Origin of the sequence: Paenibacillus sp. UNC499MF (assembly GCF_900107975.1) — a bacterium.
In the GTDB taxonomy this organism is placed as follows: Bacteria; Bacillota; Bacilli; order Paenibacillales; family NBRC-103111; genus Paenibacillus_F.
Window position 1 is genome coordinate 1 of sequence record NZ_FNVF01000002.1, and the last position, 57,671, is coordinate 57,671.

A 57,671-nucleotide genomic window follows, 5' to 3' on the forward strand; every position below is an offset into this window, starting at 1 on the left:
CCGCATCACGCATCAACAACGAAAGAAGCCTTGAGCAATCAAGGCTTTTTTTGTTTTTTTCTGTAAACGGCAGGAATGGAATAAAGGGGTTTGTTTTGTTTGTTTAGGTTCGAATGAACATTTTCATACCTAAAGGGAAGTGCTTTCTGCTATAATGTAAAGAGAAAGAAGATTTCTATTAAAAAAGTCCGTAACCGGGTTATTCTCCGGTAAGGACTCAAAGAAGAGATACAAACCTTTTGCATTCCTCCCATAAAGATTCTGCGGCGCATCCGTGTGCGAACGAGGTCTTTTTCGGGAAGCAAATAAGAAAGCATGGCCGGGTGCCGCCTGTGGATAATGCCTGAGCCTGCGAGAATCTAACGGCGAGGTGGATAAACGATGGAGCAAGGCAAGGAGCAATCCCCTATTTATCCGGATGTGGTGACTTTCGGGGAGTCGATGGCTCTACTGATGCCCGATTCGGGAAAAGGAATTGAATATTCACCGCAGCTCACCGCTTCGTTCGGCGGGGCCGAAAGCAACGTGGCGATCGGTCTTGCACGGCTCGGGCATCGTGTCGGATGGTTCGGACGCTTGGGGAAAGATCCCTTCGGCCGGATGGTGCTCAAAAAAATACGCGGCGAAGGCGTGGACGTCTCGAGGGCCGTACTTTCGTCCGAGGCGCCGACGGGGCTGATGCTGCGTGAAGCGGTATCGGGTAAAGCCTCCGTCTACTATTATCGTAAAAATTCGGCCATGAGCCTGATGAAGGCGGACGACCTCGATGAGGATTATATAGCCGGAGCCAAAATTTTGCATATAACCGGCATCACGCCCGCGTTAAGCGAAAGCTGCAAAGAATCGGTCATCGCCGCTGTCCGCACGGCCAAACGTCACGGAGTGAAAGTCTGTTTCGATCCAAACCTGCGGCTTAAGCTGTGGGGAATCGGAGAAGCCAGAGAGACTTTGCTTGCCCTCGCGGAGGAGGCCGATTATTTTCTCCCCGGTCTGGATGAGCTTCAGCTTCTTTACGAGACGGAAGATTTCGACGGGATTGTCGGAAGGCTGAGCAAGCTTCGTGCCGTGACGGTGCTTAAGGGCGGCGACAACGAAACGTTCCTGATCGAGGGCGGCCAGTTGGCCTCCGTTCCTTTTGTCAAAGCGGAGCGGGTCGTTGACACGATCGGAGCCGGAGACGGCTTCTGTGCCGGCTTCCTGTCCGGCATTCTGCAGGGCAGAAGCCACCTGGAGGCGGTGGAGCTGGGCAGCCTGCTCGGCTCGCTGGTCGTTCAGGCACCCGGAGACTGGGAAGGCCTTCCGACGCGCGAGGAAGTCGATGCCGTGCTTCAGGGAAGCCGTCATATCGAACGCTGAAGACGCCGCGGGAATGCCGCCGCCGAGTATAGGGACGGACGGCCTGCCAAGATATTGGCGAATTCGCTGTGACTGAATTGCGGAAACTGATTTTACCGATAGAGAGAGGATGAACTGACCCCATGAAAAAAATACAGCTGATTCAAAAAATTACGGAACAAGGCGTAGTCGCCGTTCTGAGAGGCAAGACGCCGGATGAAGTCGTCGAAGCCGCCGAGCAGGCCATCGAAGGCGGCATTAAAGTCATCGAAGTGACGATGACGGTGCCGTTCGCGCTCCAGGCCATTGAAAAGCTGGCCAAAACCTACAGCAGTACAACGCAGGACGCGTCCAAATTCGCGATTATCGGCGTAGGTACCGTTCTGGACCCGGAAACGGCGAGAGCGGCCATTCTAAGCGGCTCGGAGTTCGTGGTAGGGCCTTCCCTGAATCCGGCGACCGTGGCGCTCTGCAACCGGTACCGCGTGCCTGTAATGCCGGGCACGATGACCGTCAAGGAGATCCAGGAAGCGCTGGAGCTGGGCGTAGACATCGTGAAGCTGTTCCCGGGCAACTTGTACGAGCCGTCCGTGATCAAGGCGATCAAAGGGCCTCTGCCGCAGGCAAACATCATGCCGACCGGCGGCGTGTCCCTAGACAACCTGGGCGATTGGATCAAAGCGGGGGCGGTCGCTGTCGGGATCGGTTCGGATCTGACGACGGAAGCGTCCAAAACCGGCGATTTCAGCCTGATCGCGAAGAAAGCGGCCCAGTACACGCAGGCTTTCAAAGAAGCGAAAGCGGCTCTTTCTTAAGGCAGCGGGCCGGCGGACGTTCGGTGTGGTTGACCGGCACGTTTCATGCGCCTCCACATAGCGTGCCTGGAGCTTCGCAGGGTGTGGAGAGAGAAGGTTGGAAACTTTGCGCGATACGTTAACCGCCGTGATGTGACGTGAACGCCCGATAGAGTCGGCTTAGTCGAACCATTCAGGCAAAGAAGTAGGATCGGAGAAGCCTCCGGTCCTTCTTTTATGTGCGAAAATCAAGGCCTTTTCCTTGTTCATTAAGGGTGTAAAAAAATGGATTGAAATTCGGGCGGAAAAAGGATTGAGTTTTCATGAATTATTTGTTATGATATCTCTTGTCGATTCGGAAATGATTCGGACGAAAGTTTTGCGGAAGTGGCTCAGCGGTAGAGCATCGCCTTGCCAAGGCGAGGGTCGCGGGTTCGATTCCCGTCTTCCGCTCCAACCACCTTTGCGGGTGTAGTTCAATGGTAGAACTCCAGCCTTCCAAGCTGGTAGCGTGGGTTCGATTCCCATCACCCGCTTACAGGATTCACAACAAAAAGCAGTCTCCTTTACGGAGGCTGCTTTTTTGTATTGGCCATGATCGAAAATCCGCCCAGCTACGCCTTGAAATGGCTATCGGAACGCCGGTTTTCCGTACCGCGAGAAGCTTCCTTTGCCGTGCGCAGCGTCAGATGACAGTGGTCAACCGCATGTGTTCTATTAGTTTTTTTAGGCTTGTGCCGATTACGCAACATTTAACGCACTGGACCGTTTAACTGGGTAAGAACGTTACAGGAGGTGTCTTATGCGGCGGAACAAATGGATAGGGCTGTCCGGCGGCTTCGTTATCTTAGCCATGGCAGCGGCCGGAGCGGCTTCGCTATGGCTGCCATCGGCCGAACTTACCCCGGAGAAAGTGATTCTCAGCTGGAATGGCCGCATCATCGAGGTGCCGCAAACGGATTCCCGGTATCAACGTCTGGTGGACGAGGCCGAGGAAGTGATAGAATCTACCGCGAAGGGGCCCTGCAAGTGCACGGCCGAGCTGACCGGGAATGTGCCGGACAAGCCGGGGCTGCTTCTAATGCTGCCGCCCGGACAGTCGGTCCGCATCCGGAAGGAGCTTCCGGTCGCCACGGCGATCGATGACGTCCACAGGCTCTACGTGCCGTTTCAGGGCGAAGGAGATTCACCCCGGATGGAAGTGGACGGAGCGGTGTACGAAGTAAGCGGAGAGAGTCTGGACGCCCTCAAAAAGACCGCTGTCGAGACAGTCGGAAACTTCCCCGGAGGATAAGGTGGGCCGGAAAGCGGAGCTGTGATACGATAGGCGTTGAAGACATCAATGACAGGAGAAGGACAGGTGTTTCCTTTGGTTCCGGCAGGCAGAGAAGGTATGCCCATGGCAGAGGTGAAACGGAATTCCTGAAGAGATCCGAGGAGGCGTAGGAGAGAGAATGGCTGAAGGGGCAAAAAGACGATCACGCGGCAGGAAATGGCTTCTGGTGCTGGTGATCTTTATACTTGCCGCGGGAGTAGCGGCGGCGATATATTTGCGACCGTACGGGCCGGACAGCGTGGCGGTCGAGGCTATGCGAAGCGGCGATGGTATAACCGTTACGGACAGCAAGGATGTAACGGTCTACGAAGGCGCGGAGCCGAAGGAGCCCGGCGTGATCTTCTACCCGGGCGGCCTGGTGAAGCCGGAGAGCTACGCGCCTCTGGCAAGGGAGTTGGCTCGGCGCGGGCACCGCACGGTCGTCGTCAAAATGCCGCTCAATTTGGCGGTATTGGGAGGCGGCCGCGCCTCGGAGGTGCTGGCGGCCCGTCCCGGTGGGACCTTCGTCATCGGAGGGCACTCGCTCGGGGGCGTGATGGCGGCCCGCTATGCGGCGGAGCATCCGGAAAGGCTGCGGGGCGTGTTTTTCCTGGCGTCGTACGCCGATGACAAAGGAAGCCTCCGGGACAAAGGGCTTCCGGTTCTCTCCGTGACCGGATCGGAGGACGGTGTGCTGAACCGTGACAGCTTCGAGAAGAGCAAGAAGAACCTGCCGGAGGACGCCAAGCTTTTGACCCTGCCGGGAGGCAATCACGGTCAATTCGGCAGCTACGGTCCCCAGAAGGGCGATCATGCGGCCGCGATTTCTCCGGAGGAGCAGACGCGGCGGACGGCCGAAGCGATTACAGACTGGATGGCCGGAATCGGGGAGAAGGAGAAGAACTGACACGTGAACAAGGACAACAACGTCAACAACGGGCAAAAAAAGCGGCTTAACCCGGAAATGCTCCGTCTGCTCCGCTTCGGGGCGGTGGGGGTCGGCAATACGGCGGTGGACTGGGCCGTGTTCTGGCTGCTGTTCTCGGGTCTGCAGCTTCACTACGGTGCGGCTCAGACGGTTTCGTACTTGTGCGGAACCTTGAACAGCTATCTCTGGAACCGGAAATGGACGTTTGCCAGCAAAGAGCCGGTGCGGGTATCGGAGGCATTGAAGTTCCTGCTGGTCAACGGGTTATGTCTGGGGCTGTCCTATGTGCTGCTCTATGTATGCAGCGATGTACTGGGCTGGAACATGCTGCTAAGCAAGCTGACGGTAACGGTACTGCTGCTTCTGGTCAATTACGCGGCCAGCAAATGGTGGGTTTTCGCCCCGGGTGAAAAGCGCAAGGAAGGCGAATCAATGAAGCCTTAATAAGGACAGAAAATTCGCCGGATTTCAGACAGACGGCGGAGGATTTTTGCAGTATAATGTACCTGAACTTCTGTAACGGATAAAAGATGTCTTCTTTTGTCCGTCTTCTTTTATCTATCGCGTAAGCGCAAACATTTTGCTGACGAAGCCGGAAAACAGCACCGGCTCAAAGGAGAGCTACCGACGTGCAGGCCAAGACCCGCTCCTGGAACCGTTTCACCCCGACCCGTAAACATCTTTGGATCGCGACTCTCGAAGGGGCTCCGGCCACGGTGGTTCAGACCCTTCTCAACGGTCCGTTCCTGACGGGTTATTTGCTTTATCTCGGCGCAACGTCCGCACAGATCGGACTTGTGCTTGCCATGACGACAATCGTGAACGCCGGGCAGATTCTGATGGCTTTTTTTATGCAGAGATGGAAAAACCGGAAGCTGCAGATTCTCGTTTTCGGAGGGCTTCACCGTATTTTATGGGCGTCTACGGGATTAATCCCCCTTGTGCTGGATCGCGAGTTCTGGATTCCCGCTTATATCGCCTTGTATACGTCGGCGTTTCTCTCGAACGCCTTCGGAGGTGTGGTCTGGTCGACGCTCATGGCCGATATGGTGCCGCCTTCGGTGAGAGCCCGTTATTTCGGCATCCGGAACATGATTCTGAACGCTCTGGGGGCGTTGTGCCTGTTTGCGGGCGGACAAATACTGGACAAGCTCGGTAATGAGGCGGGGTTTGAAGTTCTTTACCTGGTGATCGGGACGGCTGCCGTGCTCAATGTAATCGCTTACCTGTTTTATCCGAATCCGCCCTTCGAGCCTTCCGCGGAAAGCGGACTTCTGTCCATGCTTACACGTCCCCTGAAAGATAGTTCGTATATCAGGGCGACGGCTTTCCTGTCGTTCTGGCTTTTTTTGCAGGGGATTGCGGTGCCGCTCTTCTCGTATGTCATGCTGAAGCTGCTGCAGGTGAGTTACGAAACGATATCCGTTCTGACGGTGCTGCAGACGGCCGTGATGATGATTTCTTTCTACGTTTGGGGAAACCTTAACGCACGGTGGAGCAACCGGCGGCTGCTGTTCTGGACGCTCCCGCTTCTGTCGATGTCGTGTCTGCTGTGGGGGATGCTCGCCTGGCTTCCGGCTCTTCCGGTGCTGATTGCGGTTCACATTCTGCTTGGAGCGGGAACCGGGGGGTTCAACCAGTTGGCTTTCAATTTCATTATCGGGGATACGCCGAGGGGCGAGAGGCCGATGTTTATCGCCATGTACAACACTTTGACGGGACTGGCGGCTTTTCTGGGCCCTCTGCTCGGGGGCGTTCTCTACGAAAAGGCGGAGGAGCTGCCGCTGTGGGTTCAGCAGTACGGGATTGCCGCGGGAACAGGAACGGTTATGCTTCTCCTGGCACTGACGCTGGGGCGTAAAGTGCTGCTGGAGCGGCAGAGCGACAGAACAAAGACGGGGACGCCGGATCAAAGCAGGCCGGTTTAGCTCGGGAATACAGCCTCCAAAAGGGAAAGAGTGCGGTGCGCCGTGCTCTTTTTTTGTTCAGGAAAGAGAAGGTCCATTGTGCCGGCACCCCGAACCCTCTACAATAAGAGCATAAGAACTCGTTGGGAGACTAAAATGGAAGCATGGATACAAAAGATCGAACGGGAGCTTCTGCCCGGCCTCGACTTTGAAAGCGAAAAGCCCCATGACCCCGTCGTGGTACATAAACTTCCCGCTCCCTGGCAGTTAGTCGGTGCGGGCAATTACGCGGCCGTCGTCTCGCATCCGGACATGCCCGGGCTTGTCGTTAAAGTATACGCCCCCGGCAGGGACGGCTGGGAAGACGAGGTCGAAGTGTACCGCAAGCTGGGCGAGCACCCCGCGTACTCCCGCTGTCACTATGCCAAAAAGCCCTATCTCATCCTGAAACGGATGAACGGGAAGACGCTGTACGACTGCATCCGTTCGGGAATACGGATTCCCGAGCGTGTCATTCTCGATATCGAAGAAGCGTGTGAATATGCGCGCAGGCTGGGTCTGGTACCGCAGGATCTGCATGCCAAAAATGTCATGATGGAAGACGGCCGGGGAAAAGTGCTGGATGTTTCCGATTTTCTGGACGACACGCCGGATACAATGTGGGAGGATATGAAAAAGGCCTACTACCGTCTGTATCTGCCGCTGTTGTCCAAGCACCCCATTCCGATGCCGGACACGCTGCTGAACGGCGTACGCAAAAGCTACCGCTGGCTCCGCCGCAACTCCTCTTAGGGGAAAGCGGATACGCGCCTGCGCCTGGCTCCGTCCGGGAGAAAAATCCTGCCGGAGCCAGGCGGTGGCGGCGCTCGGTATTACGCGCACAACGTTCCGCGCACGTCGTCCCGGAGAAATGCTCCGGCATTGCGGCTTACTGCCCTCTGGCGCTACCGTTTTTGCGGTCGCCTGCTCAGCCCGCCGCAGCCGGCCGGTAACAATTCCGGGCACTAAGCGCTCCCTGTGCCGCGCGGCAGACCGCCGGACGCTAGGCGCCATAAAAAGCCGCACCCTCTGCAATGAAGTGCTCCCTAGAAACTCATCGGATAACCCAAGGGTTTTCCAATGTCCATTCTAAGGGGTGCACTTCAGCAAACGGGTGCGGCTTTTTGGCTCCGTGGCGGAGGACCGGTTCCGCGCCTGCGGCCGGCAGCGAAGGCTGCTTAAGGTTGCTTAAGGCTGCGAGCGGGCTTTTTTTCTATGGAAGAATAACATCCTACATAACGTCCCTGCGGCGGAACACCGTCCAGGTCAGTACGTTAAAGACGATGAAGTAAGCGGCGAGCACAAGAATCGAGAAAGTCATCGTCATGCCCGGGACCAGAGGCTGGCCGTGCAGGTAGCGGGTCAAATCCATGTTGGAGAACAACAGGTATTTGCTCCAGTCGTACCGGCTCAGAATCATGCTGACCGTGTTGCCCAGGAACATGATGCAGAGCGAGATTCCGATCGCCAGCGAGTTGCTGCGGAACAGGGTGGAGATCATGAAGGCGAGAGTGACGATCATGATCAGCTCCACGCATTTGAAGCCGTATGTGCTGAGCATGTCGGTGATGACGTTCTTCTCGACGATGGCTCCCGCGTTGTTCAGCTCCAGAACGGTCGAGCTTGTTCCCGCACCGCCGTACAGGACCAGGTTAATGACCAGGGCCGAGGTGAACAGCAGGAGGAGCATAAAGATCGAGAACTGGAAGCCCGCCGCATATTTGGCGAACACGATTTTCGATCTGGAAACGGGGCGGATCAGCAGCAGCTTGATCGTCCCGCTTGAGAACTCGCCGGACATGGCGTCGGCGGCAACGACCACGGTGAAGACGGTAATGACCGCAATAAGGCTGGACATGGAGCCGACGGCTTCCCATACGGCAGCCTGGTTCGGAGACATATCCCGGTTCAGATATTCCTGGGCCAGCTTGATCTGCTGATCCAGGTCGGCCGCGTTGTCCGGGAACTCCGATTTGGTCTTCTCCAATTGCTCGATCCGCTGAGTCTGCGCCTGGCGCCAGTCCGCGCTGTTCATGCCTCTGGAGTCGTAGTGGATCAGGAACGAAATCAGCCCCACCAGCCCGACAAGCAGGATAACCATAATCCAGGTCGTCAGCCGGCGGTAAATTTTCATGTTTTCATTACGAATGAGATTAAGCAATTTGATCACTTCCCGTTATCTGCAAGAATTTGTCTTCGAGCGATTGCGTGAGCGGCTTCATCGCGTACAGGCGAAGACCCGCCTGAATGAGCAGAGCGCCGATATCGGCGGCTCTTTCGCGTCCGATCGTGAGCTCGATGCCGTTCGGATGCGGAGTCACGTGCAGGTGAGGATCGACTTCCTGCACCACAGCCTGCGCCGTCGCCGGATCGTTGACTTCGAAGAAGTAAGACGTCTCCTTCGGTGCGGCACCTTCCCCGCGCAGATCCTGCACGTCGACGAGCTTGCCCTGCTGGATGATGGCGACGCGGTCACACATCAGCTCCATCTCCGACAGCAGGTGACTGGAGACGACGATGGCGATGCCTTCTTCGCGGGCCAGCCGGCGAAGGTAGTCGCGCAGCTCCCGGATGCCTGCCGGGTCGAGGCCGTTGGTCGGCTCATCGAGAATGAGCAGGGACGGCCGGTGCAGCAGGGCCTGAGCGACGCCCAGCCGCTGGCGCATGCCGAGCGAGTAGGTTTTGACCTTCTCTTTGATCCGGTTTTTCAGCCCGACCAGTTCCACGACTTCGTCCATTCTGGACTGCGGGATGCCGCCCGGAAACATGCGGGCGTAATGTACGAGATTGTTCTGCCCCGAGAGGAATTTGTACATCTCAGGGTTTTCCACGATGGCGCCCACATGCTTGATGGCGTCCTCGAAGCGGTTCTGGATCGACTGTCCGTGGATCACGATGTCGCCTTTGTTCATCTTCATCAGGCCGACGATCATCCGGATCAAGGTTGTTTTGCCGGCCCCGTTCGGTCCCAGGAAGCCGAAAACTTCTCCGGGATACACTTCGAAAGACAGGTCCTGGATAATTTTTTTGCCGCGTATCGTCTTGCTGACGCCGCGTATTTCCAATACGGGTTGATTGTTCATTTTTTTCTTTACCTCCAAAAATCCGTAATCCGTTATCGCTTGTGCAGGGCTCTCGGCTTCTCATTATATAGATTGTTCATGTCCGGTCACACCGACTCAGGTCTAGGTTTGCTGCCCGACCTTGGTAGAAAGGCCTCGGGCCCCGAACACCCGAATGGAGAATTTTTTTGTTATAATAGCCATACCCATCCAACTGTAACCGCATACAAAACGAAGGAGAAGGGGCGAGGGCATCGCTAAAACCGGATATTTCAGAGGAGGAGCAATGTGAAGAAATGGGCCCCGTCCAAATGGACCGTCGGCCTCGCCGTGCTGTTTGCGCTGTTCGTGCTGCTGCTCGGCAGGTTTGCGTATACAAACGCACAGATCAACGAGATTGTCCGGGACATACAAGACCGCAGCCGTGCGCCGGTTCCAAGCGGGAATCTGAAGCATGTGGTCATGATCTCCCAGGAGCTGGACAACCCTTTCTGGCGGACGATTGAAAAAGGCGCAAGGGACGCCGCGGAGCATTACAACATCAAGCTGGAGTACAGCGGTCCTTACCGCAACGATATTGAAGAGCAGACGGAGCTTTTCGCCAAGGCGATCGCCGGTAAGCCGGACGGAATTCTCATTCAGGGCATCCGCAGCGAGACCTACAACAAGCTGATCGACAAAGCCGTCGAACAAGGAATCGCCGTTCTGACCGTCGATACGGACAGCCCGGACAGCCGGAGGCTGAGCTATGTCGGCACCGATAATGTGGAATCCGGACGGCAGTTGGGCGAGCTTGTGGCAAAAGCTTACGAAGGCCGCCGCGCGTTCATCGGCATGGTGATCGGCAGCTACGAGGCCGGGAACCAGCAGCAGCGGCTGGAAGGCTTCCGTTCCGTCGTGGACGCGAAGCCGAATCTTATAATCGTGGAGGTCGGCGTCTCCAACATCTCCCGCATCCAGGCGACCCAGACCGCCGAGCACATGCTGCGCAGCAGGGAAGGCATCAATGTGATGGTCGGCATGAGTGCGCTGGATGCGCTCGGTATTTTGCAGGCGTCCAAAAGCTTGAATAAACAGGAGCAGGTGCGCATTTTCGGATTCGATGATCTGACGGAGACCCGCGAGGCGCTGGTCCGCAAGGAAATTGAAGCGTCGGTGATCCAGAAGCCGTATACGATGGGCTTCCAGTCGGTCGAAATGCTGCACCGCTATTTTCAGGGGGAGACGCTGCCCGATGCTTCTTTTACCCGAATAGATATCTTGAATCCGCAAAACGCGGGAACGGCGGTGGCGCCGTGAGTATCCGCATGAAGCTGTTCCTGTTTATTCCGGCTCTCGTTATTTTGATGAACTCGGTTACGTTCTTTATTTATCAGAGCGGACGGACCGTCCAGGAGAGCTATCATCTGACGATGGACCGTATTTTGCTGTACAAGGAAATCGCCCATAAAACGGAAGAAAGTCTGAGATCGCTCAGCAGCTACCTGATCGACCTTAACGGAGAAGGCCGCGGAGCCTTCGTCGCGCTCCAGGACGAGCTGCGCGGCCTGCGGAGCAAGCTGGAGGCGGACGCCAGAAGCGAGGAGGACAGCTTCGCGCGGAGAAATTACGCCAATATGCTCGGCACCTATCTGGGGGCGGCGGATTCCGTTCTTACGGCGGTCGAGAGCAAAGACATGCAGCGGTATCTCCAGCGGTACGAGGAGGCGGATAAAACCGCGGGCTATATCAAGGCGGAGCACCAGAATCTGGTGGATCTGGAGCTGAGCTTCTACCAGCCGCTTTACAAGCAGATGCTGCTTAAAACCGGTGAAATGAACATGCTCGGCCAGACGCTTGTCGCGGTGAATATGCTGCTCAGTCTGGTTTTCGCCATCTGGCTGTCCCAGAGCATTACAAAGCCGATCGGGCGTCTGGTGCACGCCGCCAGGCAGATGTCCAAAGGTCATCTGGACGCGGCCCCGCCGCCCGTGCAGAATGAAGACGAGATCGGCATACTGACGCTCGCTTTCGGGCACATGCAGGTCAATTTGAAAGAACTCATCGCGAAGAACCAGACCAATATGGAGAAGGACAGACTTGTAAAAGAACTGGAGATAAAAGCGCTGCAAAGCCAGATCAATCCCCACTTCCTGTTCAATACGCTGAACGTGTTATCCAAGCTTGCCCTCCTGGAAGGAGCCGAGAAAACAAGCGACCTGACGGTGTCGGTGTCCAATCTGCTCCGCTATAATCTCCGCAAGCTGGATCAGCCGGTCAGCCTTCGCGAGGAAGTCGACCACGCGAGGGAATATTTCGCGATCCAGCAGTCCCGCTTCCGGGACAGGATCTCTTTCGAGACGGACATCGACGAGCGGGCTCTGGAGCAGCAGATCCCTTGCCTGACGCTTCAGCCGCTGCTGGAAAACGCTTTCATGCACGGGATCGAAAGCATGGAGGAGGGGGCCTTTATCCGGCTCGGCATCAAGAAAGCCGGGGAGAACGTCCGCGTCACCGTGGCGGACAACGGAGCGGGGATGGACGAAAGCACCCGGCTTCACCTGCTCCGTTACGGATCGGCGTCCGGTGACAATGCGGGGCTCGCCGGGCGTGAAGGGAACTCAGCCGGAGAAGAGGAAGGTGTGCGGCGGCCCGAGGCGCCCGCCGGGTTCGAGCCCGGCCGCACGGGCAGAAAACCGTCCACGGGCCTCGGGACGCGAAACGTATTCCGGCGCTTGCAGCTTTTTTACGGAACAGACGGGTTAATTGAAATCGAGAGTGCTCCCGGAGCAGGCACCACCGTGGTGCTTACACTTCCGGAAACGACCGGAAAGTCTGCCGGGACTAGGGGGGAATGCATATGTACCGCTTGCTGATCGCGGATGACGAAGCGCTCGAAAGAGAAGGGCTGGAATGGATGATTTCGTGTTCCATGCCGGGCGCATTCGAGGTGATACATGCCGATAACGGGCGGACGGCCATTCAGCGCGCCGAGCAGTACCGGCCGGATATCGTACTGATGGATATTAAAATGCCGGGAATCGAAGGGCTGGAAGCGCTGCGCCGCATCAAAGAGATACACCCGCGGATGAAGCTTGTGCTCGTTACGGCCTATGATTATTTCTCGTATGCGAAGCAGGCCCTGGAGATCGGAGTCCGGGATTATGTGTTGAAACCCGCTAAGCGGGAGCAGATGATTGGACTCCTGACCTCCCTTGTGCAAGAATTGAATGAAGAGCACGCCCGCCGGGAAGAAGAACTGAAGACTACGGAAAAACTCGCCCGTCTGGAACCTTTGGCGGAGAGCGAGCTGGCTATGCATCTGATGCGGGAGCGGACTGCGGAAACCGGCGAAGGAGATTTGCTGGAGCTGCTGGCTCTGCCCTCCGATCCTTCCGGTTACGCCCTGGTGCTGGCTTTGGAAGAAGCGCAGCCGCACCGTTCCGGCGGGAGTCCGGGGCTTTGGGGAAGCCTTCCAGAGAACGGGCACACGGCTTCCCGGAAGGATATGTACGACGCGGTCAAAAGCTGGTGCCGCTCGCGCTACACTTGCGTCGTCAGTCCGCTCGTGGGCCGTCACCTGGCCGTTTTTGTGATCCGGTCCGGCGGTGAGACGGAAGAGAGCGACGGGCCTGCCGGGGCCGCGGGCAAGCTGTACGGCTACGTGAATGGCCAGTTTGGCCGGCAAGCGACCGTCGGCGCAGGCAGAGTGCATCACGGCCTGGCCGGGCTGCGCCGGTCCTACGCGGAAGCCTGCACCGCCGCCGTAAACGCGGACGGGTTCCCGTTAGTCCGCGTTTACGACGGCGAGTCCGCGGGGGGCGGCCCGCCTGTCACGGCCGGGAACCCCGCATCAGGTCACGGCTTTCCCGGCGAGCTGGAGCTTGCGGCGCAGAGGCTGCTGAGCGAGCGCGAGGAGCGCACGACCTCCGTGCTGAAGGAGGCCGAGGATTGGATCGGCGCACACTTCGTCGAGGAGATTACGCTGGAGCAGGCGGCGGAGCGCGTGCATCTGAGCCCCCATTATTTCAGCAAAATGTTCAAGCAGCATAGGGGGGAAACGTTCATCGATTACGTTACCCGCCTGCGCATCGAGAGAGCCAAAGAGCTCATGAAGAACGACGAGCTGAGCCTGAAAGAAGTCTGCTTCGAGGTCGGCTATAAGGACCCCAACTACTTCAGCCGGGTATTCCGCAAAGTAACCGGGGTTTCGCCGACCGGATACCGGGGGCGTTAATCCCCCGGCGTTTCTGCGGCCGAAACCCGTGACGCGAAGCGGCGCCGCACGCCGGCAGCCCGGGCGGAGCCAATCGGTGCGGCCCGACGGGCAGTAATCCGTGCAAGCCGTGAAGCTGCGCGGCGGCCGGGCATTTTGGAACCTATACCACTTAAAGAATGGAAGAGAACTTATGTATTCTTATATAGAAGAAACTTACACCGGGACGGATTTCAGCGGACGCGATCTGGGGGACGGTGAACTGCGGAACTGCACGTTCGAACGATGCCGCTTTATCGGAACACGTCTGGAAGAAGCCTGGACCGAGAGCTGTCAATTTATCGACTGCGATTTTTCGGGAGCGCAGTTTAACGCCTCTTCGCACAAGCGGAGCGCCTTTACCAACTGCAAATTCCGAGGAGCCAATTTTTTTGTGGCCAAATTTGAGGAGTGCAAGATGATCGGCTCGGATTTTAACGAGGCTTCTCTGGACGGAATTACGATTACCGGGGGAGACTGGTCTTACACGAATCTGCGGTTTGCGAACTTGTCGAAGCAGTCCATGAGGGGAATCCGGCTGGTCGAAGCCGATTTATATTCGTGCAACCTGGAGAAAGCCGATCTGAGGGATGCCGATCTGACCCGGGCAAGAATGGGTAAATCCCGGATGCAGGGGACAGACCTGCGCGGAGCTGCCATGGACGGGGTCGATTTTATGTCGCTCGATATAAAAGGGGCCCGCATGGACGCGGGGCAGGGAGCCGCATTCCTCCGCGCTTACGGAGCGAAGGTGGATGATTAGACCGGGAAAAATGAAAAAAGCGGGCCGATTCGCTCCCTTCGATTCCTTTTCTCGATACCCGGTTGAAAATCAGGCTGTGAAGGACGGACGCTGCGGCGCGTGCCACTTGGAACGCATGCTTCGTTGAGAGAGAGTGTCATTCGCCGCCGCGTCACGCATTGCAACTATAGAGCCAGACGCTTGTTCACAGACCGGGAAGGCGGAAACCGCTCGGCTAAATCCATTCCGTTTTTAAACGGGATGGATTTTTTTGCGGCAATGAAGACCCGGCAGCGTAAAATAATGCTGGTTTTTGAAAATAGACAGAGGGCGCTTTCACAAACCGCAAATCATTCCAGAACCCGCACAAACTTGTGCAGATGATTCCGCATCCGGTGGCCGTCAGCCTGTGCTACGATATTCATGTAAGCGGATACATCGACGATACAGCCCATAAATAACGAAAAAAGGGGATCGATCACATGAAACGTAAGATGGTCACGGTACTCTCCGTCATGACGATAGGTACGACACTGCTTGCAGGCTGCGGGTCCGGAGAAAGCGGCGGAAACGGAGCGCAGACAACGCCCGGAGCGTCTACGCCGGTACCTTCGGCAGCGGCAGCCGGTGCCAAAAAGGTGGAAATTTTCAGCTGGTGGACAGGTGCGGGTGAAGAAGCGGGCCTTAAAGGGCTCATTGATCTTTTTAAAACGAAAAATAAAGACATTGAGCTGGTCAACGCGGCCGTGGCAGGCGGAGCGGGCACGAATGCCAAAGCGGTGCTTGCCAGCCGGATGCAGGGCGGCGATCCTCCCGGTACGTTCCAGGTTCACGGAGGCGCCGAGCTGAATACGGGCTGGGTGGCGGCCGGCAAGATGGAAGCGCTGAACGATCTGTACGACAAGGAAGGCTGGAAGGATAAGTTCCCCAAAGATCTCATCGACCTTGTAAGTAAGGACGGCAGCATCTATTCGGTTCCGGTGAATATTCACCGCGGCAACGTCCTCTTTTACAATAAAAAAGTATTCGACGCGAACGGTCTGAAGGCGCCGAAGACATTCGACGAGTTTATCCAGGCGGCCGACGCGCTGAAAGCGAAAGGCATCACCCCGCTGGCGCTTGGCGATAAAGAGCCTTGGACAGCAACGATGATTTTCGAAAACGTGCTGCTTGGCACGCTCGGACCGGACGACTACAGGAAGCTGTGGACGGGCGAGATTTCTTTCGAGGACGCCAAAGTAAAGCAGTCGCTGGAAACGTTCAAGAAGATGCTTACTTACACGAACAAAGACCACGCCGCCCGCAACTGGCAGGATGCGGCCCAGCTCGTGGCGAAAGGCGAAGCCGCCATGAATATCATGGGCGACTGGGCGAAGGGCTACTTCACCACCGATCTGAAGCTGAAGGCCAATGAAGATTTCGGCTGGGCGGCGACGCCCAACACCGAGAACAGCTTCATGGTCATCACGGACACCTTCGGTCTGCCCAAAGGCGTGAAAGATCCGGAAGCGGTGAAGGAATTCCTGAAAGTGCTGGGCTCCGTCGAAGGACAGGATGTCTTCAATCCGCTGAAAGGCTCGATCCCGGCACGCACCGATGCCGATAGCGGCAAATATGACGCCTACGGCAAGCAGACGATCGAAGAGTTCAAGAAAAGCAAGCTCACGCCGAGCATGGCGCACGGCTCAGCGGCTCCGGAAGGCTTCGTGACTCAAGCCAACCAGGCGATGACGATCTTTGTGACGAAAGGCGATGTGGAGCAGACCGCCAAGATGCTTCAGCAGGCGGCAGCCGCAAGCGGCATGAAAAAATAAGGAGAGCGGTCAGGTGGGCGACCATCTGACCTTCTTTTACCGGAAGGAGGCTGGAGGCTGTGCAAACGGAATCAGCGGTGCATTTCCCCGCAGAGACAGAGGGGGGCGTGAAGCCCCGGCGCAAACGGAAAGGCGGCAGGTGGGTGCCGTTTCTTATGGTGCTGCCGTCTTTCGCCGCTATCCTGGTGTTCGTATACGGCTTTATCGCCTGGACAGGATACGTATCGTTATCCAATTGGAATACGCTGGTGAAGGATTTATCCTTCGCGGGTTTGAACAACTTCAAATTTCTGTTCGGCGATTTCCGCTTTCAGTCGGATCTCCGCAACACGCTGATGTTTACCGTCCTGTTTATCGCGGCTACGATGGTGATCGGAATTTTCCTGGCGATGATGGTGGACGCGAAAATTAAAGCGGAGGCGCTGTTCCGCAACATTTTTATTTTTCCGATGGCGCTCTCTTTCGTCGTAACCGGGGTCGTCTGGCAGTGGATTCTGAATCCGTCGACGGGGGTGAATCTTATCCTGAAGTCTTTCGGGGTAGAAGACCCGCCGAAGTGGTATACGAGCACGGAAATTGTCCCGAGCTTCGCCTGGGGACTAATCGATTTCGGGCTCCCGCTGGCTCTCATTGCCGTTGTTATCGCCACGGTGTGGCAGATGTCCGGCTTCACGATGGCGATGTATCTCGCCGGGCTGCGTGCGATTCCGGACGAGCTGAGGGAAGCGGCGCGCATGGACGGAGCAACGGAGCGGCAGGTGTTCGCCAAAATTATTTTGCCGCAGCTCCGGCCCGTTACGGTAAGCGTCGTCATTATTCTCGGGCACATTTCGCTCAAAATCTTCGATCTCATCTTCGCGATGACCGGACCGGGAGCGATGTTCCTGACCGACGTGCCGGGTGTCTACATGTTTGAGACGACCTTCCGCGGCAATCATTACGCTCAGGGGGCGGCCATCGCCATTATCATGCTCCTGTTCGTATCGCTGTTGATCGTTCCGTATCTTTTATCAAGTCTCAAAAAGGAGGAAGGCTGATGCGTCTCGTGCAGATCAACCGTTCGCTGCTCTATGTGCTGCTCGCCGTCATGGCCTGCCTTTACCTAGTGCCGATCTATGTGCTCGGGGTGACCAGCTTCAAAGGCTTGAACGAGATAACACTCGATCAGATGTGGAAGCTGCCGTCTCAACTGGACTTCTCGGGCTACAAGACCGCCTTCGATAAGCTTGCGCCGAATTTCTTGAACAGCCTGTATCTCGCCGTTCCGGCGACCCTGCTGTCCGCATTGTTCGGTTCGCTTAACGGTTACGTGCTGTCCAAATGGCAGTTCCGCGGATCGAACACGCTGTTTGCTCTGATGCTGTTCGGCATGTTTATCCCGTACCAGAGCATTCTCATTCCGCTCATCCAGTTTTTACAGGCGATAAACCTGTATAATTCGATCCCCGGCCTTATCCTTGTCCATGTCGTGTACGGTCTGCCGATCTGCACCCTGATCTTCCGCAATTTCTACGCGGGCGTGCCCGATGAAATCATGGAAGCGGCGAAGATCGACGGCACCGGCTTCTTCGGGGTATACCGCCATATCATTATGCCGCTGTCCGTCACCGGCTTCGTAGTCGTCGGCATCTGGCAGTTCACGAACATCTGGAACGAGTTCCTGTTCGCGGTGACCTTGACCTCCCAGAAGCAGCAGCCCGTTATGGTCGCTTTGCAAAATTTGTCGGGAAGCCAGATCGTGCAGTGGAACGTGCAGATGGCCGGAGCCATCCTGGCGGCCCTTCCGACTTTGCTCGTCTATATTTTCCTCGGCAAATATTTTGTACGGGGTTTGCTAGCCGGCTCCATTAAAGGCTGAGCGCGAAATCGCTTGGCGGTACCAGTAGTCTGAATCCTTCCGAGTAAGGATTCGGACTTTTTTTGTATGCGCAGGAAGGGGGAAATCCCGGGAGCAGGCAGGGCGAGAGACGAAAGGGGACGACAGAGGAGACGAAGGAGGAGAAGAGGCCGAAGAGGACGGTGAATCCCAAGTCCCATATTTTAGCAAATAACGACCCCTTAGGCAGTTGTTTTCCAAATGGTTTGATGATACAATTTGTATCGTATGACGAGAGTGAGGGAGGACCTTTCTTGAAGAAAAAAACCAAATGGAAAATCGCTGCGCTCAGTGTACTCGTAATCGGGGTTTCGGCCGGCGGCTGGGCTTACTGGAGCCTTGACCCGTCCAGGCATTTCGAGAATCAGGATATCCCCGTACTGGCGCAGCCGCAAACTGCCGAAGCGGCAACACCCGAACCGGTTCAGGAACCGCCTAAGCCGGACATGAAGTCGTTTAACATCCTGATTCTCGGTGTCGATTCACGCAGCGGGGAGCCTTCCCGCAGCGATGTTATGATGGCGGTTCACGTCGTACCGTCCGAGCGCAAAGTCAATATCCTGTCTCTGCCCCGGGATACGCGCGTACCCGTTAAGGGAGTAGGCATGACGAAGCTGAATCACGCGCATATCGTAGGGGAGTCGAAGGGAGGCAACCAGCAGGGAACGCTTACGGCCACGCAGACGGTCAGCGATTTTCTCGGTGTGCCGATCAACTATTATGCGAAAACGAATTTCGAAGGATTCAAGCGGATTGTCGACAAAGTCGGGGGCGTGGACCTCACGCTGGAGAAGGATCTGCATCTGAAATGGCAGAATACGACGATTCCTAAAGGTCAGCAGCATTTTGACGGGGACATGGCCCTGAAAGTCGTACGGGAACGGTACGGGGCGGAAGGGGGAGAATTCGGCCGGCAGGAAGAGCAGTCCAAGGTTCTTCGTTCCATAGCCATCGAGCTGTTAAAACCGGATAAAATTCCGCAGCTGGCGACGCTTCTGCCCTCCCTGCGCAAAGACATTCTCGATACGAATTTCTCGGATTCCGATCTGATCAGCATGGCCTGGCTTTTCAAGGGAGTCGGTCATGACAACTTCCGTTACACCCAGCTTCCGGGGCATAGCGGACGTGAAGAAGACCCGCTTGTCGGCTCCAATTTATACTACTGGATTCCCGATTCCGAGGCCGTGAAAAAAATAAAAGAAGATTTATTTTAGATATTATGATACAATTCGTACCAAAAGAAAGTCTTTAGACCTAGATACAAAGATTCATTCCCGCTGGCGGACATGAGGATTAAGTAATGATAAAGATCGCCAAAAGGACTAGGCATACGAAATGTGGTGTGCTATAATGCCCTTGATACAAAATGTATCATACCATGGGTTAACTAATTTAATGGAGGGATTTCTTACATGCAAGTGGCCCAACCTATTCGTGACCCCGAAAAGATTACAGAACTTCAGGACGTCCTGAAGAATCATTCGATGCGGGACTGGCTTCTTTTTACAATCGGCATTAATTCGGGGCTGCATCTTAACGACATCTTAAAGCTCCGCGTAAAAGACGTGAAAGACCGCTATGAAATCATCATCACGGAAGAGAAGACCGGCAAGAGCAAATCATTCCGGATCGACGATGCCCTGAAGGCTTATATCGGCGAATATGTTCAATATATGGACGATGAGGATTATATGTTTCCTTCGCAAAAAACGGGCAAGCCGATCAAACGCATCCGCGTATACCGGATATTAAACGAGGCCGCCAAACGGGTGGGGCTGCAGGACATCGGCACTCACACGCTGCGGAAGACATTCGGGTACCATTACTATCAACGTACGAAAAATATTTCCGTCCTTCGTGACTTGTTTAACCATTCCGCTCCTTCCGTAACGTTTAAATATATCGGCATCGAAAAAAGAAACAGCGGCTGAGCGTTTACTTTTAATTACCCGAAGAACTCCGAAAAGAGTCCGAATAGCATGCAACGACTGTCAAGCTCATAATGTATGCGTTTTCAAGAAAGATCCCGGATAAACAAAGAATCGACACCCGGGATGGAGGAGTCGAAAGGTTTGAAAAGGATACAAAATGTGCTTGACACAGATACAAGATGTATCATAAATTAAGTTCATGAGCAAAACGCTTGGGTAAGATTACCATCTCAAACCGGTGAGGGTGCCATAAAAATGACGGATGAAACTGTTATCGATCTGTATAAACTAGTGGACCAGCTAAACTTGAACCCGGCTATTCTAAGCTCCTTTCAGACGAAAGGTCCGGGAGACGGAACCGTTCCGCCTACTCCGACATCGAACGTTCCGCCCTCACGAAAGCGATAAAACGCTTGGCTTCTTCGGCAGTCAGCTTGCGGCCGTCAATGGACAGCGCGAATTTCTCAAGAATCTTATCGTCGGAAAGCTCCAGGCTGTTCACGAAATCTCTTACATCCTCGTCAAGCACCGTATGCGGATTGGTCGTTCTTCCGAGCAGATAGTCGGCGGACACCTTGAAGAAGGTCGCGATTTTGTTCATCGTTTCGAAATCCGGCTCGCGCCGGCTCGTCTCGTAATGCGATAATGCTGCGCGTGATATGCCGAGTTTGTTGGCCAGCTCTTCCTGAGTCAAAGCATGCTTTTCTCGCAGTTGAGCAATGCGATCCCCATGTTTATTCATCTTAGAATTCCTCTCATTCCACTAGAAAGTAATAACCAGTATAACCACGTCGGCCAATCGTTTAAACCGGTATCACCTAACAACCGCTCGCTTGAATAGGGCTCAATCGGTTACCCGTCAGAGATTACATTGAAAGGTCGATATACTGAAATTATAAATTTTTTGATACAAAATGCAACTATTTGTCGATAAAATGTTTCTCCGCAGGCCTTAATAAATCCTTTTTTTATCCCGTTTTTACCTTAATTTAAAGAACTTTATACATTATATTCGGTGTTTAACCGGTTATGTAATGTTTGGGATTGTATCATAATTTGAGATGGAAAGCATACGCTAACTATCATCCGATCGTCCCAAGCCCGGGTTTTTTCTGCCCACTCATGAAAAAATGAAGGGCGGCTTTCATGAAAATTTCATGAAAAGCATGCAAACTTCTCCCGGGCCTGAGCCTGACCTGACCTGACCTGAACGAAACCCATTGAAGGAGGCGCCCCCATGTATACGGATCTGCACTGCCACATTCTGCCCGGGCTGGACGACGGCGCCCCGGATCTGGAGGCCGCGCTGACGATGGCGGAGCACGCCGCCGCATCGGGCATAGGCACCGTCGTAGCGACGCCTCATCACGGCGGCGCCTACGACAACGAGGCTCCGGCCGTGCGGGAGGCGGCGGAGCTCCTGCAGCAGGCGCTGGACCGCCGGGGCATCGCCCTGACCGTCCTGCCCGGTCACGAGATCCGCGTCTACGACCGGCTTCTCGATGACCTGCTGGACGGCAGGCTCTGCACCCTCGGCGGCTCCCGCTATCTGCTGCTGGAGCTTCCGGGCGGCCGCGTGCCGGGCGGCTTCGCCGAGCTGCTCCACGAGCTCGGGGTGCGCGGGTTCGTCCCGATCCTCGCGCACCCCGAGCGGAGCAGCGAGATCCAGCGCAGCCCGGAGCTGCTGCGCGAGTGGCTGGACGGCGGCCTGCTGCTCCAGGTGACGGCGGGAGCCCTCACCGGGGAGTACGGCCGCCGGATGCAGACCTTCGCGCTGAGCCTCTGCCGCGCGGATGCGGTCCATTTCCTGGCCTCCGACGCGCATGACGTCGTCGTCAGGAAATGGCACCTCGCGGACGCGTACGCGCTCGCAGCCCGGAAGGTGGGGCCGGAGCAGGTCGCGGCCTACCGGGCTAACGCGGAGTATGTCGCGCGCGACGAGGTCATAGTGCCGGCTGCTCCGGCTCGTAACCTGTCGCTATCGCGGGCCTTGTGGCCCTGGCCTTTCAATATTCGAGTTAAAGGGTAGGAATTGGTCAATTTTCGCTTGACAAGATACATATCGTATCATAAAGTTAGAGTTGTAGATACGAATTGTATCGGTTTGGTGTGAAACGGATACTCGCTGTAGCAGAGTCCCCTTTCATAAATAATTATCCGCAAGGAGTGAAGCTAGTGAAGAAGACGTATATCGCACCGACTGTTTTAAAACACCAGCAGATCGTTTTCGAGACCAAGCCGTCCAAGCCGCATCCGTGCGATAACGGCGGTCACACAGGCAGTCCGACATGTAGATGACCCAGCCCCTCGTCCGATTTTTGAACGACCTGTATGTGGATCACGGTGCATTCTCCTTCACTGAGGAAGAATACGGGCAGATCGCGGAAGACTTGGACTTATTCTCCATCACGGCTCAGGTGTACCACATGCTGAAAGAGAAAGGGAGACTCGGTGAGCTCCCCCTCTTTCTTCAGGAACATCTGAAGCGCAAGGCGGAAGCGACCTTGTTCCAGAACCTGCTTCTCAAGACCGAAACCGACCGGCTGCTCCGGCTGTTTGAGGAAGCGGAGCTTTCTGTGATGCTCTTGAAAGGAGTTCATTTTGCAGAAACCTATTTCGGGCATACAGGTGCCCGGGGAACTACCGACATTGATCTTTTGGTAGAACCGCAGTATTTAAAGAACGCGCTTGAAATTGTAGAAAGTGCAGGGTATCACATCCAGGAAACATATGGATCGGATCATCATGTCGTTTTACAAAAAAACAATGCCCAGCGTATCCAAATAGACGTGGAAATTCATTGGGCTTTGGCAAGAAATGAATTCTATAAAATAGATCATAAATCATTTTGGCTGAGGAGCTCACCAATATCTGATTTTTCATATGTGAGACAGCTGTCGCCGGAAGACGTCTTTTACATGATTTGCTTGCATGGAGCCCAGCATTACATGATTTCTCCCAGATATTCACTTGATATTCTTCAATTAATACAGATACAACCGCAAATTTTCGATTGGGATGATATTTACCGGCGTACGAAAGCGGAACATACCCGGCATAGAATGAGCTTGGCTTGTACGGAAACCAAATTTTTTTTTAAGAATTGCCGTATGGATGAGAGATTTATAAAGAAAGGTTCGGCAGGCTGGGAATACGGAGAGATGAAAGCGGCGGCGGCTGAGAATAAAAAAGTTCGTTATTATATCCAAACTTTTTTTTTCAGACTGAAATCTATTGATCGCTTGGGCTACATAGGGCTGCTTTTTAAAAAAATGATTATTCCAAGTGTTTCGGAACAAGTTCATAGAGAGGTATCAAGCAAGACGGCCGGTGTTTATCAAATTTACCGATACCGCTGGCGTATATTGAGAAACACGATTAAGAAAATATTTCTCACATCAAAATAAGCGGGAGAACTTCTAATGGAAAAAAGGTATCATCGGCATGCAGACACAGAGATTTGGGAAACGGAAGGCGACTTCTTGATTGTTCACACCCTTCATCAAAGCATAACCAAACTAAATGAAGTCGGCGGGTATATTTGGTCCCTGCTTGATGCTCCTAAGACCTTGGAAGAACTAGTCATGGAGTTGACTAAAGAGTATGAAATTACAATGGATCAAGGACTTAACGATGTGAACGTATTTTTGCATGATTTGTCCCAATATGGATTGATAACGACATGTACGGAAAGTCTTGAGGTTGCTAATAACTAAAAAATTTAGGCATTGTGATACGAAATGTAACATTTTGAATATGGAGGCAAGAAGATGGAATCGGGCTTAAACCAATATATCCAAGTTCTCCGCAAGCGCATTTGGCTGATCCTTATTACCGTGTTCGTTGTAACCTTAATGTCCGGAATCATCAGCTATTTTTTTATCGATAAGCAGTACGCGGCAAGTACGAAGCTTGTGGTAAACAAATCCAGCAGTTACCAAGGGTATGACATTCTTGATTACAACGCGGTTAACACGAACATCATGCTTGTAAATACTTATAAGGAAATTATTAAGACACCGGCAATTATGGAGAAGGTGGCATCCCGTTTTACAGGCGAAGGTCTAAACGCGGATATGCTGGCCGGTATGACAAAAGTTACCTCCATAGCGGATACGCAGGTCATGACCATAACGGCGACCGCCGCCGATTATGCAACAGCGGCTAAGCTGGCGAATGCCGTATCGGACGTATTTAAAGCGGAAATTTCCGGAATTATGAAAGTGGATAACGTCACGATACTGAACGAAGCCAAAGCCACAGATAACGTCGGCCCCGTCACTCCGAATGTCAAGTTGAACGTGGCTGCAGCTTTCATTGTCGCTTTACTGCTCGCCGTAGGTCTGGTCTTCCTAATCGAGCATCTGGACGACACGATTAAAACGGAAAAAGATGTCGAAAAATTCTTGGGAGCTCCCACTCTTGCAGTGATCTCCAAAATTAAAACAGCGGATCTCAAAAATAATGCTCCTTCGGAACCCCATAAAAAAATGGCAGGTGAAACGGCTTATGCTGGCGTCAACCAATAATAGCAAGGTATTAATTGCGGATATCAATCCCAAATCTCAAATCTCCGAAGCTTATCGCGTATTACGGACGAATATTCAATATTCTTCCATTGATAGAAAGATCACAACTCTTCTGGTGACTTCAGCCCAGCCGGCGGAAGGTAAATCCACCACGGTTTCCAATTTGGCCATAACTTACGCGCAGGAAGAGAAAAAAGTGCTGTTGATTGATGCCGATTTACGGAAACCCACGATGCATAAGTTATTCGGGATTTCGAACCGCAGCGGTCTCACCAATTTACTCTTAGGTGATGCCCCTATTCATGAAGTCGCAATTCCATCTCATTTGCCCAATCTGCATTTGATTCCTTCAGGGCCGGCCACCCCTAATCCGGCTGAAATGTTAGCTTCCAAACGCATGACGCAGTTTATAGAACAGGCAAAAACGGAGTACGACATCGTATTGATTGATTCCCCTCCTATCCTGGCTGTAACCGACGCTCAAATATTGGCAACCAAATGCGAGGGCGTCATCCTGGTCCTGAATTATGGAAAGGTAAAAAGAGAAGTAGCCAGGAGGGCGGTTGATAGTTTGGAACATGTAGGAGTCAAACCGCTCGGCGTAGTTATCAATAATAAAACGAATACGAAAAATAGTTCTTCTTACTATTCTTATTACGGCGAAGTAAGTCAGTAAGCAAGACACTTTCCGAAACAAGGTCATGCCTACCGCACCTTTATCACCGTAGGCACTCGGTCATGCCGTGGGCGCTAGTCGCCTTAGACATTCATTGTCAAAGGTGTGATGTGAGGGGGGGTTAAATGCCCTGCTTTCTTACTTATTTTGCATAAAAATACGAGCTATGTTGTTTCGAAATAGACAATAGACCTCGTGTTTTTATGTCTAAAGAAAAAGAGATTAGAACTGGGAGTTCGAGGAGGAACCGTCATGCATAAAGTAAGAAAAGCCATCATTCCGGCAGCCGGGTTAGGGACCCGCTTTTTACCGGCTACGAAAGCCATGCCCAAAGAAATGCTTCCTATAGTCGATAAGCCTACCATTCAATACATCGTGGAAGAGGCCATTAAATCAGGTATTGAGGATATTCTAATCGTCACGGGAAAAAATAAACGTTCCATCGAAGACCACTTCGATAATGCTTTTGATTTGGAGCAAAATTTAATGGAAAAGGGCAAACTTGAACTTCTAAAAGAAGTTCAGTTGTCCGCTAAAGTGGAAATTCATTATATTCGCCAAAAGTTCCCGAAAGGACTTGGCCATGCCGTATGGTGTGCAAGAAAATTTATCGGGAATGAACCTTTTGCCGTGCTGCTGGGCGACGACATCGTAGAAGGGGAAGTTCCTTGCCTTAAACAATTGATCGGTCAGTTCGAACGGACGGGACGCTCTATAATCGGAGTGCAGCCTGTACCGTCTGAAGATATCCACCGGTATGGCGTCATAGGATCCAAGGAAACCGAGGGACGCTTGTTAGAGGTGAATCAGCTTATAGAAAAGCCGTCCAAAGAACAGGCCCCTTCCAATTACGCCATTATGGGGCGTTATATCCTAACCCCGGAAATTTTTGATTTGCTGGAGAATCAGGAACAGGGGGCAAACGGGGAAGTTCAATTAACGGATGCCATTCAAGCATTGAATAAATTTCAGCAGGTATATGCCTACCATTTTGAAGGAATTCGATATGATGTGGGCGAGAAACTGGGATACATTTTAACAACCTTGGATTTTGCTTTGCGCAACAATGAGTTGCGAACTCCGCTTCTAAACGCTTTGGAAGAAATTCTGCAAAGAGAGGCCAAACCGCAAAATGTGTAGCCTCATAGGTAAAAACAGTTGCAGGGGAGTGGGAAATTTTGAGCTATCGTAAAAGATTAATCTCTTTGCTTAGTATGGACCTTCTGATAGCGCTCGGTAGTGTATACGTGGCGTATATGCTTCGGTTTGATGGCAACTTGCCGATTATTTACATAAACCAAATGCTCATTTATATGACCGTGACGGTCTTTTTTAGTGTAATCAGTATGTCCTTCTTCAAGCTGTATAACCGGATTTGGCAGTATGCAAGCGTGGGCGAAATGTTATCCATCTTCAGAGCGGTGGTTGTCAGCAGTTCTTTGTCTTATATCGTTTCTTATTATATTTCCGGTATAGGCGTCCCCATTTCTATTTTTCTCGGTACTTTCCAATCCATGCTTTTCTTGATGGGAGGATCGCGTTTCGCGTGGCGCCTGTTCAGAGATAACTACTACAAACAGAAGCAGGGACAGCACAAAGCGTTAATTATCGGGGCGGGAGACTGCGGGACGATTATCGCCAGAGAGCTTAAACACAATCCCGCTTCTCAGATGTATCCGATTGCTTTTATCGACGATGATTTATTAAAGCATAAACACCAAATATACGGGCTGCCTGTGTTAGGAAACAGGGAAGCTATTATTGATGTAACGGAAGCCCATGATATCAGTGATATTGTTATTGCGATTCCATCTGCGACCAAAAAACAAATTACGGAAATTATTGAGATTTGTAAAAAAACCAAAGCCAAATTAAAAATTATCCCCAAGCTGAGTGACTTAATTCACGGGAAAGTCAGTATTCAAGAGATTAGGGACGTGGATGTGGAGGATTTGCTCGGAAGAGACCCGGTTAAGGTTGATTTGCATGGGATTGCGGATTATTTATCCGATAAGAATGTATTGGTAACCGGTGCGGGCGGTTCAATAGGTTCGGAGCTGTGCAGACAAATCGCCAGCTTCAATCCGGCCAAACTTTTATTGCTCGGACATGGAGAAAACAGTATTTACGCGATCGAAATGGAACTGAACCGGCTGTTTCCGAAAATAAAGCTGGAAACGATTATAGCGGATATTCAGGACCAAAAAAGACTGGAAAGCATATTTAAAAAGTTTTCGCCTCAAGTCGTTTTTCATGCGGCCGCTCACAAACACGTACCTCTTATGGAAAAGAACCCGACGGAAGCTATCAAGAATAACGTGTTGGGAACCCGGAACGTTGCTGATTGTGCGGATAAATTCGGAGCCGAGCGGTTTGTCTTAATTTCAACAGACAAGGCTGTAAATCCGACCAGTGTTATGGGGACGACAAAACGGATTGCGGAAATGTATATTCAGAGCCTGAACACGACGAGCCAAACGATATTTGCCGCCGTGCGTTTCGGGAATGTTCTGGGAAGCAGGGGGAGTGTTATTCCCCAGTTTAAACGGCAGATTGCTCATGGGGGGCCGGTAACGGTTACTCATCCCGATATGATTCGTTACTTTATGACCATCCCCGAAGCGGTTCAGCTTGTCATTCAAGCGGGGGCGATCGCCCAAGGTGGAGAGGTTTTTATTCTCGATATGGGAGAGCCCGTAAAAATTTTGAATTTGGCCAAAGATTTAATCCGATTATCCGGGTTCGTTCCTAACGAGGATATTGCGATTCAATATACGGGCATGCGTCCGGGGGAAAAATTGTACGAAGAACTCTTAACTAGTGAAGAAGGACTTACCTCGACGCTGCATAATCGGATATTTATCGGACGTCCGGCTAATTTAAACCGGGAGCATATTCAATTCGAAGTGAAGAAACTGGAAAAGCTGCTAGGAGACTCCGTGGACGATATCCGTTCTGTTCTTCAGCACATTGTGCCTACCTATAACCGTCCGCCAAATCAGGAAGCAAAAGAGCTGACCCTGGTTTAAATTTGTTTAGAAATCAGGTGCAAACGATGTCTTTAAGACAACAAGCTTTAAACGGAGGGAAATGGACAGCTATATCGACTCTAACCATCGTCCTGCTCCAAATGGCTCAAATCGCGGTGATATCCAGATTTCTGGACGCAAAAGCATTTGGCTTGATGGGAATGATCCTGGTCATTGTCGGGTTTGCTCAATCCTTTACGGATATGGGCATTTCAAGTGCCATCATTCAGAGAAAAGAAACAAAACGGGATGAACTGTCCAGTCTATATTGGTTGAACATAGCAACCGGATTTACGGCTGGATTTGTTGTCTGGCTTACTAAAGAACCTATCGCATCTTTTTATAAGAGTCCCGAGCTGGCGGATTTGCTGGTTTGGTCCTCTTTTTTATTTCCCATTATCGCGTCCGGCCAGCAGTTTCAGGTGTTGCTGCAAAAGGAACTCCGGTTTAAAGTGATTTCACAAATATCGATCATATCCATGCTTGCAGGAACTATAATCAGCATCGGTGCGGCTTACTCCGGTATGGGTGTTTATGCTTTGGTTTTAGGTCAATTAAGTACGTCAGCTGTAAATTCGCTTCTTCTGATCATGCTGGGCTGGAGAAAGTGGAAGCCTCAATTGCATTTTCACAAAAACGATTTAAAAGGGTACCTGTCCTTTGGAATGTTTCAAATGGGTGATCGTACCGTAACTTATTTCAATAACAACCTGGACAAAATTATTATCGGCCGGTTTCTGGGAGCAGAAGCCTTAGGCTATTATTCGATCGCGTTTAACTTAATTATTATTCCGTTAATCCGGATAAATCCGATCGTAAACAGGGTTGCCTTTCCCGTATTTTCTAAGATTCAAGATAACCGGGAACAGATGAAGAAGGGATATATGAAAGTCATAAGAGCGTTGAGTCTTGTCAATCTGCCTTTATATTTCGGGCTGATCGTAACCGCACCTTTGTTCATTCCCATCATGTTCGGGGCGCAATGGGGGCCAAGCATCCTGATCACGCAAATTTTGTGCGGCGTAGGGATACTGAGGTCTATCGCTAACCCGGTAGGCTCCTTGGTTATGGCAACGGGAAAGGTGAGGCGCGGGTTTCTATACAATTCTTTCAAAACGATTTTGCAGATTCCGGTGATCATAATCGGCGCGTACGCAGGAGGCATTATTGGAGTCGCCGTCGCTTTCCTGAGCTTGAAATTGTTCTATTTTATAACCAATTATCTCGTCATGCTCAAGACCTTGCTAGGACCTTGCTTCCTGGAGCTGCTGCGCAGTTTAAAAGATCCTTTTTATGCAAGTATCATTATGGGAATAGGCGTGTATGTCTCCAGCTTGGTCACGACAAATTATTTGTCCGCCGGAATTGCGCTGGTCCTACAAATAGTAACGGGAATAATCGTCTATGCATCGGCGATCCTTGCTTACAATCCTGGTCTGCTGCATCAGCTCAAGGGGAAATTAGGAAATTCAAGAATTAAAGAAGGAGCCTGACTTGTGAAAATTTTCGTCTTATCTGACTATCCTTCTCAAGAAAAGCCGACGTATTTTTCATTTATTAAAAGCAGAGTGGAAGCAATTAAAGGGATTTGTGAGCTGTCGGTTATCAAGGTTGATATTAATGAAAAAAATCGAAACGTTCATGAGATCATCCAGGAAGACGGATACAGAATAATTCTTCTGAAGATCAAAAAATCCAATCTGCCAAGAGTGCGTCTATTCCTCTATAACATGCTCGTTAAGAAAGTATTTCAGCAGCTGATACACGAGGAAAAGCCGGATTTAATTCATGTTCATTTTTCAAGTTATTACAGCTGGATCGTCGCCGATACCGTCCGTAAACTTACTATTCCTTTCTGCATTACAGAGCACGCCACTTTTTTTGAGCATCGTGTGAAGACGTTCTATTTCGGCAAAAAAATCAGAATGGCTTTGCAAGAAGCGGATAGGGTATTTGCCGTAAGCCGTTCATTGCGGGACACGATGCTGAAGTATGTATCTCGGCCTATAGATATTAAGCACAATATAGTTAACACCGCGAAGTTCGGTTTACGGGATAGCAATCACCACGCAGCGAAACGGCCGAAGCAAGCTCTGAATATACTGACGATCGGCAGTTTTGAACTAAACGATAAAAAAGGATATGAGATCCTGATAAAAGCTCTCGCTCGGCTTAAAGAGAAGGGAGTATCTTTTCATTGTAAAATTATCGGGGAAGGTCCCAACAAGGACAACCTTCTGACGATGAGGGATGCGCACGGAATAACGCGGGAAGTTGATTTTCCGGGCAGTGTAGCCAACGACAAACTTCAGGAATTTTACTGGGAAGCGGATTTCTTTGTTTCCAGCAGCCGAGTCGAAACGTTTGGTGTAGTTCTGATCGAAGCAATGAGCTGCGGATTGCCTGTCGTCGCCACGCGATCGGGCGGGCCGGAAGATTTTGTGGACGAGAGCGTGGGGTTGCTGGTAGAGAACGAATCTGTGGAAGCTCTTTGCGAAGGAATGCTGTTAATGTCCGAAAGCTATCAACATTACGATTCCGGCATAATCAGACAGACGATAGAGAAGCGCTTTTCGGCAGACCGATATAAGGAACAAATGCAGGGAATTTACGCAAGCTTAATCGATGCGAATAAGAAACACCGGGATTATTCTTTAAGCCTGAAACATACCTATGAAAACAGGTGAGGATATGAGTATAAACGGATGGCCCAGGGCTGTATATTGGATCCTGCTTGCAGTGGCGTTTACGTTCACATCCTTAGCGGCAAGTTATTTTCCTTTACAGACGACGCTAGCAGCCCTCGGTTTTATCGGCGGGGTGTTTTTGCTAAAGATTAACAAGATCGATACGGCTATGATTTATGCGATAGTCTGTTTAGCTTTATTTTCGCTTTACGGGACCTGGCTGATCACTCTCCTAATTTACGGTTATTACATCGCTTTGCGCCTGGTAACTTCAAAAAACCAGCCCCGGATTCATACAGCGGCAAAAATATGTCTGATTTTTTTCATCGGTTGGCTGCTTTATGCGGTTATTCAGATGGAGTGGATCGTTAAGACAGAAAATACGATGAAATATGTAAAGAACCTAGTTTACGGTGTCGGGCTTGTCATTCTTTTCAGTTTACATGTTCAAACGTTCAAGAAACTGATTACGGTTTATAACGCCTGGCTATTCAGCCTGGTTCTGATGATTGGTATCGGCTGGTGGGAGGTTCTTACCGGTAACCATCTTCCCAAATCGGGGGCGCTTCAATATCAAATGGACGAAGTCGCTACGGCGGCTTTTTATAATCCGAATGATTTCGCGTTTTTCCTGATCGTCAGCTTGCCTGTTTTATTTTTTAGCATCAGTGACAAAAACATAGGGATGAAAGCTTTTAGCTGGCTGATTATGCTAAGCTCGGTTTATTTCATCTACTTGGCTCAAGCCAGAATGATCTATATCCTGCTGATCGGCATGATTTTTCTTTATATGGGCTATCTCGTTTTCTACCGCAAAATAAAAATAGTGTTGTCCATAATAGCCGGCGTCTTTTTATTCTGTTTAGCTTTTCTAAAGCAGTTAACGGACTTTTGGCAGCAAATCATTTCTTTAAAAGGTGACGACGGCTCGGTAGAAGTAAGAAGAGTATTGACTGCCGACGCATGGAATATAGCCAAAAATAATATTTTTGGTGTCGGAGCCGGTAATATCGAGTATTATCTGGACCAGTTCGGAACGAACGTGGGAAGGATTGTTAATGTACATAATTGGTGGATAGAAATATTGGCTAACTACGGAATATTTGTTTTCAGCGGTTATGTTTTATTTATGGTCTTTTCTTTATTCTGGATCGGAAAAAGTCTGCTGCATAAGGCTCCTAATGCTCATTATATGTATCCGTTATTCTTCTCTCTTCTGGTATTTACGGTTTCATGTATTGAATCCAGCTCAGTGGCGGGAATGGGAATTACATGGCTTTTGCCGGCTGTGACGATCTGCATTTTAAATATAAAGAAAGCGGATGAGGATAACTTCGAACCATCCGTCAGAGGAGGGCATTATGTCGGCTAAAGTGCTAATGCCTGTATTTAATGAAATCGATTATGACGGAAGAGTCCAGAGAGCGGCCGAAGCCCTAGGACAAAGTTTCGATGTCACGGTCTGCTCCATCCAATCGAGTCATCCTTACCAGAATTCTTTGTTTAGAACAAAATTATGGAATCGTCCGTCCGGTTTAAGAAAATTACATGTTGTTCTATTCAGTCTCTGGTTCATTCTTACTTCTATAAGAAGTAGACCCGGGGTGATTTATGCACATGACTATTTCATGGCATTTCCAGGCTGGATTGCCGCAAGACTGACTGGGAGTTTATACGTGTATGACGCACATGAGCTTATCATACCGGACCAAGGAGAAGAGCTGGGGAAGCGGCAGCGCTTCTTTTTTTATTTGGAAAAATGGGTCGTACATAGAGCGGATAAGGTCATTGCGGCTAACGAAGAAAGGGCCCGTATTATGAAAGAGTTTTACAAATTAACGACTTCACCGCTTGTTGTGCGAAATATTCCCCCTGCCGCAAAACAGATTATTAAGCAAACGGCAGTGGAGGAAGATTTTGCTTTCAAGGAACGTGAACCGGATCATAACGAACCCGATTTTAAACTGGTCTATCAGGGGGATATGAGTCTGGAAAGAGGGTTGTTAAAGTTTTTGCTTGCTTTTAAGCATCTGCCGTCCCGCTACAAACTGTTTCTTATTGGGGGAGGTACGGATTTGCCCCGGATAAAGGAATTGGTATTGGCAGAAGGCTTGCAGGAATCCGTTCATATCTTAGGTAAAGTAACCAGAGATAAATTGCAGTCCATGCTCCCCTCCTTTGATTTAGGGATAATCAGTTACCCCTATAAAGGACTGAACAATATTTACTGTGCGCCGAACAAGCTATATGAATACACTCAAGCGGGGCTCGCCGTTATTGCGACCGATCAGCCCCCGCTCAAACATTATATTGAATATTATAACCTCGGTGCGGTAGTTGCCGTAGATGCTGACCAGCCGGCTGCGGTATCCGTAAAAATCGCTAGAGCCATCGAACAAATAGCAGAAAATCTTTCCGTCTACCAGAGTAATTTAGGAAGATTTGTCGAGGAACATAACTGGGAGAACGAGAGGGAAAAATTGATCGGCGAGTTCAACAAATTCAATCTTGGCCGCACAAACTTAGAAAAAAAACAACGCACCGGATAACTTGCAAAAAAGGATGGTAGGGATGAGAATCGCAATCAACACGCTTTCCGTGCTTCCTAATCGAAACGGCGGCGGAGAAGTGTTTATCAAAAACCTGGTCCGGCATTTGATTGCAAACGACAAGACGAATACGTACGTGCTTCTCGTCAACAAGCGGAACCGCTCCATTTTCGAGGAAATAGAGGAACACGTCCTGTTTGCGGAAGCTCATGAGATTACGAGCAAACCCCACTTCCGCATTTTGTACGAGAGTGTCTATCTCCCGTTCAGGCTGAAGGCGCTGGATATCGATGTGCTGATGGGGCCTGCGGACACGCTGCCGCTGGTCAATTTCACTAAAACGGTGCTCGTTATCCAGAACATTAAATATTTTCAAAAAGAACAGGTACAGCGTCCGGCGAATGTGCTGGGCCGCATCAAGCAAATTTATTTCGGAAATCTTACCCCGCGTTCCATTATCGCAGCCGACCGGGTTATAGCGGTCTCCGAGGAAACGTCACGGAATATCGTTTCGTTCTCGGATAAGCTGGCGGCATGCGAGTCCAAAATCAGCATTATTTATGAAGGTGTCCACCATTCTTTCGGAACCGGAGGCTCTCCGGCAGCGGATGGCGATATCCTCTGTGTATCGAGCTTTGCCAAGCACAAGAACATCGATAAACTGGTTCATCTCTACATGCATCTGAAAGAAACCCGCCACATACGGAACAAGTTGAGAATCGTCGGCAACAAGGATCATGAAGAAGCGAGAAGGCTGGAAAAAATAATCCGGGAACGAAACATGGAGGACCACATTATTTTCGAAGGATTTGTCCCGAATGAAGAACTGCCGCGTTATTACCACCAGGCCGGCATTTTTATCACGCTCTCCTCTCTGGAATCGTTCGGACTGCCCATCGTGGAAGCCATGACGTGCGGTGTGCCCGTACTAGTTAACGACGCGAGCGTTATGCCCGAGATTATAAACGGGCACGGTGTTCTGCTGACCGATATCGAGGATATCGAGAAGACGGCTCTTCAGGTGTATGAACTGCTCTCGAATAAAGACAAATTGGCGCATTACTCCAAATTGTCGTTGGAACGGGCCCGGGATTTCTCCTGGGATACCGCGGCAAGGCAGTATATAAAGGTGTTCGAATCGCTAAAACCCTCCCGGATTCAAGTTCAGGCCCAATAAAAAAAGACGAGGTGAATGCAGCCGTTTGTGTGGAGACAAACGGCTCTACCATTATGAATCAGATCCTGCAAAATTTAAAAACCGGGGCGACGGAGATCGCCGATATTCCTTGTCCTCAAGTCCGGTCGGGGCATTTGTTGATTCAAACGAGAATGAGCGTCGTTTCGGCAGGTACGGAAAGAATGCTTGTCGAGTTCGGCAAGGCGAACCTGCTTGAGAAGGCGAAACAGCAGCCGGATAAGGTCAAGCAAGTGATAGATAAGATCAAGACCGACGGTCTTGCCCCTACACTTGAGGCCGTGAGAACGAAGCTGGACCAGCCGCTGGCCCTCGGATACAGCAACGTGGGAACCGTGCTGGAGGTAGGGCGGGGAGTCGAAGGCTTCGCCGTCGGTGACCGTGTAATCTCCAACGGTCCTCATGCGGAAATCGTCCATGTCCCCAAGCATTTATGCGCGAAGATTCCCGACGGGGTGGACGATGAAGAAGCCGCTTTTACCGTTATCGCTTCGATCGGATTGCAGGGAATCCGGCTGGCCAATCCGACTCTCGGCGAAACGTTCGTCGTAACCGGACTCGGGTTGATCGGTCTGATCACCGTTCAACTGCTCCGGGCACACGGGTGCCGGGTGCTGGGCGCCGATTTCGACCCCGGAAAGCTGCAGATTGCGAAGTCGCTGGGAGCGGAAATCGTGGATCTGTCCAAAGGGGAGGACCCGCTTGCGGCGGCGAGAACGTTCTCCAAAGGCCGCGGAGTCGACGGCGTTCTTATAACCGCCTCCACCAAAAGCAGCGAGCCTGTGCATCAAGCCGCACATATGTGCCGTAAACGCGGCCGTATCGTACTTGTCGGCGTAACGGGACTTGAGCTTTCACGGGCGGATTTTTACGAGAAAGAGTTAAGCTTCCAAGTATCTTGCTCTTACGGACCCGGGCGTTACGATGCGGAATACGAAGAGAAGGGGCAGGATTACCCGGTCGGTTTCGTCCGCTGGACCGAACAGCGGAACTTCGAAGCTATTCTGGATATGCTGGCCGACGGCAAACTTCATTTGAAATCGCTCATTACTCACCGTTTTCCTATCGGGCAGGCGGTCGAAGCTTATGAGGTTCTGGGACAGGGGAAATCCTCCCTCGGCATCATTCTGCACTATGATCAGAAGCAGAACGTTCAGGCTCTGCTGAACCGGAAGACGGTCGAGCTTTCTCTCGCTCCGGCGGAAGAGGCCCGGACGGGAGAAGCATCCGTCGGGATTATCGGAGCGGGGAACTACACGAACCAGGTGCTGCTGCCGGCTTTAAAACAAACGAAAGCCTCCCTTCACACGATCGCCAGCAGCGGAGGAGTAAACGGCCTTCATGTGGGCCGGAGACACGGATTCGTCCAGACGACGACGGACACGGGAGCCATGCTGGCCGATCCCGCCATCAACACCATATTCGTCACGACCCGGCATAATACGCATGCGCGTTACGTGGAAGAAGCGGTAAAGGCGGGTAAACACGTGTTCGTTGAAAAGCCGCTCTGCCTGAACCGGAACGAGCTGCAGGATATCCAAAACTTGCGCCTCCGGCCCAAACAGATTCTTATGGTAGGTTTCAATCGCCGCTTCTCTCCTTTTACCGTAAAAATGAAACAGCTCCTGGATACGGTTAAGGAGCCGAAAACGCTGATTATGACCGTCAACGCGGGCGATATTCCCGCCGAGCATTGGACCCAGGACCCGGAAGTCGGCGGCGGCCGCATCCTCGGAGAAGCGTGCCATTTTGTCGATACGCTGAGGTTTCTGGTGGGGCATCCCATAACGGAGGTAACTTCCCATACGGTCGGAAGACAGCCGGGCGTTAAAATCATAGAAGACAAGGCGACCATAACTTTGCGTTTTGAAGACGGTTCGCTCGGAACCGTTCATTATTTTGCGAATGGGCACAAATCGTATCCGAAAGAGCGGATTGAAGTTTTTACGGCAGGCAAAATTCTGGAGCTGAACAACTTCAAGGAACTCCGCGGGTATGGCTGGAACGGGTTTACCAAGATGAAGCTGTGGTCCCAGGACAAAGGGCATAAACAAGAAATGAAGGCATTCGTGGATGCCGTTCTGAACGGATCGGACTCACCGATACCTTTAAGCGAGATTTACGAAGTAACGGAAGCTTGCCTCGACATTGTCGAGCAGATGCGGGAGCGGGAGCAGCAGCGGAGGCAGGCGGAATATGCGTAATCAACTCCGGATGATGCAGAACATGGGGCTGGGATGGACGTTATTCCGGATCAAGTACGAGCTGAAAAAACGGGCAGGCTTTCTGGAAAAGGAATTTCCCGCCGTATCCATGACGGAAGAAGAGTTTGTTAAACGCTGGTCGTCTGTGGCCGCTTCATCCGAACAAGTCGTCCGGGAATGGAGGGCGCAAGCACGGCCTTTTTTCTTTCATCCAGAAAAGCTGGACAGTCTTCAGCCGGCTCTCCGAAAAACATTAGGAGCCTCGGAGCGGGAGCTCTTGAATCAGGCCGGCCGGATTTGCGAAGGCACGTTTACGTATTTCAGCCGGTGGAACGTTCATCAGGGCACTCCGAACTGGCACTGGAACCCGATCACCAATGAAGAGTCTCCGCGGGATCTTCACTGGTCGAAAATACCCGATCTCAGCGGAACGTTCGGTGATATCAAGTATATATGGGAGCTGTCCAGATTCCCGTTCGCCTATACGCTGGTCCGGGCGTACGCGTTGACGGGGTCCTCTTTATATCCAGAAACGTTTTGGAACTTGTTTGAGGATTGGCTGATAAACAACCCGGAGGAACGGGGAGTTAACTTTAAATGCTGCCAGGAGATGTCGCTGCGCGTTATGGCCTGGATCTTCGCTTTGTATGCTTTTGCCGGCCATTCTTCTTCCACGGACAAGAGGGTGTTCCGCCTTCTTAAACAGATTTACTGCCACACCGATCATATCGACAAGCATTTCGACTTTGCCCTGAAATCGGTGAAAAACAACCATACGATCAGTGAAGCTGCGGGCCTGTACACGGTCGGGCTTCTTTTTCCGTTTTTTGACCGGAGCGGGAAGTGGAAGAAGAAGGGTTTCCGTCATCTGGAAGCGGAGGGAATGTGGCAAATTTACGAAGACGGCTCCTACCTCCAGCATTCGATGAATTACCACAGGCTGGTCGTGCAGGATTACACCTGGGTTTTACGGCTGGCCGAGTTAAACGGTGAGTCCTTCTCACCTAAGCTGAAGGAGCGGCTGTACAAAACATTCGATTTTCTGTACCAGTTCCAGGACGAGGAAACCGGCAGACTGCCCAATTACGGAATGAACGACGGCGCTCTTATTCATCCGTTATCGCAGGGCGATTATCTGGATTACCGGCCGCAGCTGGGTGCATTCTATTATATTCTCACCGGCAAAAAGCTTTATCCTGACGGCTCCCATGATGAGAATCTGGTTTGGCTGGGCGGTGAAACGGCCTTGAGCGCACTACCGGAAGCTCCTCAAAGAGCGGCGTTGAAGGCTTATCCGGAAGGCGGGTATTATTCCATCCGGCTGGATGGGGGAAGCGCCATGATCCGCTGCGGAACTTACCGGCATCGTCCTGCCCAGGCTGACATGCTTCATCTCGATATATGGCACAAAGGAACGAACGTGCTCTGCGATGCCGGAACCTATTCCTATAACACGGATGCCGAATGGAGCGCTTATTTCATGGGAACCGCTTCGCACAACACGGTGATGATCGGCGATGAAGATCAGATGGAGAAAGGGTCCCGCTTTATCTGGTACAACTGGACCAAATCCCTTACGAGAAGAGCGGAATCGGCTTCGGAGGGAGTGACGCTGTTCGAGGGAGAACATTACGGCTACGGGCCGCTTATTCACCGCAGAGCCGTGGTGCAATCGGGTTCGATCCTAGCGGTTATCGATGAAATCGCCGGAGACTTTAACGGAAGCGAAAGGGCGATATCGGCTTCTTGGCTTAGCGGGGCCCGGAGAGCTAGAGCTGTCGGCGAGAAGGGCCTGATTGAGCTGGAAACTCCGTCAGGTCCTTATTTTATTGAAACGCTGGATGCGGAGAACAGTACGTTACGGATTTACCACGGGGACGAAAAAGCCCGCAAAGGCTGGCGTTCCCTGTACTACGGGGAAAAAGAGCCCGCATACCAGATCGTCCGGAGCCTTCGGTCCGGTAAGCCGGTCCGTCTGGTGACCGTTCTTTCCCCGGTGGCGGGGCAGATCGCCTATGATCCCGAGCAAAACCTGCTGCGGATACGGGAACGGTGTCTGCGGCTTAATCCGGCCGGCAGCGAATCGATTCTATCGCAAGAAAGGTGACTCTATGAGAATTCTGATTCTTCATCAATATTTTTTAGGGGACAATGATCCGGGCGGTTCGCGTTTCAACCAGTTTGTTAAACACTGGAACAACATGGGCCATGACATTACGGTTGTAGCCGGAAATGTGAACTACACGACGGGGCAGAAGGAGGATAAGTACCGGGGGAAATTTGTCGTGAAGGAGCAGTATTCGGAACGGACGGAAATTTACCGGACCTATGTTTCGGAATCCTATAACAAGTCGTTTCTCGGCCGCCTGTGGGCGTATTTCTCGTTCACCTTCTCTTCGCTCCTTGTTTGTTTGTTTCATATTAAAAGACACGACGTAATGATCGTCACTTCCCCTCCGCTATTTGTCGGAATTACCGGCATTATCGTCAGCTGGCTGAAGAGGATGCCTATGGTTTTCGAGGTCAGGGACCTGTGGCCGGAATCGGCAATCGATACGGGAGTGCTCAAAAACTCCCTGCTGATCAAAGCGGCTTATCTGGTCGAGAAGCTCTCTTACCGGTTTGCTTCGAAAATCAACGTGCTGACCCCGGCCTTCCGCCACAAATTGGTTGAGGAAAAAGGAATCAGCAACAACAAAATCATCTTTGTTCCGAACGGCGCGGATCTGGATATTTTTCAGCCGGGTCCCAAGGAGAATTGGGTGCGTGAAAAATACGGGCTTCAAAACAAATTTGTCGTTACCTATCTGGGCGCTCACGGAGTTGCCAACCATTTGATGTCAATCGTTAAGGCTGCGGAAGCTTGCCGGGACATTCCGGATCTCGTCTTTATGCTGGTTGGGGACGGGATGGAAAAGAAGTCTCTTCAGGCTTATGTTGATACGAATAGTATCGAAAATATACTGTTTGTTCCTCCGCAGCCCAAATCGGCTGTTCCCGATTTTTGCAGAGCGTCCGATGTATGCACGGCTGTTTTGAAAAAGGTGGACACTTTTAAAACGGTTTATCCCAATAAAGTTTTCGATTACATGTCCTGTGCCAAACCGATTTTCATCGGAATCGACGGAGTGGCAAGAGCGCTTGTGGAAGAAAGCGGATCCGGCTACTATGTCGATCCCGAAGATCCGGAAGATTTTAAAGATAAGATCCGCCTGCTGATGAGCAACCGGGAGCTGGCCGAGAATTTGGGGATAAGCGGGTACCGGTATGTGACGGAGAACTTTTCGAGAGAATCCCTTGCGGAACGGTATCAGACCGAGCTGAGGAACATGGCTATTTAAATTTTTTTGCAATAAATGATACAAAATGTAACTTATAGATGTACGAGGAGGAACATACTTATGACTAAAAAGATTTGTGTAATCGGATTGGGATATATCGGTTTCCCGACATCGCTCGTATTCGCGAGAGCCGGCTTCGAGGTTATTGGTGTAGACGTCAGCGAAAGAGTCGTATCGGCTCTGAACGCGGGGGAAGTTCATATCGAAGAGAACGGTCTGGAGGACATTTTCCGAGATGTCCGTTCCAACTATGCTTTCAAGGCACAGCGCCACCCGGAGCCTGCGGATACATACATTATCGCGGTGCCTACACCGGTCAATGCGGATCATACGGCCAACGTCGATTACGTCGTATCGGCGACGGAGGCGGTGCTGCCTTATCTCCGCAAAGGCAATACCGTCATTGTAGAGTCGACGATTCCTCCAAGAACGATCGACGATGTCGTCGCTCCTGTACTGACGAAAGCCGGATGGCGTGTGGGCGAGGAAATTTATTTGGCACACTGCCCGGAAAGGGTGCTGCCCGGACGTATTTTCCAGGAGCTGGTGGAAAATAACCGGATCGTGGGGGGATACAATCCCCAGTCCGCGGAGAAAGCCGCCGAAGTCTACCGCGCTTTCGTTAAAGGCGAAATCATCCTGACCTCCGCTACGTCCGCCGAAATGGCAAAGCTGATGGAGAACACATTCCGCGATGTAAATATCGCTCTCGCCAATGAATTGGCGAAGGTGTCCGCTTCTATCGGAGTAGACGCGCTGGAAGTGATCGGCCTGGCCAACAAGCACCCGCGCGTTAATCTTCATACGCCGGGGCCCGGCGTTGGCGGCCACTGCATTGCGGTCGATCCTTATTTTATTATCGAGAAGGCTCCTGAGCTGACTCCGCTTATGACGGCTTCGCGCGCCATTAACAATTCAATGCCCGCCTTTGTCGTCGAGCAAACGGGTAAAATCGCTCCTTCCCATGCGGGGAAACGAGTGGCCGTATTCGGGATTACTTATAAAGGGAATGTGGACGATATCCGGGAATCACCGGCGCTGGAAGTTGTGCATATGCTCGGCGAGAACGGATTCGATGTCCGCGTCCATGACCCGCACGTACTGGCAGAGCTTGCCCCGTTCCCGTTGTTCACGGCGGAAGAAGCAGTGGCCGATGCGGAATGCCTGCTTATTCTGGCGGATCATAACGAATTCAAATCGCTTGATCTAAGCTTGCTTTCCCGGATGAAATCACCTGTTATTCTAGACACCAAGAACTGCGTGGATGCTTCGCGTGTGCCGCAGTCGGCAGGCAAACTTTACAATTACGGAAATCTGCATGAATTGAGCCGCGAGGATACGGTTGCCGTTCCGGTTAGTCAATTAGCATAAGGAGTCGGTTTTCCCATGAAACGCACGTTTGATTTTCTTGCCGCGCTGATCGGTCTAACTATTCTGCTTCCGGTTATATTTCTTGTTGCCGTACTGATCCGGATAAAATTGGGCTCGCCCGTGTTGTTTAAGCAGACACGGCCCGGGCTGCACGGAAAACCTTTTGCTATATTCAAATTCCGCACGATGACCAGCCAGTGTGACGAACAGGGACGCCTGCTTCCCGATGAAATAAGATTGACCCGCTTCGGGATGCTGCTCCGTAAATTGAGCCTCGACGAACTGCCGCAGCTGTTGAACGTACTGCGCGGCGAATTGAGTCTCGTCGGTCCCAGGCCGCTGCTTATGGATTATATGAACCGTTATACGAGAGAGCAGGCGCGCCGCCACGATGTCAGACCCGGTATCACAGGCTGGGCCCAGATAAATGGACGCAACGATTTAAGCTGGGAGCAGAAATTTGAGCTGGATGTCTGGTATGTGGATCATCAGTCTTTCGGGCTGGATATGAAAATTTTGTGGATGACCGTGATCAAGGTGATCAAAACCGAGGGTGTGAGCAGGAGCGGACACGTAACGATGCCGGAGTTCCAAGGGTACGCGTCGAACGGGGCCGTTGAGAAATGAAACCTTTCCGGTCCTTGAAGTTATGGATTTACGGAGCCGGCGGTCAGGGACGTGAAGTTGTACAGCTAGTCAGCGATATCAACCGTCTCTCCCCGTCCTGGGAAATTCTCGGTTTTCTGGATGAGAGCGAGCAGATACAGGGAAGGATGGTTAGCGGTTATCCGGTTCTCCATCCTTATTCGGCCCTGGCCCAGACCGATTGGGACGAAACCAGGCTGATCTTCGCGATCGGCAGCTCGCAGACTAAAACGATCGTTGCCGGAAAAATCGAAGAGGCGTTCCCGCTGGTCCGGTATGCCTCGCTCTATCATCCCGCCGCCGTTATCTCCGAGAGCGCCCAGATTTCGGAGGGATGCATAGTCGCGGCCCATACCGTGGTATCGACCGATGTCCGTCTCGGCCGCCACGTCCTCATTAATTACGGAGCGACGGTCGGGCATGATTCCGCCATAGGGGACTACGGCAGCATATTGCCAGGAGCGCGGGTGTCGGGGCATGTGCAGATCGGCCATGCGGGAGACATAGGGGCAGGCTCGGTTATCCTGCAGGGGCTGCGTATCGGCTCCGATACGGTAATCGGCGCCGGTGCCGTAGTTACCCGTTCGCTGCCTGGCGGCTGCACGGTTGTAGGCGTACCCGCGAAGCCTATTAAGAGAGAGAAGGAGTGAGAAGAGTGGCTATCCCCATGAACCCGAAAATTTATTTGTCTCCGCCTCACATGGGAGACTACGAACAACAGTACGTCAGGGAAGCGTTCGAGACGAACTGGATCGCTCCTCTCGGTCCGAACGTCAACGCTTTTGAAGAAGAATTGGCCGCCTATGCGGGAGCTGCCGGTGCCGCCGCGTTAAGTTCGGGCACCTCGGCCATTCATCTGGCGCTCAAGCTTGCGGGAGTTTGCCCGGGTGACCGGATTTTCTGCTCTTCCCTCACATTCGTGGCCAGTGCGAATCCGATTCTGTACGAGGGCGGGATTCCCGTATTCATCGATTCCGATCCGGACACATGGAACATGTCCGCCGGAGCTCTCAGGAGAGCGTTTGAAGAAGCGGACCGCGAAGGCAAACTGCCGAAGGCGGTTATCGTCGTTAATCTTTACGGACAAAGCGCGGATATGGACCCCATCCTGAACCTTTGCGAAAACTATGGCATCCCGGTAATCGAAGATGCGGCCGAGTCTTTGGGAGCCACTTATAAGGGGAAACAGAGCGGGACGTTTGGCAGGTTTGGCATCTATTCGTTTAACGGAAATAAAATCATTTCGACTTCCGGAGGCGGAATGCTCGTTTCCGACGACTTGGAAGCTCTGGAGAAAGCCAGATTCTGGGCTACGCAGGCCCGGGATACCGCCCGGCATTACCAGCATTCGGAAGTGGGCTACAATTACCGGATGAGCAATATACTGGCCGGTATCGGCAGAGGGCAGCTCCGGGTTCTAAATGACCGGATCCAGGCCAGGAGAGAAGTCTTCGGGCAGTATCGTAAAGCCTTCGAATCCGTAGAAGGAATTTCCTTCATGCCGGAGGCGGATTACGGGCGTTCGACCCGGTGGCTGACGGCGATTACGGTCGACGAAGAGGTAACGGGCGTTTCCTCGACGGAAATCGTAGACCGCCTGGCCGCTAACAATATCGAGGCACGTCCCGTATGGAAACCGCTGCATCTTCAGCCGCTTTTCGAGGGATGCGCTTATTATCCCCATGAAGAGGAGACCAGTGTCTCCGATCGGCTTTTCTCGACGGGGCTGTGCCTGCCTTCCGGCTCCAGCTTGACTCCGGCCGATCAAAGCAGGGTGATGGATATGGTGCTTCGTACCATAGCTATCCCGAACCGCTGACCGGTTAAGGCGATTATTATGCAGAACCCGGACATGCGTCAGCTGCTGCTGGAGTTGGAGCAATTTGTACATAGGGTGGAAGAGCAGAGTGAACCGGTGCCTACGGTCAAGCCCTACGTGGACGATTTAAAGCAAATTATGCTTAAGCATGTGAACCAAACGGAAATGTCCTTGCTTACTACTTATAAATAGAAAAAAAGATACGATCAACAGCCCTCTAATATCGGATGCGCGATATTGGAGGGCTTTATTTTGTTGACGGGGCAAAGTTTAGTTCGGGAACAGGTGAAGGCGCTTATGAAAGCTCTCGGCCGCAATAAAACGATCCGCCTGGCGCTGGTGCTGGTGTGGATGTCGTTTATGTTTTATCTCTCCTCGCAGCCGTATTGGAAACAAACTCTAAAGCCGCTGCTGCGTGAACATATCTCGGAACAGCAGTTAAAAAAAGCGGCCCCCGCTGGGTCGTTTCAGTACGGCAAATCCGTGGTAAGTGTGAAGAGACTGGGGACTTACGGCTATGTCGAATTTTTCATACGCAAAACGGCCCATGTCGTGGAGTACGGAATCCTTGCTCTGCTTGCCGGTTATTGGCTCGGCAGCTTCCGTTCGATGAACGGCTACAAGCGCACAAGCATCATGCTGGCGGTCTGTGTGCTTTTTGCGGTCACGGACGAATATCATCAGAAATTTACGTATCAAAGGACTTCTATGGCAGAAGACGTTATCCTGGACACTTGCGGTGCCCTTCTGGGTACGGCAATGTATTATTTTTTTCTAAAAATTCTACAAAAAACTCGTAAAACCGCACCAAATCACCCAAAAACTTCTTGATTTGTTACAAAACGTATCTTATAATAATTTACGAATACAGAATGTAACAAGTTGCGACAACAAGAAGCAAATGAAGAGGTGTGTGAGAATGAAAGCTTTGGATTTGGTCTACTGCATTCACTGCGGTTCGATTGTGTCCCGGACTCAGGCGGATCATATTTTCAAAACCGGATTTTACCGGGTGTCGATACCGCTGGCAAGCTGCAAAAGCTGTGCGGCCCCGAATTCGAACACCACGAGCAGTCACGATCTGCCGCACCATGGACGTTTGAACGAGTATGAGACTCGTCTTCCGTTGATGGCGTAATGCAGAACCGGGTAACATGCTCCCCAAGTCGGTAACGTTCAGGTCAGGGAAAGTAGGATGAGAAGAATGGTTGTTGAGGGGGATAAAGCATGGAAGCCTTGGCTCCGCTGGCTGATCAGCTTGCTTTATTTGCTTCTGGGGATCGTTTCGCTGACGCTGGGTCTATGGCTGCTCTAGCCTTTTTGACCGGTCCCGCCGTGTTGTATGCCTCTGCATCTTTGCCGTAAAAAAATGACCGCTCGTGTCCTCAATGGGCCGAGCGGTTTTTTGACGTTGATTTTCGAAGCAAGCCCTGAACAGATCCTATTCAAATAGAAGAAACAAGTAGAAAAATCAGGAATTGATCAGGTGCTTGTAAGGTGTGTAATCGATTTTCTCGCGTTCGAGGAAGTTCATCAGGCTCCGGTAATCCCGCTTGGGAGTGGCGATAATATAGCCTTTGATGCAGTGCTCGCGCGTAACTTCGGCGGCTTCCTCTTCCAATGCGATTTGCCCGATTTTGGCCGCAATGGAGTGTTTGGCGATGTCACGGAACGGGCCGGGTACGGGGGCGACAAGCTTGTTAAGAAAAGCTTTGGAGTCGTCCGTCCACATATGACGGGATTTCTCCACGTAATAGTTCTGCCAGTCGAGCTTGGATTTTCCGTCGGCTTTCGGGAGCACCTTCAGGAATTTGCGGAACATAAAATAGCCGCCGATCGCCATCAGACCAATGAGGACAAGGGGCCAGAAAGTAATAAACCACATAAACAGGGAGTTGTTCAAAACTCGTCACCTCGGAATCTGTTATTCCCGTACGGGGCCAGGTTTAAGCACTGGATCTCTCTTGAAATTATACCTTATTTCTGGCTTTCTTGCGACATTGCCTGTAAAATAGGGGGAAAAGATTTTACAAAGCAAGGAGCCTATTCCTATGATAAAAATCGGTTCACACGTTTCATTTTCCGACAAAGGTTTGCTGAATGCGGCCCGGGAAGCTGTTTCGTACGGCTCCGGCACATTCATGATCTATACAGGTGCACCTCAGAATACACGGCGCAAGCCTATTGAAACGCAATATATCGAAGAGGGCCGGGAAGTCATGCAAGAGCACGGGATCGGCGAGATCGTCGTTCACGCCCCTTACATTATCAACCTCGGTTCCTACAAAGAAAACACGTACGAGCTGGCGGTTCAATTCCTGCAGGATGAAATCCGCCGCACGGACTATCTGGGCGTGAAAAATATCGTGCTTCACCCCGGCGCGTTTACGGACAAGGATGCCGAGTACGGCCTGGCCCGCATTTCGGAAGGGCTGAACGAAGTCCTCGCCGGCGTGAAGGACACGGGCGTGCATATCGCCCTGGAAACTATGGCGGGCAAAGGCACCGAGATGGGACGCAGCTTTGAGGAGCTGGCCCGGATTATCGACAAGGTCGAAGACAACGGCCGCCTGACGGTATGTCTGGATACCTGCCACATCCACGATGCGGGGTATGATGTCGTAGGCGACCTGGACGGCGTACTGGATCAGTTCGACCGCGTGGTCGGTCTGGACCGCATCGGGGTCGTCCACCTTAACGACAGCAAGAACCCGCGCGGCGCGTCCAAAGACCGCCATGCTCCGGTCGGAGCGGGGTGGATCGGCTTCGAAGCGATGAACCGCGTCGTTCATCACGAGAAACTGATCGGCCTGCCGATGATTCTGGAGACACCGTGGATCGGGAAGGACCCGAAAACCCAGCGTCCGATGTACGAAGCGGAGATCGCGCTGCTCAGCGGAACCGTCCTGGAACGGTTCGGCGAATCTTTCGTGGAAGACGTGGAAAAGCTTGCTTTCTTTTTCGAAAAGAAAGAGGTCGATTTCCGCGGCTTCGTTCTGCAAACCTGGGAGCTGCTCAAAACCGACGCGAAAGCCAAGAAAGCGGACGGCCGCGAACCGATGGAGCGCTTGTACGACATGATCGCGGAAGAGCGTCTGTTCCCTGAACTGTCTGAAGAGCAGATCAATCAGCGCCTGACGGCATGGTTTGCCGGCAAGGAACTGCTGAAGTCTTTGTAAGATAACGGCTCATGCCGTTTTTATCCCCGGCTTCGGCCGGGGGATTACTATTTTGCAGGTACAAAGGAGAATCCAGTAGAGATGGCAGCAGCAAAAACGTCCGGCGCAGCCGGCAAACAAAACCGCGGCAGAATGCTCATTTCCTGTCCGGACCGGCCTGGAATCGTGGCCGCGGTATCCCGATTTTTGTCCGAATACGGAGCGAATATCGTCCAGTCGGACCAGTACACCATGGATCCGGAAGGCGGCATGTTTTTTATCCGGATCGAATTTGACTTAATTGACCTGGAGCAGCGCAAGCCGCAGCTTGAGGCCGATTTCGGCGGTGTGGCTGCCGAATTCTCGATGGACTGGAGCCTGTCGCTGGCCAGCCAGAGAAAACGTCTGGCTATCTTCGTCTCCAAGGAAGATCACTGTCTGCTCGAGCTGCTGTGGCACTGGCGAGCCGGAGATCTCGACGCGGATATCGCCATGGTCGTCAGCAACCACCCGGATATGGCGTCCCTTGTGGAGCCATTCGGCATTCCGTACCACCATATCCCGGTAACTCCGGATACGAAGGCGGAAGTGGAGAAACGCCACCTGGAGCTGCTCGAAGGCAAAGTGGATTTGATCATCCTGGCCCGGTACATGCAGATTATTCCGGCTTCTTTTATCAAGCATTACCAGAACCGCATCATTAATATTCATCATTCCTTCCTTCCGGCTTTCGTCGGGGGCAAACCTTATGCGCAGGCTCACGGGCGGGGAGTCAAGCTGATCGGGGCGACCGCGCATTACGTGACGGAGGAGTTAGACGGAGGTCCGATCATCGAGCAGGACGTACAGCGTGTCAGCCACCGTGACAATGTCGACGATTTGAAGCGCATCGGCCGCCATATCGAGCGGATCGTTCTGGCAAGAGCCGTTTCCTGGCATACGGAAGACCGCATTCTCGTTCATCAGAACAAAACGGTCGTATTCAGCTAGAACCGCAGCCGTAGAGCGAAACCGTGCTAAGGCTGATTCAGTAAAAAGAATCCGAAGGGCTTCTCTGCCGCTTCGGATTTTATTAAAAAAGCATCCCCCGGGACTATGCCGCTTTAAAGCGGTTCATTCTTTAGGGCGGGTTTGCAGGGCTTTTCTGCCCATAAAGGCGAGTATCATTCCGTAGAGAAGGTGCCCCGCGATCCACCAGATCATGGCGTTCGCATCCGAAAGGCCGGGTGTTTTCGCCGATACGGCCAACTGGGTAAGGGGTATGAATAAGGGGATAGGGGCAATACCGAGCAGAAGCCCCGGCAGCCACGATTTTCCAAGACGTCCGAGCAGAAACGCGTACAGGAATCCGATAAGGACCGAAACGGCCAAGTGCAGGGTCAGCTCGAACCATTCGGGCAGATTACCCCCGAGGCCCGGAATAAAGTCGACATTGAGCAGCAGCGTATAGACGCGGGGACCTTCCAAGAATTCCACCGCTTTAAAAAGCAGGGCGAGAGCGATTCCGGGCACCAGCCCGAAAGCGAAGCCCCGCAGGACAAGCATGATTCCGTTTTCAAAAAAAGTGCGGCCCACCCGCTTTTCACTCTCCTTGTCCGAATGCGGACGCTAATGCCAAGGGGCTGACATTGCGGTTTCGGATTTTAGCTTTATAATGGAACTAAAGCTTCATTATTGGTGAGAATAACAACAGTATAACACGAGACCATTCATAGGAGGATACACCATGTCTGCAAGCAATACGCCTATTCAGCAACTAGCCGTTCACACGATCCGTACACTCGGAATCGACGCTATCGAGAAAGCCAAGTCCGGTCACCCCGGCATCGTTATGGGAGCCGCGCCTATGGCTTATACGCTGTTTGCGCATCAAATGACCCATAACCCGGCCAACCCGACATGGATCAACCGCGACCGTTTTGTCCTGTCCGCAGGCCACGGCTCCATGCTGCTTTACGCGATTCTGCACCTGACGGGCTATGATCTTCCGATGGAAGAAATCAAAAACTTCCGCCAGTGGGGCAGCCTGACTCCGGGACATCCCGAGTTCGGTCACACGGCGGGCGTTGACGCGACTACCGGTCCGCTCGGACAAGGTATCGGCATGGCCGTAGGTATGGCGATGGCCGAAGCTCATCTGGCCGGCCTGTACAACCGTGAAGGTTATCCGGTTATCGATCACTATACATATGCCATCTGCGGAGACGGTGACATGATGGAAGGTGTATCGTCCGAGGCCGTTTCTCTGGCTGCTACGCTTAAGCTTGGCAAGCTGATCATGATGTACGATTCCAACGACATTTCGCTGGACGGCGATCTGCACGTTTCCTTTACCGAAAATGTTCAAAAACGTTTCGAAGCATACGGCTGGCAGGTGCTCCGCGTAGAAGAGCAGAACGACCTGGAAGCTCTCAATCGTGCGGTTGAAGAGGCGAAAGCCGACACCACCCGTCCTACACTGATCGAAGTGAAAACGACGATCGGCTACGGCAGCCCGAACAAAGGCGGCAAAGGCGGACATGCCGGACCGCACGGTTCCCCGCTCGGTCTGGAAGAAGCCAAGCTGACGAAGGAATTCTACAAGTGGAACTACGAAGAAGATTTCTATGTTCCTGAAGAAGTACGCGAGCATTATGCGGCTGTCAAAGAAAAAGGCATTCAGGCCGAACAGAAATGGAATAACCTGTTCGACGACTACCGCAAAGCTTACCCGGAACTCGCCGAGCAGTTTGAATTGGGCGAAAGCGGAAAGCTGCCGGAAGGCTGGGACCGCGATCTCCCGGTTTACACGCCGGAAGACAAAGCTCTGGCTACGCGCGCCGCTTCCGGTAACGCGCTGAACGCCGTAGCGAAGAACGTTCCGTTCTTCTTCGGGGGTTCCGCCGACCTGGCAAGCTCCAACAATACGGAGATCAAGAACGCTCCGATCTTCAATGCGGAAAATTACGCGGGCCGCAACATCTGGTTCGGCGTACGCGAATTCGGCATGGGCGCAGCCCTGAACGGTATTTCCCTGCACGGCGGTCTCCGCGTGTACGGCGGCACGTTCTTCGTATTCTCCGACTACCTGCGTCCGTCGATCCGTCTGGCTGCCCTGATGAAGCAGCCGGTGATCTACGTCTTCACGCATGACAGTATCGGCGTAGGCGAAGACGGCCCGACTCACGAGCCGGTTGAACAGCTTGCGGCTCTCCGCGTCATTCCGGGCATGACCGTTCTTCGTCCTGCGGACGGCAACGAAACGAGCGAAGCTTGGCGTTACGTCATGGAGCATAACGACGGACCGTATGCGCTCATTTTGACCCGCCAAAACCTGCCGCAACTCGAAGGATCCGCCAAATATGCGCGCGAGAACTTCTCCAAAGGCGCTTACGTCGTATCCGACGCGCCTAACGGCAAGCCGGACGCTCTCATCCTTGCGACAGGCTCGGAAGTTCAGCACGGTGTGGCCGCTCAGAAGCTGCTCGCCGAAGAAGGCATCCAAGTGCGCGTCGTCAGCATGCCGAGCTGGGAGCTGTTCGAGAAGCAGTCCCAGGAATACAAGGATTCCGTTCTGCTTCCGGACGTCAAAAAACGTCTCGGCGTTGAAATGGCTTATCCGCTCGGCTGGGAGCGTTATGTGGGCGACGAGGGTTCTATCCTCGGAATCAGCACGTTCGGCGCTTCCGCTCCGGGCGACCTGCTCATCAAGGAATTCGGTTTTACGGCAGAGAATGTCGTCAAGCGCGTCAAAGAACTGCTTAAATAAATAAAGGAATGCCATCCGGACGACCGCTTTCACAGGGTCGTCCTTATGTGCAGCCGCCATTTACGAGGGGGAGAACAGGTTGTCGAATTTCGAAGGAGTTACCGTAGTCAAGAAAGCGAACGTTTATTTTGAGGGAAAAGTGACCAGCCGCGCCGTTTTATTCGCGGATGGCACGAAGAAAACGCTGGGAATCATGCTTCCCGGAGAGTATGAATTCGGTACGGACTCCAAAGAGATCATGGAAATCTTAGCCGGCGACCTGAGCGTCCTCCTTCCGGGCGAAACCGAGTGGACGGACATTCAGGGCGAAGGGGAGTTTACCGTCCCGGCTAATGCTAAATTCAAGCTGAAAGTCCGGACCGTCACGGATTACTGCTGCTCATACATCGCGGAATAGGCTTCCGGTTTTGGACTGCGGCTGCTTGGCCGGTAGGCTGGGCGATACGCAACAGCGGGTACATGCGATAGGAGTATACGCATTGTGGAATACGCATGCCAGCAGGTATACGATGCGGACATCAGCGACCGTGGGGTATACGCGGCAGAAGATATACGCAGGTAGCACGAAGCCGCGGACGTATGCACACGCAGGTAAGAAAGGCCCTTCCGAACGTTTCGTCCGGAAGGGCCTTTTACGTTTAATTCAGCACACCGCGAAAACGGCCATAGAGACAGAAGTACGTCTGCCGATGCTGTTAACAAACGGACGGATGACGCGTATTAATCGGTTACGAGTTCCCCTGCGGCGGATAAATCGCGGCGCAAGTGGGGGCAGAAGAAGGGCCCCGTCTGCCGTTATGTCAGTATCCGCTGGTTCAAGCCCCGTTTTACTGCCCGTCTTTTTTCTCGACCTTCTCGTTCATCCATTCCTCGTAGCACTGGATAGCTGCGGCCAGGTCATCTTCGCCAAGGCCTTTGCTCAGGCCCATCTGGAACACGGTGGTCGCCGCATGCAGCACAGGGGCCGGAAGCTGGAACTTGCCCGTCAGCTCGGACGCCAGCAGCAGGTCCTTCAGCATCAGCTTCAGCGAGAACTGGTTGCTGAAATCGCGGGCGAGAATCTTCGGGCCTTTGAGCTCGGCCTGCTTGCTGCCCGCGGACCCCGCCTGCACGATCTGCAGGAACTGCTCGGGCGCGAGGCCCGCTTTCGTCGCGATGGAGAGGCCCTCCATCAGGCCGATCGCGTTAATGCCCACAATCGTGTTGTGGGCCAGCTTCGTATAGGAGCCGGAACCGGACGGCCCCATGTAAAGCACTTTGCTGCCGAGATCGCTCAGCAGCGCGTGCTGGGCGTCGAACACGGGGCGGTCACCGCCGACCATAAACACGAGCGTCGCCGCTTCGGCAGCGGGCTTGCTCCCGGTTACGGGCGCGTCCAGGAACTTAGCGCCGCGCTGGCCCAGATCGGCGTGAAGACGCTGGCTGAGGGCCGGAGAGATCGTGCTCGAATCGATCACGGTAAGGCCTTCTCCAGCCTTCTCCAGCACGCCGTTTTCGCCGTAGAAGACGCTTTCGACGGCGGAGTCGTTGCTCAGCATCGTGAACAGAACCTCGGCCCCGGAGACGGCTTCCGCAGGGGTCGCGGCCAAAGAGGCACCTGACTGGACAAGCTCAGCCGCTTTATCGGCACTGCGGTTATATACGGTGACCGCATACCCTTTGCGGAGCAGATTGAGGGCCATCGGGGCGCCCATGGTGCCTAATCCGATAAATCCGATTTGTTTCATCACTAATCACCTCGTTTAGAGTCACGCCAGACACGATAATTTCACTTGCAGTTTGTACGGAAAGCTTTTATAGTAAGGAATCAATGCATGCGAAGCCGATGCGCCGGGTGTTTTCGGAGAATAAATCCGCCGTTCCGGTAATACTATCCGGAGGTCCGGCAAGCCCCGCCTGCACCTGTCCGTACTGCGAAGCCGTCCCTGCAAGCGCTCGGGCGAAGGAGAAAGCACCAGGCGTTTTTCCTATTGTAGCACGTTTGACGGAGAGGGAGCACGCCTGGGGCGCGACTTGCGGACAGCGGCACAGAAGCGGTATGCTAGAGGAAAGAACCAAGTAAAAGAACCGAGGAGGAGAGAAAGTTGACCCAGAAGCTGCAATTTGATTACAGCAAGGCGCTTGACTTCGTTGCCCAGCACGAAATTGATTACCTGGCCGGGCCGATCCGTACCGCACATGACCAACTGCATAACGGAACCGGTGCCGGTAGTGATTATTTAGGGTGGATCGATCTTCCGGTCGCTTACGACAAAGAAGAGTTCGGCAGAATCCAGAAAGCGGCGAAACAGATTCAATCCGACTCCGATGCGCTTGTCGTGATCGGCATCGGCGGCTCCTACCTGGGGGCTCGCGCGGCGATTGAAATGCTGTCCCATTCTTTCTATAACCTGCTTGATAAAGACAAGCGTAAAACTCCGGCCGTATACTTCGTCGGCCAGAATATCAGTTCTACATACGTAACGCACCTCCTGCAGCTGCTGGAAGGCAAAGACTTCTCCGTAAACGTCATTTCCAAATCCGGAACGACGACGGAGCCGGCGATCGCCTTCCGTATTTTCCGCGAGCTGCTGGAGAAAAAATACGGCAAAGAAGCCGCGCGCAAGCGCATCTACGCCACGACCGACCGCGAGAAGGGCGCTCTTAAGCAGCTTGCCAACGGCGAAGGCTACGAGTCCTTCGTTATTCCGGACGATGTAGGCGGACGTTACTCCGTACTGACGGCCGTAGGCCTGCTTCCGATCGCGGTGGCCGGCATCAACATCGAAGAAATGATGCAGGGCGCAGCCGATGCTCGCGAAGCTTTCTCCAGCCCCGAGCTGAGCGAGAACGCGAGCTACCAGTACGCGGCTGTTCGCAACGCGCTCTACCGCAAAGGCAAAACTACCGAGATTCTCGTAAACTACGAGCCGTCTCTGCATTATGTTTCGGAGTGGTGGAAGCAGCTTTACGGCGAGAGTGAAGGCAAAGACAACAAGGGGATTTTCCCGGCTGCCGTTGATTTCACGACAGATCTTCACTCCATGGGCCAATTCATTCAGGAAGGCAACCGCAACCTGTTTGAAACGGTACTGTTCGTAAACCAGTCCGCAGAGGAGATCGTCATCGGAACCGATGAAGAGAACCTGGACGGGCTTAACTTCCTGAGCGGCAAAACGATGGATTTCGTGAACAAAAAGGCGTTCCAGGGCACTATGCTGGCTCATACGGACGGCGGCGTACCTAACCTGATCGTGACACTGCCGGACACTTCGGCTCACACGTTCGGTTATATGGTTTACTTCTTCGAAAAAGCATGCGGCATCAGCGGCTACCTTCTCGGAGTAAATCCGTTCGACCAGCCGGGTGTGGAAGCATACAAGAAAAACATGTTTGCGCTCCTCGGCAAGCCCGGTTACGAAGAAGATAAAGCGAAACTCGAAGCTCGCTTGAACGACTAGTTTCGTCCAGACAGAACCCGTATAGGGCTCTGTAAGGGCATTTCCAACGAAAACAGGCCTTTTCCTCCGGGATTAGGTCTGTTTTTTATTGGAAATAATGTTAGAACTAAATTAACTATTGTACTAATATTCTGATTTGTGTAAAATGATATGAAACAGAAGGCGCATTAGTTAGGAAATGGAATGAAGAAGCGACATGATAGCATCCTACAGAACGGTACAGAAGCATGGAGCCGATGAAATTGTCATCAAACGTTCCCGGTTTATCGGTCAGGCTTTGCCGGTTTCGTCCGAAGAGGAAGCGCTTGCTTTTATAGCCGGCGTGAAGAAAGAACACTCGATGGCGACCCACAACTGTTCCGCTTACATGATCGGAGAACGCAACGAGATTCAGAAACAGTCGGATGACGGGGAGCCGAGCGGCACAGCCGGCAAACCGATTCTCGAAGTGATCCGGAATATGGATCTCAAGAACGTGGCCGTAGTCGTCACCCGGTATTTCGGCGGTATTATGCTGGGAGCCGGCGGACTGATCAGAGCCTACACGGATGGCGCAGTCGCGGGAATACAGGCCGCGGTGCCCGTTTACAAAGTAAGTCATCAGGAACTGCTCGCTGAAATCGATTATACTTGGCTGGGTAAAGTGGAGAATGAGCTGCGGAACCGCAACATGCGGATGGGCGATACGGAATTTACCGATAAGGTTATCCTCCGGTGCTATCCCTTATCTGGCGAGGCGGATTCTTTTGCCGACTGGTTTACCGATTTGACCCAAGGTCAAGGAAACATCATACGCGGCGAACATACATATATCGAACATAGCGAGCTACCCTAACAATTTCATACACCACCGAAGCGGAGGGATTCTTATGGCGAGGAAGGCAGTCGCTCAGGAACTTAGCAGAGAGCGGATTCTTGAAGAGGCCAGGGAGTTATTCGTAACTCGCGGTTATCGCGCTTTAACGATGCGAAGCATCGCTAAAGCAATGGGTTACAGCCATGGCGCGTTATACTATCATTTCAGAGAAAAAGCAGAGCTGTTCAATGCACTTATACTGGAGGATTTCGGCATACTCCTGCAGCGGCAGCGGCAAATCATCGTCGAATCCGCTGTTCTCGGGGTTCCTCTGCTGCAGAAGCTGATGATGGAGTTTATCCGGTTCGGACTGGAGAACCCGCATCATTACGAAATCATGTTTATGATCCGGGACGAGGAGCTGCGTCAGTACTCGCGGACCGAGCAGGCGAAATGTTTCGATCTGTTTGCCACGGTTGTGCGCCAGGTCATTTCGGGAATGCCGGACAAGGAAGATCAGGAATACCGGCTCCCTTGGAATTTGTTCATGTCCATGCACGGATTCATCTCGCATTCCATTCATTACGGACAGACGTTTGAGCTGGTGGAACAGCTCGCCGAAGAGCATGTACAGCTGCTGTGCAGCAACATGGTCTCCACGGCGGCCCGATCCGAGTCTTCCAAGGTCAGTCTGGTTAATCACGAATCAGCTTAACGGTAAACGTACGGCTGCGGGGCCCGTCAAATTCACAGAAGTAAATTCCCTGCCAGCGGCCCAGCTCAAGGCGGCCTCCGCGGATAAATACGGTTTGCGAGGCGCCCATGGTCATAGCTTTCAGATGAGCGGCCGTATTGCCTTCCGCATGACGGTCGCGCGGATGTTCCCAGGGAAACACTTCGTCCAGGCGCATGAGCGTATCCCTTTTTACATCGGGATCGGCATTTTCATTGATCGTCACTCCCGCCGTCGTATGAGGGCAGTAAACGATGGCGGTGCCGTCTTGAATACGGTTTTCCCCAACCAGCCTTGCCACGATATCCGTAATTTCAACCATTTCGTCCCGTTTGCGGGTGACAAGCTCGCAGGTATGCAGCATAAGAGGATTTCCTCCTTGAAGGTTTGGGACCGGCGGGTAAGGAAGGCTGGGAGCTTATAAGCCCGTACAAGCTTCGTATCTCCCATGCACCTCATAGTCAAGCCCGCGTTCTGGTCGCATTCTATCGTAACGGACGCGATTTCCGGTGTCAAAACGTGTTACAATGAAAGCATAACCGGATAACGAGAGGATGAAACGCATTGGATTTGTCGGCATGGTCGGAACAGAACGTGGATTATATGTTCAATGAAATCAAAACGAAACTGAGAATGGCGACAGGCGGATCGATTAAAGCGTCCAACTTTAGCCAGGAACAATATGAAGATCTTAAAGATCTGTACGATCTCGTTATGAGCAAACCCAATTTCAGCATTAGCGAAATTGACGCGATTACGACGGAGCTGGGCAAGCTCCGCAAGGCCTGAAGCCTGCTTGCCTTTTTGCGAAAAGCCTTCCGCACGGAGATTTCACCACCGGGGCGGAAGGCTTTTTTTATATGGAAAAAAAGACGTATCTCTTCGCCGGCATTCCCGAAACGCTTATGAAACAGGTGCCTTGGCCAAATAAAACAGGAAGAAGGGACAGCTATCCAATCGGGCCGCTATCCGGCCGCATATGGTATAAGGTAGCATGCATGATTTGCTGAAAAGGGAGGTAGACGGTATGAGTTCAACACTTCGTAATGACGCGTCCAAACTAGTCGGGAAAAACATCGTGGCCGTCCGTAAGGATGGTTCCATGGTCAGAGGCAAACTGGTACGTATTCAAGGCAACGAGCTGATTCTCGAGCCCGAAGAGGGAACCGCTCAAACAAAAGCGTTCGTTCCTCTCGTCTTGTTCGATCTGCTTGCCATCGGCACATCCCCGTTTGTCAACGGCTTCGGTTACGGCGGTGGATTCGGTTACGGCGGCGGATTTGGCGGCGGTTTTGGAGGCCCCGGATTTTTCTGGTAAAAGAGAAAGAGGTCTATCAGGTTCCGGTTACGGGACCTGATTTTTTTTATGCAGGCTTGAACAAACACCACCGGGTCGGCTGCGGAATAGGCTGATGTGGAGAAAAGGGCGGGTTCCGTATCCGGAACAGGCGGAGAGGCGGTAAGAATGAGCGCAGGCAAGAACGAATCCGACTATGAAAAAGAGTGGGAACGGAAATTCGGGTTCCGTTCCGGAGAGATTCCTTCGTTTTCCTCCATTTTCGGAGGCGGGGAAACGTTGTTTACCGAGCTGTCCAAGCGGATTTCAGAGGACCCGGAGAACACGGCCTGGCTGGACCAATGGCTGGATAAACTTCTGCGGCAGGCTATGCCGGGCTACCGGATCCCGGAGTGGATGGGAACCGGCTGGGAAAACGAGCCGGACGGAAGTTCCGCGGGACAGAACACGGGTGCAAGCGCCGCTCCGCCCCGCAGC

The 57,671-nt window shown here is 52.4% G+C and carries 55 protein-coding genes and 2 tRNA genes (1 of these 57 running past the window's edge); 50 read left to right on the top strand and 7 right to left on the bottom strand.

Going from position 1 to position 57,671, the window contains the following annotated elements; translation table 11 throughout:
• The first annotated feature begins 381 nt into the window (after positions 1-381).
• The 9 genes from C4S74_RS05095 (at position 382) to C4S74_RS05135 (ending at position 7,071) form a co-directional block, all read left to right on the top strand.
• Positions 382-1,356 carry a sugar kinase gene (locus tag C4S74_RS05095; protein WP_103994280.1) on the top strand — a complete coding sequence of 325 codons (975 nt, stop codon included), beginning with the start codon at positions 382-384 and terminating at the stop codon, positions 1,354-1,356.
• Between the two features lie 122 nt (positions 1,357-1,478).
• Positions 1,479-2,150, top strand: a complete 672-nt coding sequence (locus C4S74_RS05100) for a bifunctional 2-keto-4-hydroxyglutarate aldolase/2-keto-3-deoxy-6-phosphogluconate aldolase (RefSeq protein ID WP_103994281.1) — start codon at positions 1,479-1,481, stop codon at positions 2,148-2,150.
• A 360-nt stretch (positions 2,151-2,510) separates the two neighbouring features.
• A tRNA-Gly gene (locus C4S74_RS05105) sits at positions 2,511-2,585 on the top strand.
• A gap of 9 nt (positions 2,586-2,594) precedes the next feature.
• A tRNA-Gly gene (locus C4S74_RS05110) sits at positions 2,595-2,665 on the top strand.
• A 266-nt stretch (positions 2,666-2,931) separates the two neighbouring features.
• Positions 2,932-3,423 (top strand): hypothetical protein, encoded by a 492-nt coding sequence (locus C4S74_RS05115; protein WP_103994282.1) that lies wholly within the window; start codon positions 2,932-2,934, stop codon positions 3,421-3,423.
• 160 nt (positions 3,424-3,583) lie between these two features.
• Entirely contained in the window at positions 3,584-4,351 is a 768-nt protein-coding gene (locus C4S74_RS05120; protein WP_103994283.1) for an alpha/beta fold hydrolase, read from the top strand.
• Positions 4,352-4,354: 3 nt separating this feature from the next.
• Positions 4,355-4,816: a GtrA family protein gene (locus C4S74_RS05125; protein WP_258042390.1), complete on the top strand. Its 462-nt coding sequence runs from the start codon at positions 4,355-4,357 to the stop codon at positions 4,814-4,816.
• 185 nt (positions 4,817-5,001) lie between these two features.
• A complete protein-coding gene (locus tag C4S74_RS05130) occupies positions 5,002-6,300 on the top strand; it encodes an MFS transporter (protein ID WP_103994284.1) in 1,299 nt (432 codons plus the stop codon).
• A gap of 135 nt (positions 6,301-6,435) precedes the next feature.
• Positions 6,436-7,071: a serine/threonine protein kinase gene (locus tag C4S74_RS05135; RefSeq protein ID WP_103994285.1), complete on the top strand. Its 636-nt coding sequence runs from the start codon at positions 6,436-6,438 to the stop codon at positions 7,069-7,071.
• Between the two features lie 478 nt (positions 7,072-7,549).
• Here C4S74_RS05135 and C4S74_RS05140 read toward each other — a convergent pair whose 3' ends face one another.
• Positions 7,550-8,479 carry an ABC transporter permease gene (locus C4S74_RS05140; protein ID WP_103994286.1) on the bottom strand — a complete coding sequence of 310 codons (930 nt, stop codon included), beginning with the start codon at positions 8,477-8,479 and terminating at the stop codon, positions 7,550-7,552.
• Complete coding sequence (locus C4S74_RS05145) at positions 8,472-9,401, bottom strand: ABC transporter ATP-binding protein (RefSeq protein WP_103994287.1); 930 nt, start codon at positions 9,399-9,401, stop codon at positions 8,472-8,474. The genes C4S74_RS05140 and C4S74_RS05145 overlap by 8 nt, the downstream gene beginning before the upstream one ends.
• Positions 9,402-9,668: 267 nt before the next feature.
• On the opposite strand from C4S74_RS05145, the gene C4S74_RS05150 reads away from it, so the two are divergent.
• The 9 genes from C4S74_RS05150 to C4S74_RS05190 all read left to right on the top strand — a co-directional run bounded on the left by C4S74_RS05150 (position 9,669) and on the right by C4S74_RS05190 (position 19,977).
• Positions 9,669-10,679, top strand: a complete 1,011-nt coding sequence (locus C4S74_RS05150; protein ID WP_103994288.1) for a substrate-binding domain-containing protein — start codon at positions 9,669-9,671, stop codon at positions 10,677-10,679.
• Entirely contained in the window at positions 10,676-12,235 is a 1,560-nt protein-coding gene (locus C4S74_RS05155; protein WP_258042391.1) for a sensor histidine kinase, read from the top strand. The genes C4S74_RS05150 and C4S74_RS05155 overlap by 4 nt, the downstream gene beginning before the upstream one ends.
• Positions 12,220-13,596 carry a response regulator gene (locus tag C4S74_RS05160; protein ID WP_181024320.1) on the top strand — a complete coding sequence of 459 codons (1,377 nt, stop codon included), beginning with the start codon at positions 12,220-12,222 and terminating at the stop codon, positions 13,594-13,596. Before C4S74_RS05155 ends, C4S74_RS05160 begins: the two co-directional genes overlap by 16 nt.
• A 172-nt stretch (positions 13,597-13,768) precedes the next feature.
• Positions 13,769-14,377 carry a pentapeptide repeat-containing protein gene (locus C4S74_RS05165; RefSeq protein ID WP_103994290.1) on the top strand — a complete coding sequence of 203 codons (609 nt, stop codon included), beginning with the start codon at positions 13,769-13,771 and terminating at the stop codon, positions 14,375-14,377.
• Positions 14,378-14,838: 461 nt separating this feature from the next.
• The gene (locus tag C4S74_RS05170; RefSeq protein ID WP_103994291.1) at positions 14,839-16,170 is read left to right on the top strand and encodes an ABC transporter substrate-binding protein; all 1,332 of its coding nucleotides are present in this window, start codon (positions 14,839-14,841) and stop codon (positions 16,168-16,170) included.
• 59 nt (positions 16,171-16,229) lie between these two features.
• Positions 16,230-17,207, top strand: coding sequence for a carbohydrate ABC transporter permease (locus tag C4S74_RS05175; protein ID WP_103994292.1), 978 nt, complete (start codon positions 16,230-16,232; stop codon positions 17,205-17,207).
• Positions 17,207-18,028, top strand: a complete 822-nt coding sequence (locus tag C4S74_RS05180) for a carbohydrate ABC transporter permease (RefSeq protein WP_103994293.1) — start codon at positions 17,207-17,209, stop codon at positions 18,026-18,028. Before C4S74_RS05175 ends, C4S74_RS05180 begins: the two co-directional genes overlap by 1 nt.
• Before the next feature lie 272 nt (positions 18,029-18,300).
• Complete coding sequence (locus C4S74_RS05185) at positions 18,301-19,260, top strand: LCP family protein (protein WP_103994294.1); 960 nt, start codon at positions 18,301-18,303, stop codon at positions 19,258-19,260.
• A gap of 198 nt (positions 19,261-19,458) precedes the next feature.
• Positions 19,459-19,977 (top strand): tyrosine-type recombinase/integrase, encoded by a 519-nt coding sequence (locus C4S74_RS05190; RefSeq protein ID WP_103994295.1) that lies wholly within the window; start codon positions 19,459-19,461, stop codon positions 19,975-19,977.
• Positions 19,978-20,344: 367 nt separating this feature from the next.
• Here C4S74_RS05190 and C4S74_RS05195 read toward each other — a convergent pair whose 3' ends face one another.
• Positions 20,345-20,719, bottom strand: a complete 375-nt coding sequence (locus C4S74_RS05195) for a helix-turn-helix domain-containing protein (protein ID WP_103994296.1) — start codon at positions 20,717-20,719, stop codon at positions 20,345-20,347.
• Positions 20,720-21,214: 495 nt separating this feature from the next.
• Between C4S74_RS05195 and C4S74_RS05200 the strand changes: the two genes are divergently transcribed.
• The 22 genes from C4S74_RS05200 (at position 21,215) to C4S74_RS05300 (ending at position 45,160) form a co-directional block, all read left to right on the top strand.
• The gene (locus C4S74_RS05200) at positions 21,215-22,006 is read left to right on the top strand and encodes a tyrosine-protein phosphatase (RefSeq protein WP_103994297.1); all 792 of its coding nucleotides are present in this window, start codon (positions 21,215-21,217) and stop codon (positions 22,004-22,006) included.
• A 265-nt stretch (positions 22,007-22,271) separates the two neighbouring features.
• Entirely contained in the window at positions 22,272-23,384 is a 1,113-nt protein-coding gene (locus C4S74_RS05205) for a nucleotidyltransferase family protein (protein ID WP_103994298.1), read from the top strand.
• A gap of 15 nt (positions 23,385-23,399) precedes the next feature.
• Entirely contained in the window at positions 23,400-23,693 is a 294-nt protein-coding gene (locus tag C4S74_RS05210) for a PqqD family protein (RefSeq protein ID WP_103994299.1), read from the top strand.
• A gap of 54 nt (positions 23,694-23,747) precedes the next feature.
• Entirely contained in the window at positions 23,748-24,506 is a 759-nt protein-coding gene (locus C4S74_RS05215; protein WP_103994300.1) for a YveK family protein, read from the top strand.
• Complete coding sequence (locus C4S74_RS05220) at positions 24,487-25,182, top strand: CpsD/CapB family tyrosine-protein kinase (protein ID WP_103994301.1); 696 nt, start codon at positions 24,487-24,489, stop codon at positions 25,180-25,182. Before C4S74_RS05215 ends, C4S74_RS05220 begins: the two co-directional genes overlap by 20 nt.
• Before the next feature lie 252 nt (positions 25,183-25,434).
• Positions 25,435-26,322: a UTP--glucose-1-phosphate uridylyltransferase GalU gene (gene galU, locus C4S74_RS05225; RefSeq protein WP_103994302.1), complete on the top strand. Its 888-nt coding sequence runs from the start codon at positions 25,435-25,437 to the stop codon at positions 26,320-26,322.
• Between the two features lie 38 nt (positions 26,323-26,360).
• The gene (locus tag C4S74_RS05230; protein ID WP_103994303.1) at positions 26,361-28,211 is read left to right on the top strand and encodes a nucleoside-diphosphate sugar epimerase/dehydratase; all 1,851 of its coding nucleotides are present in this window, start codon (positions 26,361-26,363) and stop codon (positions 28,209-28,211) included.
• A 26-nt stretch (positions 28,212-28,237) separates the two neighbouring features.
• The gene (locus tag C4S74_RS05235; RefSeq protein WP_103994304.1) at positions 28,238-29,704 is read left to right on the top strand and encodes an MOP flippase family protein; all 1,467 of its coding nucleotides are present in this window, start codon (positions 28,238-28,240) and stop codon (positions 29,702-29,704) included.
• A 3-nt stretch (positions 29,705-29,707) separates the two neighbouring features.
• Positions 29,708-30,898 carry a glycosyltransferase gene (locus C4S74_RS05240; protein ID WP_103994305.1) on the top strand — a complete coding sequence of 397 codons (1,191 nt, stop codon included), beginning with the start codon at positions 29,708-29,710 and terminating at the stop codon, positions 30,896-30,898.
• A complete protein-coding gene (locus C4S74_RS05245) occupies positions 30,885-32,270 on the top strand; it encodes an O-antigen ligase (protein ID WP_258042392.1) in 1,386 nt (461 codons plus the stop codon). Before C4S74_RS05240 ends, C4S74_RS05245 begins: the two co-directional genes overlap by 14 nt.
• Positions 32,260-33,447: a glycosyltransferase gene (locus C4S74_RS05250; RefSeq protein WP_103994307.1), complete on the top strand. Its 1,188-nt coding sequence runs from the start codon at positions 32,260-32,262 to the stop codon at positions 33,445-33,447. Before C4S74_RS05245 ends, C4S74_RS05250 begins: the two co-directional genes overlap by 11 nt.
• Positions 33,448-33,469: 22 nt before the next feature.
• Positions 33,470-34,624: a glycosyltransferase family 1 protein gene (locus C4S74_RS05255; protein WP_103994308.1), complete on the top strand. Its 1,155-nt coding sequence runs from the start codon at positions 33,470-33,472 to the stop codon at positions 34,622-34,624.
• Positions 34,625-34,653: 29 nt separating this feature from the next.
• Positions 34,654-36,846 (top strand): bi-domain-containing oxidoreductase, encoded by a 2,193-nt coding sequence (locus C4S74_RS05260; protein ID WP_258042393.1) that lies wholly within the window; start codon positions 34,654-34,656, stop codon positions 36,844-36,846.
• The gene (locus C4S74_RS05265) at positions 36,839-38,953 is read left to right on the top strand and encodes an alginate lyase family protein (RefSeq protein WP_103994310.1); all 2,115 of its coding nucleotides are present in this window, start codon (positions 36,839-36,841) and stop codon (positions 38,951-38,953) included. The genes C4S74_RS05260 and C4S74_RS05265 overlap by 8 nt, the downstream gene beginning before the upstream one ends.
• 4 nt (positions 38,954-38,957) lie before the next feature.
• Positions 38,958-40,187, top strand: coding sequence for a glycosyltransferase family 4 protein (locus tag C4S74_RS05270; RefSeq protein ID WP_103994311.1), 1,230 nt, complete (start codon positions 38,958-38,960; stop codon positions 40,185-40,187).
• A 60-nt stretch (positions 40,188-40,247) separates the two neighbouring features.
• Positions 40,248-41,558 carry a nucleotide sugar dehydrogenase gene (locus C4S74_RS05275; RefSeq protein WP_103994312.1) on the top strand — a complete coding sequence of 437 codons (1,311 nt, stop codon included), beginning with the start codon at positions 40,248-40,250 and terminating at the stop codon, positions 41,556-41,558.
• A gap of 15 nt (positions 41,559-41,573) precedes the next feature.
• On the top strand, positions 41,574-42,185 hold the full coding sequence (locus tag C4S74_RS05280; RefSeq protein WP_103994313.1) for a sugar transferase: 612 nt from the start codon (positions 41,574-41,576) through the stop codon (positions 42,183-42,185).
• Entirely contained in the window at positions 42,182-42,853 is a 672-nt protein-coding gene (locus tag C4S74_RS05285; protein WP_103994314.1) for an acetyltransferase, read from the top strand. Before C4S74_RS05280 ends, C4S74_RS05285 begins: the two co-directional genes overlap by 4 nt.
• 17 nt (positions 42,854-42,870) lie before the next feature.
• Entirely contained in the window at positions 42,871-44,022 is a 1,152-nt protein-coding gene (locus C4S74_RS05290) for a DegT/DnrJ/EryC1/StrS aminotransferase family protein (protein ID WP_181024347.1), read from the top strand.
• An 18-nt stretch (positions 44,023-44,040) separates the two neighbouring features.
• Positions 44,041-44,214: a hypothetical protein gene (locus C4S74_RS26400; protein WP_009672029.1), complete on the top strand. Its 174-nt coding sequence runs from the start codon at positions 44,041-44,043 to the stop codon at positions 44,212-44,214.
• A 45-nt stretch (positions 44,215-44,259) separates the two neighbouring features.
• Positions 44,260-44,853: a VanZ family protein gene (locus tag C4S74_RS05295; RefSeq protein ID WP_258042394.1), complete on the top strand. Its 594-nt coding sequence runs from the start codon at positions 44,260-44,262 to the stop codon at positions 44,851-44,853.
• An 88-nt stretch (positions 44,854-44,941) separates the two neighbouring features.
• Positions 44,942-45,160 (top strand): hypothetical protein, encoded by a 219-nt coding sequence (locus tag C4S74_RS05300; protein WP_103994317.1) that lies wholly within the window; start codon positions 44,942-44,944, stop codon positions 45,158-45,160.
• Positions 45,161-45,493: 333 nt separating this feature from the next.
• Here the strand turns inward: C4S74_RS05300 and C4S74_RS05305 are convergent, their stop codons facing one another.
• A complete protein-coding gene (locus tag C4S74_RS05305; RefSeq protein WP_042229966.1) occupies positions 45,494-45,907 on the bottom strand; it encodes a DUF2621 domain-containing protein in 414 nt (137 codons plus the stop codon).
• A gap of 166 nt (positions 45,908-46,073) precedes the next feature.
• On the opposite strand from C4S74_RS05305, the gene C4S74_RS05310 reads away from it, so the two are divergent.
• Both C4S74_RS05310 and purU read left to right on the top strand, forming a co-directional pair.
• Positions 46,074-47,201 carry a deoxyribonuclease IV gene (locus C4S74_RS05310; RefSeq protein ID WP_103994318.1) on the top strand — a complete coding sequence of 376 codons (1,128 nt, stop codon included), beginning with the start codon at positions 46,074-46,076 and terminating at the stop codon, positions 47,199-47,201.
• Positions 47,202-47,282: 81 nt separating this feature from the next.
• Positions 47,283-48,170 carry a formyltetrahydrofolate deformylase gene (gene purU / locus C4S74_RS05315; protein ID WP_103994319.1) on the top strand — a complete coding sequence of 296 codons (888 nt, stop codon included), beginning with the start codon at positions 47,283-47,285 and terminating at the stop codon, positions 48,168-48,170.
• Between the two features lie 123 nt (positions 48,171-48,293).
• On the opposite strand, the gene C4S74_RS05320 is transcribed toward purU, so the two are convergent.
• Positions 48,294-48,755, bottom strand: coding sequence for a hypothetical protein (locus tag C4S74_RS05320; RefSeq protein ID WP_103994320.1), 462 nt, complete (start codon positions 48,753-48,755; stop codon positions 48,294-48,296).
• 151 nt (positions 48,756-48,906) lie between these two features.
• Here C4S74_RS05320 and tkt point away from each other — a divergent pair, with 151 nt between their 5' ends.
• Positions 48,907-50,928, top strand: a complete 2,022-nt coding sequence (gene tkt, locus C4S74_RS05325) for a transketolase (RefSeq protein WP_103994321.1) — start codon at positions 48,907-48,909, stop codon at positions 50,926-50,928.
• Between the two features lie 79 nt (positions 50,929-51,007).
• A complete protein-coding gene (locus C4S74_RS05330; RefSeq protein ID WP_103994322.1) occupies positions 51,008-51,325 on the top strand; it encodes a pyrimidine/purine nucleoside phosphorylase in 318 nt (105 codons plus the stop codon).
• A gap of 430 nt (positions 51,326-51,755) precedes the next feature.
• Here the strand turns inward: C4S74_RS05330 and C4S74_RS05335 are convergent, their stop codons facing one another.
• A complete protein-coding gene (locus C4S74_RS05335; protein ID WP_103994323.1) occupies positions 51,756-52,655 on the bottom strand; it encodes an NAD(P)-dependent oxidoreductase in 900 nt (299 codons plus the stop codon).
• A 357-nt stretch (positions 52,656-53,012) separates the two neighbouring features.
• Here C4S74_RS05335 and C4S74_RS05340 point away from each other — a divergent pair, with 357 nt between their 5' ends.
• From C4S74_RS05340 to C4S74_RS05350, 3 genes are all read left to right on the top strand, one after another.
• Positions 53,013-54,368 carry a glucose-6-phosphate isomerase gene (locus tag C4S74_RS05340; RefSeq protein ID WP_103994324.1) on the top strand — a complete coding sequence of 452 codons (1,356 nt, stop codon included), beginning with the start codon at positions 53,013-53,015 and terminating at the stop codon, positions 54,366-54,368.
• Between the two features lie 196 nt (positions 54,369-54,564).
• Positions 54,565-55,203 carry a YigZ family protein gene (locus C4S74_RS05345; RefSeq protein WP_103994325.1) on the top strand — a complete coding sequence of 213 codons (639 nt, stop codon included), beginning with the start codon at positions 54,565-54,567 and terminating at the stop codon, positions 55,201-55,203.
• A gap of 34 nt (positions 55,204-55,237) precedes the next feature.
• Positions 55,238-55,879: a TetR/AcrR family transcriptional regulator gene (locus C4S74_RS05350; protein ID WP_103994326.1), complete on the top strand. Its 642-nt coding sequence runs from the start codon at positions 55,238-55,240 to the stop codon at positions 55,877-55,879.
• Here C4S74_RS05350 and C4S74_RS05355 read toward each other — a convergent pair.
• Positions 55,860-56,261 (bottom strand): secondary thiamine-phosphate synthase enzyme YjbQ, encoded by a 402-nt coding sequence (locus tag C4S74_RS05355; protein WP_103994327.1) that lies wholly within the window; start codon positions 56,259-56,261, stop codon positions 55,860-55,862. The genes C4S74_RS05350 and C4S74_RS05355 overlap by 20 nt on opposite strands.
• Positions 56,262-56,461: 200 nt before the next feature.
• Here C4S74_RS05355 and C4S74_RS05360 point away from each other — a divergent pair, with 200 nt between their 5' ends.
• The 3 genes from C4S74_RS05360 to C4S74_RS05370 all read left to right on the top strand — a co-directional run.
• Positions 56,462-56,686 (top strand): DUF1128 domain-containing protein, encoded by a 225-nt coding sequence (locus C4S74_RS05360; RefSeq protein WP_103994328.1) that lies wholly within the window; start codon positions 56,462-56,464, stop codon positions 56,684-56,686.
• 238 nt (positions 56,687-56,924) lie between these two features.
• Positions 56,925-57,215 (top strand): hypothetical protein, encoded by a 291-nt coding sequence (locus tag C4S74_RS05365; protein ID WP_103994329.1) that lies wholly within the window; start codon positions 56,925-56,927, stop codon positions 57,213-57,215.
• Positions 57,216-57,362: 147 nt separating this feature from the next.
• Positions 57,363-57,671: the beginning of a hypothetical protein gene (locus tag C4S74_RS05370; RefSeq protein WP_103994808.1), read on the top strand. It continues 396 nt past the right edge of the window; 309 of the gene's 705 nt are visible here — the first part of the coding sequence; the start codon lies at positions 57,363-57,365; its stop codon lies beyond the right edge, outside the window.

What these genes read in the sequence shown, in the direction of transcription:
- C4S74_RS05290 (WP_181024347.1), top strand. Translation starts at nt 42,871, where the DNA reads ATGAACCCGAAAATTTATTTGTCTCCGCCTCACATGGGAGACTACGAA.
- C4S74_RS05245 (WP_258042392.1), top strand. Translation starts at nt 30,885, where the DNA reads ATGAAAACAGGTGAGGATATGAGTATAAACGGATGGCCCAGGGCTGTA.
- galU (WP_103994302.1), top strand. Translation starts at nt 25,435, where the DNA reads ATGCATAAAGTAAGAAAAGCCATCATTCCGGCAGCCGGGTTAGGGACC.
- C4S74_RS05120 (WP_103994283.1), top strand. Translation starts at nt 3,584, where the DNA reads ATGGCTGAAGGGGCAAAAAGACGATCACGCGGCAGGAAATGGCTTCTG.
- C4S74_RS05100 (WP_103994281.1), top strand. Translation starts at nt 1,479, where the DNA reads ATGAAAAAAATACAGCTGATTCAAAAAATTACGGAACAAGGCGTAGTC.
- C4S74_RS05095 (WP_103994280.1), top strand. Translation starts at nt 382, where the DNA reads ATGGAGCAAGGCAAGGAGCAATCCCCTATTTATCCGGATGTGGTGACT.
- C4S74_RS05305 (WP_042229966.1), bottom strand. Translation starts at nt 45,907, where the DNA reads ATGTGGTTTATTACTTTCTGGCCCCTTGTCCTCATTGGTCTGATGGCG.
- C4S74_RS05160 (WP_181024320.1), top strand. Translation starts at nt 12,220, where the DNA reads ATGTACCGCTTGCTGATCGCGGATGACGAAGCGCTCGAAAGAGAAGGG.
- C4S74_RS05275 (WP_103994312.1), top strand. Translation starts at nt 40,248, where the DNA reads ATGACTAAAAAGATTTGTGTAATCGGATTGGGATATATCGGTTTCCCG.
- C4S74_RS05145 (WP_103994287.1), bottom strand. Translation starts at nt 9,401, where the DNA reads ATGAACAATCAACCCGTATTGGAAATACGCGGCGTCAGCAAGACGATA.
- C4S74_RS05300 (WP_103994317.1), top strand. Translation starts at nt 44,942, where the DNA reads ATGAAAGCTTTGGATTTGGTCTACTGCATTCACTGCGGTTCGATTGTG.
- C4S74_RS05220 (WP_103994301.1), top strand. Translation starts at nt 24,487, where the DNA reads ATGCTGGCGTCAACCAATAATAGCAAGGTATTAATTGCGGATATCAAT.
- C4S74_RS05215 (WP_103994300.1), top strand. Translation starts at nt 23,748, where the DNA reads ATGGAATCGGGCTTAAACCAATATATCCAAGTTCTCCGCAAGCGCATT.
- C4S74_RS05310 (WP_103994318.1), top strand. Translation starts at nt 46,074, where the DNA reads ATGATAAAAATCGGTTCACACGTTTCATTTTCCGACAAAGGTTTGCTG.
- purU (WP_103994319.1), top strand. Translation starts at nt 47,283, where the DNA reads ATGGCAGCAGCAAAAACGTCCGGCGCAGCCGGCAAACAAAACCGCGGC.
- C4S74_RS05135 (WP_103994285.1), top strand. Translation starts at nt 6,436, where the DNA reads ATGGAAGCATGGATACAAAAGATCGAACGGGAGCTTCTGCCCGGCCTC.
- C4S74_RS05115 (WP_103994282.1), top strand. Translation starts at nt 2,932, where the DNA reads ATGCGGCGGAACAAATGGATAGGGCTGTCCGGCGGCTTCGTTATCTTA.
- C4S74_RS05235 (WP_103994304.1), top strand. Translation starts at nt 28,238, where the DNA reads ATGTCTTTAAGACAACAAGCTTTAAACGGAGGGAAATGGACAGCTATA.
- C4S74_RS05190 (WP_103994295.1), top strand. Translation starts at nt 19,459, where the DNA reads ATGCAAGTGGCCCAACCTATTCGTGACCCCGAAAAGATTACAGAACTT.
- C4S74_RS26400 (WP_009672029.1), top strand. Translation starts at nt 44,041, where the DNA reads ATGCAGAACCCGGACATGCGTCAGCTGCTGCTGGAGTTGGAGCAATTT.
- tkt (WP_103994321.1), top strand. Translation starts at nt 48,907, where the DNA reads ATGTCTGCAAGCAATACGCCTATTCAGCAACTAGCCGTTCACACGATC.
- C4S74_RS05180 (WP_103994293.1), top strand. Translation starts at nt 17,207, where the DNA reads ATGCGTCTCGTGCAGATCAACCGTTCGCTGCTCTATGTGCTGCTCGCC.
- C4S74_RS05350 (WP_103994326.1), top strand. Translation starts at nt 55,238, where the DNA reads ATGGCGAGGAAGGCAGTCGCTCAGGAACTTAGCAGAGAGCGGATTCTT.
- C4S74_RS05200 (WP_103994297.1), top strand. Translation starts at nt 21,215, where the DNA reads ATGTATACGGATCTGCACTGCCACATTCTGCCCGGGCTGGACGACGGC.
- C4S74_RS05165 (WP_103994290.1), top strand. Translation starts at nt 13,769, where the DNA reads ATGTATTCTTATATAGAAGAAACTTACACCGGGACGGATTTCAGCGGA.
- C4S74_RS05210 (WP_103994299.1), top strand. Translation starts at nt 23,400, where the DNA reads ATGGAAAAAAGGTATCATCGGCATGCAGACACAGAGATTTGGGAAACG.
- C4S74_RS05345 (WP_103994325.1), top strand. Translation starts at nt 54,565, where the DNA reads ATGATAGCATCCTACAGAACGGTACAGAAGCATGGAGCCGATGAAATT.
- C4S74_RS05250 (WP_103994307.1), top strand. Translation starts at nt 32,260, where the DNA reads ATGTCGGCTAAAGTGCTAATGCCTGTATTTAATGAAATCGATTATGAC.
- C4S74_RS05280 (WP_103994313.1), top strand. Translation starts at nt 41,574, where the DNA reads ATGAAACGCACGTTTGATTTTCTTGCCGCGCTGATCGGTCTAACTATT.
- C4S74_RS05170 (WP_103994291.1), top strand. Translation starts at nt 14,839, where the DNA reads ATGAAACGTAAGATGGTCACGGTACTCTCCGTCATGACGATAGGTACG.
- C4S74_RS05355 (WP_103994327.1), bottom strand. Translation starts at nt 56,261, where the DNA reads ATGCTGCATACCTGCGAGCTTGTCACCCGCAAACGGGACGAAATGGTT.
- C4S74_RS05285 (WP_103994314.1), top strand. Translation starts at nt 42,182, where the DNA reads ATGAAACCTTTCCGGTCCTTGAAGTTATGGATTTACGGAGCCGGCGGT.
- C4S74_RS05205 (WP_103994298.1), top strand. Translation starts at nt 22,272, where the DNA reads ATGACCCAGCCCCTCGTCCGATTTTTGAACGACCTGTATGTGGATCAC.
- C4S74_RS05265 (WP_103994310.1), top strand. Translation starts at nt 36,839, where the DNA reads ATGCGTAATCAACTCCGGATGATGCAGAACATGGGGCTGGGATGGACG.
- C4S74_RS05195 (WP_103994296.1), bottom strand. Translation starts at nt 20,719, where the DNA reads ATGAATAAACATGGGGATCGCATTGCTCAACTGCGAGAAAAGCATGCT.
- C4S74_RS05365 (WP_103994329.1), top strand. Translation starts at nt 56,925, where the DNA reads ATGAGTTCAACACTTCGTAATGACGCGTCCAAACTAGTCGGGAAAAAC.
- C4S74_RS05270 (WP_103994311.1), top strand. Translation starts at nt 38,958, where the DNA reads ATGAGAATTCTGATTCTTCATCAATATTTTTTAGGGGACAATGATCCG.
- C4S74_RS05335 (WP_103994323.1), bottom strand. Translation starts at nt 52,655, where the DNA reads ATGAAACAAATCGGATTTATCGGATTAGGCACCATGGGCGCCCCGATG.
- C4S74_RS05255 (WP_103994308.1), top strand. Translation starts at nt 33,470, where the DNA reads ATGAGAATCGCAATCAACACGCTTTCCGTGCTTCCTAATCGAAACGGC.